The organism is Sinomicrobium weinanense (assembly GCF_018863395.1).
GTDB lineage: Bacteria > Bacteroidota > Bacteroidia > Flavobacteriales > Flavobacteriaceae > Sinomicrobium > Sinomicrobium weinanense.
Genome location: NZ_JAHKRR010000011.1, coordinates 1 through 57671, shown reverse-complemented (window position 1 = coordinate 57671; position 57671 = coordinate 1). Strand labels below are relative to the sequence as shown.

Genomic DNA, 57671 nt, shown 5'->3' with positions numbered 1-57671 from the left:
GGCCACGGAACATTTTCCATTGTTGAAAACGAAGGTGAGGTTTTTTTCTCTCTTACTTATACGGATAAAGACAACCCGATTATTGTAAGCTGTTCGGGCAATAACGAAGAACACCTGTACTTTCGCCCGGACGAGGAAGCCTTGATAAATGGAGCAGTAATCTGTGACTGGGGCAGTTCTTTTTATAAAATAGTGAAATGACCCCGCTATTTTAACCGCACATATTTCTCAATATTCATATGGTCTACACCCGCTTCTTCTATTTTTTCAATGCCTTTGGTACTTAAGGTATCACCTGCTATCTGATATTCCAGTTCAAAACTGTTGTTTTCCCATTCCCGGGAATTGCAGTATTCCAGGTGTTCGGTATAAGTATTTCCGTCCAGGGAATAGGTGCCTCCGCCGGAGACAAAAATGGCAGTGCTGTCCCTGCCGCCGTTCAGGTCGTGCCGTAAAAAGGCAAAATGGGAGTCGTTGATTATTTTTATCATTTCCTGCCCTTTGGTATAGTCGGTAAATACAGTGTCCCGCCCTTCGATGGTCATCCCGGAAACCAGTTTCCAGGTGCCCGTTATGGAGGATTGGCCTCGTTTTATTCCGGTTGTACAGGATTGCAGGGTTATAATTATGATGATCGTTATTAAATATGGTGCTTTCATGTTTTGGTTGTGATTCATGTTTCCGTTTTTATATCGGGAAATCTTTCTATTGATTGATCAAATTCCAGAAACTCATTTTTCGCCGAAATACAAATCCCAGTTTTTCATACAGTTTTATGGCTCCGGTGTTAGTCTCCGCAACATGTAGATAGGGGTGTTTTCCTTTGTCCAATATCTGTTTACAGGTATGGGACACCAATTGTTTGGCATAGCCTTTCCCTGCGTGCTCCGGATGCGTAACTACGGCACTTACCTCGGTATATGCATCCATCTTCATGCGCTCACCGGTAACGGCAATCAATTTATGGTCTGCAAATATACCGTAATAGTTGCCCAGGAGAGTGGTGTTCTTCTTAAAATACCCGGGCATAACCAGATTTACGAGATCGGATAGATCTTGTTGGTGTTCTTTTTTCAATTCAATAATTTCATTCCCGGGCTCTATTTCTACTTCCTGCTCCAGTATCATTTGATCGCACACCAGTTCTTTTTGCAATTTCAGGGAAGGCCCGAGATGCGGTTTTTCTCCTACAACAAAGAAATTATCCTCCAGCTTTGCATATTCTTCTATATCATTGGCACTATGAATGTTTTTAAAACCTCCGAAAGGACAGACTTCCGGTTGGTAGAATTTTACACTTTCATAGGGCATGGAAAATTCACGATGTGTTTCGTTGAGGGAATACCACACCGGATTGTCCAGTTTGGTTATATCTGATTTCACGGGTATATTCATTTTTAATAATTATACATGGGGGATGCAACAGGTTAAAATGCAAGCCGGAATACTCCCCGGCCATATTTTATTTTCTGGTAAAAGCGATCTTCAGTCCCATTAAAATAAAAACGGCTCCCGAGAATTTGTTCATCCAGTAATCCACCTTCGGGTGCTCCGTAAACTTTTTGGAAAATGTCCCGGCAAAAAATGTGAGTATAAGAAACCACACCGTACTCAAAAGCGCAAAAGTGCCGCCCAATAACATAAAAGGCAAGGGGTTCTGAAGCTGGGCCGGATTTATGAACTGCGGAAAAAACGCTATGAAAAAAAGGGCTACCTTTGGATTCAAAATATTGGTCACAAGCCCGGAAAAATAATTTTGCCTGCTTGTTTTTTGGGGTTGCCCCTTTCCGTAAACAGGCACTGTGCCTTTTTTGGTCATAAGTTTTGCAATGCCCAGGTAGATCAGGTAAGCCGCACCTATATACTTGATAGCCATAAATATCACAACCGATTTTGCCACGATCATGGAAAGTCCCAAAGCGGCAAAAACCGTATGTACCAAAATCCCCGAATTGATCCCCAGGGTGGAATAAAGTCCGGCTTTTTTTCCCTGGCTGATAGATTTATTTAGAACAAACACGGTGTCTATACCGGGGGTTATAATAAAAATTACGGCCGTGACCACGAAGGCCAGAAAATTTTCTATTCCCATAACTTCATCAGGTTAAACTGTTGTACTTGAAAAGAAAGAACGAAATTATGAAATTTCGCTTTTCAAATGGATGATAATTTTATAATTGAACTCATTTTAGGCTTTTTTATTTTGAATTTTTTTAGTGTCAGGACCACGAAGCACAGGTAGTTGAAGCCTTTCCAGCTTTCCGTTGTGGTGTCAAACCTGTTGAGGAGTGAACGAAAGCTGTCCATCCATGCATTAGTACGCTCTATGGCATATCGTTAGATTATATAGTTCATGGAAATTCCTGTAACTGGATTTTTCGTGGTCCTAGGTCACAAACCCAATACAGAGATTTTTGAAAATCATCTCCGTTTAAACAAGACAGGGTATAGTTATTAATGTCCCGGGTACGCCACAGACAGCACCCTGTTTTCAATATCTCCAACCATATTTCCGTATTTAATGGTTGTTTGATCTTTTATTTGATTCCATTCCTGGTCCGCCATAAATTTTTTCCATTGTGCAGTCATGGTTTTTTCATCGGGCCATTTTAATAGGTATACGAACTCGATGCGTCCATTGAATTTAGACTTCCAGGTTCCTAAAATATTAAATTCGTATTTTTTCATAATCCGAACAACGTATTCTCGCATTCGTTCATAAAATTCTGTTTCATTTTTCTCAAATAATTCGTAAATCCTTAATTGATATACTTCCTTGGAGTTTTTTGTGTTTAAATGATTTTCCATTGTATTTATTGTTTTATGATCAGATTGTGCTAATCCGGGTATATTATTTGGGTTCCTATATGAATATGATGTTTCATATGTTGATATTATATTTTGATCCAAAAATATAATACCTTTGATGCTCTGCGAACAATCTATTAATACTTATTCGGTATGAAAAAGAATAATCTGTATTATTTCTGTGTATTGGCTGATGAACTGCACTTTGGAAATGCCGCTAAAAAACTCCATATCACCCAGCCACCACTAAGTCGTGCAATTCAACAATTAGAAGAAGAACTAGAGTGTCTTTTGCTTAAGCGGGACCAACGGAATGTCACATTAACCCCGGCGGGAGAATATTTAAAACAACGTGGAGATGTATTATTGGCCAATTTATCCGAAATGAAGTCGGAAGTCAAAAAAATAGTTCATGGACAAAAAGGGGAATTACATATTACTCTGGTAGGCTCAATTATTCAAAGATTAATGCCCTATTTAAAAAGATTTATAAGGAAATATCCCTCTGTTAAAATAAAGATCAGTCAGTATACTACAAGAGAGCAGATTCAATTAATAAAGTCCGGTGATGCCGATATTGGTTTTCTGAGAGGTCCTATTTTTGCGAGGGGTTTAAATCTTTACGATTTTTATAAGGAACCTTTTGTTTTGGTTACTCCTCGTCATTTTAAAGGCACTGTATCGAAGATCGAAGATTTTCAGCAATTGTCGAATATGTCATATATTTCTTTTCCCCGATATTTGGCAAGAGGGTTGCATGATCAAATTACAAGGATATGTAATATGGCAGCATATTATCCTCATGTAATACACGAAGTTCACCAGTTGGATCTGATTGTTAGGATGGTTGAATGTGGTTTGGGAATTTCCATTATTCCCCAATGTGGCCTGGATGGTTTGTTGGCAGATATCCGGACATTTAAATTGGATTTCATATCGCAACAATCAGTGATCTCCTGTTATTTTAATGACCTTAAGGATAATCCTGTTCTAGGGAATTTTCTCAAAGAATTGAATATATCAAAAGAAGTCCACAAGAAATAATAAAGGTGGTGTGCCCGTTTTATCTTTTTAAGATCATTTTTCGTGCCGGTTACCCATATTATGATTGAACTCATTTAGACTTTTTTATCTTGATTTTTTTAGTGTCAGGACCACGAAGCACAGGTAGTTGAAGCCTTTCCAGCTTTCCGTTATGGTGTCGAACCTGTTGAGGAGTGAACGAAAGCCGTCCATCCATGCATTGGTACGCTCTATGGCATATCTTAGATTATATAGTTCTTGGTCAAAATATTCTTCCCTGTCCACATTCCCATTCCTTTTATTGAAGCAGACGTTGGTATTGATATCCTTTAGGCACCATTTCCTGAAATGGTAGTAAACACCTTGCCACGTCAAGGCCCTTTCGGCAAAAAGAGCCGTTACGGGTAAGTATTCCCATTGTACACCGGTCTTCATCTTATAAAGAACTGCATTGACAATCTCGGATGGCTCCACTCTAGGAGGAAATCCGCGGCTGGGCATCGGGATGTTGGGAACTATTTCCATTTCTATTGTATCTTTGTCAAGTACTTTGTACATGGGCTATGGAGTTTGAGTGTCGCAACACAAATATCCGTAGCCCTATATTTCGATCCAAAAAAAAGTCTAAATCACTTCATTAACAATATCTTGAACAAAAAAAGAAGAGCCAGGCAAAATCAAACAGTATATGGAATAGCTATCTGTTAAGATCCACCGACCTGCCCCCCGTTTATCTTGTTGTAAATCCCGACAACCCTTCCATCCGTCAGGCTGGCTACAAAACAGCTTACGCCCAGCAAACAGTGATAGGGCGTGTTGAAATTATGCAAATACTTTTCTGGAATAAGGCTGAGGACAAGGGTGTCGTAATGCGTTTCTTTTCCACGGTATCTTCTCAGGGCGGCCTTGCAGAAGACGGCCAGCAACCTTTCTACAATGGCATAACCGGCAATCTCCTTTTCGGTCACTTCCTTGGAACGGTATATTTTCTCAATGCTGAGTTTTATGATATCGTTTACCTGGGCCGTATACCTGCTCCGGTCTAAGAGGGAAGTGGAAAATTCTCCTTTTAATATGGCTTCTTCATTTTGCGTAAACACCCTTGTAGCTTCGCCGATAAGGGTGTTGATGGCCAGGGCACGAAGGTAGCTGATACGGTCTTCCCGCGTCTTTAACTCCCCGTATTTTTGGGTATTGATACTGTCTTTTACGAGTTTTATCAGGTATTCCAGGGCATATTCCTCTTCGATCAGGCCAAGGTTAATACCGTCTTCAAAATCGATAATGGTATAACATATATCGTCCGCAGCTTCCACGAGAAAGGAAAGTGGATGCCGGGCATAGGAGATGTCCTCACCTGTCCGTGTTTGTATAAGGTTGAGTTCGGATGCCACATCGGTAAAAACATCCTGTTCGGACTGGAAAAAACCGAACTTTTTGTCGGCAATGTGGCTTGTAGGTTTTTTGGGCAGGGACCCTTTGGGGTATTTGGTAAATGCCCCCAGGGTGGCATAGCTGAGCCTCAGGCCGCCCTGCACCCCGTCCCGGCTCTCGGTAAGTATCTTAAAACCGTTGGCGTTGCCTTCAAAATCCGTCAGGTCCTGGTATTCTTTAGGACTTAGCAATTCTTTATATGCCTCTCCTTCGCCCGACTTAAAGAACGCCCCTATGGCTTTTTCCCCGCTGTGCCCGAAAGGAGGGTTGCCTATATCATGGGCCAGGGCCGCAGCGGCTACGATAGCACCAAAATCGTTAAAGCGGTAGCCGTGTACTTCTTTCAGGTAGGGATGTTTTTCCAGTATTTTTTTCCCGACGATCCTCCCGAGGCTCCGCCCTACCACAGACACTTCCATACTGTGTGTAAGCCGAGTATGGACAAAATCGGTCTTGGACAGCGGGATCACCTGCGTTTTGTCCTGCAAACTCCGGAAGGAGGAGGAAAATATGATCCGGTCGTAATCTACCTCAAACCCCAGCCGGGTCTCTTCCTGTTCTTTTCGCAATCGTTTATTGGTATCGCCCTGTCGTTTCAGGGATAAAAGTTCTTCCCACTGCATCATAATGGTTCCGTGTTATTATTAGGGTTCGGAGCTTTTTGTTTTCCCTCCGACACATTCAAAACCCCGGAAAGGTCCTTGACAAAAGTCTTTCCGGGGTTAAAAATACATTTTTATTTTATCTGAAAGCTACGATCCGCACATCAGGCAATCGTCGCCCTCGCTTTCACGCGATTTGGCAAGCATTTCCTTCAACTCTTCGGGTGTCAGCGGCTCTACGGCTTCGGGCTGGTTTTTCCCGGAAGCCTGCACTACGGTTGCTGCTTCTGCGGGTATTTCCGCCTCTTTAGGGACCGGAGCGGCCTTTTTGCCATTGTCCAGTGTAAACTTAATAGCATCTACGGCCGATTTGGTCCTCAGGTAGTACATTCCTGTTTTAAGGCCACTCTTCCAGGCGTAGAAATGCATGGACGTGAGCTTGGCGTAGTTGGCATTTTCCATAAACAGGTTAAGCGACTGGGACTGGTCTATAAAGTAGCCCCGTTGGCGGGACATATCTATGATGTCTTTCATACTCAGCTCCCATACGGTCTTGTAAAGGTCTTTAATATCCTGCGGAATGCCATCTATGTGCTGAACAGACCCATTGGCACGCATCAGTTCCTGTTTCAGCTCTTCTGTCCACAGGCCGAGATTTACCAGGTCTTCCAGCAGATGTTTGTTCACTACTATAAATTCTCCGGACAATACTCTTCTGGTGTAGATATTGGATGTGTAAGGTTCAAAACATTCGTTATTGCCAAGTATCTGTGAGGTTGAAGCTGTTGGCATAGGCGCTACGAGTAGGGAGTTTCGCACGCCGTGTTTCACCACGTCTTTACGCAGCTTGCCCCAGTCCCACCTTCCGCTCAGCTCTTCGTCTTTGATACCCCAGAGGTTAAACTGAAATTCTCCCTGGGAAATGGGCGAACCTTTAAAACTTTCGTAAGCGCCTTCTTCTTTAGCCATTTCCATGGAGGCGGTCACAGCGGCAAAATAAATGGTTTCGAAAATCTCCTGGTTCAACGCCTTGGCCTCATCGGAGGTAAACGGCATCCTCAGCCGGATAAAGGTATCAGCAAGCCCCTGAATACCAAGCCCTATGGGACGGTGGCGGAAGTTGGAGTTCTCCGCTTCTTTTATGGGATAGTAGTTCCTGTCGATCACCCTGTTCAGATTGCGGGTAACGCGTTTGGTGACCCTGAACAGCTCTTTGTGGTCGAACTCATTGCCCTTGATAAACATGGGCAGCGCTATGGATGCCAGGTTACATACGGCCACCTCATCGGGCGAAGTGTATTCCATGATCTCCGTACAGAGGTTGGAAGAACGTATGGTTCCGAGGTTTTTCTGATTGGATTTCCTGTTGGCCGCATCCTTGTACAGCATGTATGGGGTACCGGTCTCTATCTGTGATTCGAGTATTTTTTCCCAGAGATCTCTTGCTTTTATGGTTTTCCTGCCCTTTCCGGCAGCCTCGTATTCTTCGTATTTTTTCTCAAACTCTTCGCCATGGCTGTTGAACAGGCCGGGGCATTCGTTAGGGCACATCAGGGTCCACTCGCCATTCTGCTCCACCCTTTTCATAAACAGGTCGGGGATCCACATGGCATAGAACAGGTCGCGCGCCCGCATTTCTTCTTTTCCGTGGTTTTTCTTCAGGTCGAGGAAATCCATGATATCGGCATGCCACGGCTCTACATAAACGGCAAAACTACCTTTTCGTTTTCCGCCACCCTGGTCTACATAACGGGCAGTATCGTTATATACCCGGAGCATGGGCACTATTCCGTTGGATGTACCATTGGTCCCGGCAATATAACTCCCCGTAGCACGGACATTGTGAATGGAAAGCCCTATTCCCCCGGCTGACTGGGATATTTTTGCGGTTTGTTTCAAAGTATCGTAGATCCCGTCTATACTGTCCTCTTTCATGGCCAGCAAAAAGCAGGAAGACATTTGCGGTTTGGGTGTACCGGAATTAAAAAGTGTAGGTGTAGCGTGTGTAAAGTATTTTTTGGACATGAGCTCATAGGTCTCTATGACGCTTTTCATATCGTCGAGGTGGATCCCTACGGCAACCCGCATCAGCATGTGTTGCGGGCGTTCGGCAATCATGCCGTTGAGTTTCAGGAGGTAGGACCTTTCGAGGGTCTTGAACCCGAAATAGTCATATCCGAAATCGCGGTTGTATATAATGGTAGAGTCCAGCGTATCGGCATTTTCCTGAATGACCTTATGGACTTCATCAGACAATAGCGGTGCTTTTTTCCCGGTTCGCGGGTTGACGTAATTATAGAGGTCTGCCATGGTTTCTGAAAAGGACTTCTTGGTGTTCTTGTGCAGGTTAGACACCGATATCCTCGCCGCCAGTTTGGCATAATCGGGGTGTGTGGTGGTCATGGTAGCTGCGATCTCGGCTGCCAGGTTATCCAGTTCGGAGGTCGTCACTCCGTCATACAATCCTTCTATGACCCGCATGGCTACTTTTACCGGATCCACCAGGGAGTTTAACCCATAACATAATTTTCTGACCCGTGCCGTGATCTTGTCGAACATCACGGGCTCTTTTCTACCGTCTCTTTTTATTACATCCATACCGCTACTGTTTTTTTGATTAAATATTTTTCATAAGGTTTATTATTTGGTTGTTCCGAGACTATTCTACCCCTTAAACCCCGGAACAGGTGTGCTTTGTGTTGTTGTTTTCTATTTCTAGAAGTCGGCGTCGAAACTGATCTTTTGCGACTCGTCGTCCTTATCCTTGTTCATCACCCCGGCTTTCTGGTACTCGGACACCCTCTTTTCAAAGAAATTTGTTTTTCCCTGCAGGGATATCATGTCCATAAAATCGAACGGATTGGTGGAGTTATACACTTTTCCGCATTCGAGTTCCACCAGCAGCCTGTCTGTTACGAATTCGAGGTATTGCGTCATCAGTTTGGCATTCATTCCAATGAGGCTCACGGGGAGGGACTCGGTGATAAACTCCCTTTCTATGTTCAGCGCATCTACAATGATCTCCTTAATGCGTTCTTTAGATACCTTGTTTACCAGGTGATTATTGTGGAGATGGCAGGCAAAATCACAGTGCATTCCTTCGTCCCTGGATATCAGTTCATTCGAAAAGGTAAGCCCGGGCATCAATCCTCTTTTCTTCAGCCAGAAGATGGAACAAAAGGCCCCGGAAAAGAAAATACCTTCCACAGCGGCAAAGGCAATGAGCCTTTCGGCAAACGAGTCGGATTCTATCCACTTCAATGCCCACTCCGCTTTTTTCTTTATGGCCGGAAAAACCTCTATGGCCTTAAAAAGCTGGTCTTTCTCTGCTTCGTCCTTCACATAGGTGTCTATCAATAACGAATAGGTTTCCGAATGGATATTTTCCATCATGATCTGGAACCCGTAGAAGAATTTAGCCTCGGAATACTGCACTTCATTTACAAAATTCTCAGCGAGGTTTTCATTGACAATACCGTCAGAAGCAGCAAAAAATGCCAGAATGTGCTTTATAAAATACCGTTCATCGTCACTCAGTTTGTTGTTCCAGTCATTCAGGTCCTGGTGCAGGTCAATCTCCTCTGCAGTCCAGAAACATGCTTCCTGCTTTTTATACCAATCCCATATATCGTGATGCTGGATGGGAAAAATGACAAACCTGTTTTTATTTTCTTGTAAAATGGGCTCTGTAGTCGCTGACATTTCTTCTCGTTTTTAGGACATTAATACTTTATTGAGTGAGGTAGGTTGGGACTAACAAAGATTGCAAAATGTCGTTAGAAATGAAAGGTAAAACCCCTGCTTTAATTTAAAAGTTTTTAACAGCACCTGTTGAAATGTCTTCCCGGAAAGATTTTCAGTAAATCACATAATACACTGAATAACAGTTATTTAAATTTAAATCGGTTCTTATTGAAAAAAGCGGGATTATTAAAGGCAAGCCCTTGTTTTAAAGGCAAAAGAGAAGATTTGTTTGAAAAAAATAACGCTGGAGGGACTGGCCGGGTAAATGGGTCATATGTAGAAAGTTGGGGATAATTTTTACTTCTTCACATCCCCGGCCACTTCTTCCAGCTCCCTGTACCAGTCTTCTCCGAATTTACGGATCAGGGCTTCTTTTGTGAATTTATATACAGGCACCTGCAGTTCTTTTCCCAGGGCACAGGCATCATCGCAGATATGCCATTTGTGATAATTCACGGCTGCAAACTCCGAATACTGTTTGACCCTCACCGGATAGAGGTGACAGGAAACGGGTTTTTTCCAGGCTATTTCATTCTTGTTATAAGCCTGTTCAATACCGCAAAGCGCTGTTCCCTTATCATCGAAAGTAACATAAGCGCATTCACTCCCATTGACCAGCGGGGTCTCCCATTCGCCATCCTCACCTTTAACAAAGGTCCCCTGTTCTTCAATGGCAGCAACACCTTCTTCTCTCAAAAAAGGCTTCACTTTGGGATATATCTCTTCCAATATCGCTGTTTCCTCATCTTCCAGCGGCGCCCCGGCATCTCCGTCCACACAGCAGGCTCCCTTGCAGGCCGACAGGTTACACACAAAATCTTCTTCGATGATCTCTTCGGATACTATGGTCTTTCCTAATTGAAACATGCCGCAAAGATAGGGACAAAAGTTAGAAATACGAAGTTAGAAGTACGAAGTTGGAAGCTCCGGCTCTTTAATTCCCGTTACTCATCACGTAACGACTTCGTCGGGTTGGCCAGTGCTGCCCTGATAGCCTGTGAGCTCACCGTAAATAGCGCAATAAGAAATGCCCCGAGACCCGCAAAAGCAAATACCTGCCAGTGTATCTCGGTACGGTAATCATAGCTCCCCAGCCAGTTTCCCATCATCCACCAGGTAACGGGGAAAGCTATGGTGCAGGCCACCGACACCAACAGGACAAACTCGCGGTTGAGCAGTTTCATCAGGGACGAAACGGAAGCGCCCAGCACCTTCCGGATGCCCATTTCCTTTGTACGTCTTTCTGCTGTAAAGGCAGCGAGACCGAAGAGGCCGAGACAGGAAATGATAATGGACAGCACGGCAAATACGCCGGCGAGTTTCTGGATGAGCATTTCGGATTTGAATTTACTATTGAAAGTATCATCCAAAAAATGGTATTCAAACGGGTATCCGGGGTTATTTTCCCTGATCACCTGTCCGATACGGGAAACAGCCTCTGAAAGATCAACCCCGGCCCTGGTCTTGATGTTGATAAAGCCCCTATCTGCCTGAAACGGATGAAAAAACAAGGGTTCGGATGGCGCATAAACATTGTTGTACACAAAATCCTTTACCACACCGATCACGGTATACGGAGTATCGCCCCAACGTACAGTTCGTCCTGCTACCTTGCCATCCGGGTCAATAAGCCGTGCAAACGCCTCGTTGATCACAATGCTGCTGCTATCGCCCAGTTGACGTGGACGGAAATCACGGCCTTCTGTCAGTTGCATCCCCATGGTAGAAACAAAATCGGCATCGGTATGAAGGATCCCTATGAGCACCTGTTTGTTCGGGTCTTTACCTTCCCAGCTGATCCCGGTGGTATTGGAGTGGATATTAAGCACTTCCATATTGCTCAGCCCTGCACGCTCCACATCACCGGTTGCGGTGAGCTGATCTTTGATAACATCGATATGTTCCAGCATTGTTCCACGTAGCTGTGTGGTGAGCACCTGGCTACGATCGTACCCCATGTCCCGGCCTTTTGTATGCTCAATTTGCTGAAAGATGATCGTGGTGCAGATAATAAGTGTAATGGAAGCTGCATACTGGAGCACCACAAGTCCGCGGCGAATGAATACCGTGGCCCCGGATTTTTGCTTAACACCTTTAAGTGTGGTCACAGGATTGAACGACGACAGGTAAAAGGCAGGATAACTCCCGGAGATCAATCCGCACACCAGCACGATCCCCGCAAGGAACATCAGGTGAGCAGGCCTGAACAGGTCAATGGTCAGTTCTTTTTCCACGAGATTGTTGAATGCCCCGACAGACAGGTAGATCAGCCCTATGGCGAGCAATGCAGACACCGTGGCCAGGATCACGGACTCCCCGAGAAACTGACTGATAAGCGAACGTTTTGAGGCGCCTACCACCTTACGCATGCCCACTTCCCTGGCACGCTTTTCCGAACGGGCCGTAGCGAGGTTCATAAAGTTGATACAGGCAATGAGAAGCACTACCCAGGCAATGATACTGAAAAGGCGGACATACTTGATACGCCCCTCCTGTTCGTTGCCATCCCTGTCGAAACTGTCGTAGAGCCTCCAGCGCTCCATGGGGTAAAGGAAGTTACGGGAAAATGTGGTTTCGCCATTGGTTTTTCTTATGACAAATTCATCCAGCTGGCCGTTTACATCGGCCAGGTCGGCCTGTGGTTGCAGTTGCACAAGGGTAAGGATACCATTGGTCCCCCAGTTTTTCAGCCACGCTTTTCCGCGTTCGAAATTTTTAAAAGGGATCAGCCAGTCAAAGGTTATGGAAGTATTTCCGGGCATGTCTTTTACTACACCAGATACGGTATAGCTTTCATCGTTGTCAATGCGCACCTGCTTGCCCAATGCGGGTTCGTTACCAAACATCCGTTTTGCGGCAGATGCCGTGATAACAAGGTTATTGATATCACTTAATGCGGACTGACGGTCGCCCTCGAGAAACTCCAATGCAAAAACAGAGATAAAGTCGGGGTCTACATACCGCCCGGTCTGGTAGATGTTATTGTCCCCGAGGTTAAACAGGAGTGACGTGTCCCAGGAAGAACGCACAGCGTGCCGGATACCGGGAATCTCGGCCTCGATAGCACCTGCCAGCAGTCCCTGGCTGGCTCCGAATACATGGGTGGTTCCATCATAGACCTGCCTGGATTTAACGGTGTAGATGTTTTCCTTGTCCGGGATATGTTTGTTATAGCTCAACTCATCTTCCACCCACAGGAAAATAAGCGATGCCGCAGCAATACCCACCGCCAGGCCGAAAATATTCAGAAAACTATATCCTTTGGTCTTCCACAGGTTGCGGAGCGTGATTTTGAAATAATTCTTAATCATACCTTTTTATTTCAGGAGAATTGTTAAAAGCTGGTCTTAGTCACAGAAATCGGTTCACAATATCATCCTTTCCGTGCTATTTTGCCACTGACAGCAGAGGACATCGATATAAAACACAATTTATAGTATTAATTCTCAAAAGTCATAATCATGCCAAAAATACAATCACTTATATTTCAAAACATTGTGGTTTTAAAAAGCCATATGAACTGTATCGTTTTGATACACTTTGTGTTCGATAGCGATACACTTTAAAAAATTTAAAGACCATTAATTCTGCATTTTCACAAAAAAGTATGAAACCACAGGTTTGAAATTATTTTATTTTTTGCCCCTTTACGTTTAGCTAACATTAAGTTAGCAATCACATAGAGCGGCGTCACAAAATATTTTTCCTATTTTAGCATCGCCTTTTTTAACAAAAGACCCAAGCCATGAAAAAAATACTTTTCTTTTTTATTACGTGCATGATAGTAACCGGCGCTTCAGAGGAAGCTCTTGCCCAGGACGGGAAGGGCTTTATTAAAAACAAGGTCATTGCCCATCGCGGTGCATTTAAAAACACCGGTTCCCCGGAAAATTCGCTGGCTTCCCTGAACCACGCCATAGAAATGGGATGCGAAGGTTCTGAATTTGATGTCTGGATGACAGCAGACAGTGTACTCGTGGTAAATCACGATGCCGATTTTATGGGCATGTTCATCGAAGACACCACTTACAAAGAACTCCTTCAAAAAAAGTACCCGAACGGGGAAAATATCCCTACCGCAGAGGCCTATATAAAGGAAGGGATTAAACAAAACCACACCAAACTTATCTTTGAGATAAAGCCTTCCAAAAAAAGTAAAGAACACGGCCTTAAACTCGCGGAAAAATCAGTAGCCCTGGTACATCAGCTCAACGCTCAAAACTGGGTAGATTATATCAGCTTCGACTACGATATCTGCAAAAAGGTGATGGAACTCGACCCCAAAGCTAACGTCGCTTACCTCAACGGAGATCTTTCTCCCGCCGAACTGAAAAAGGACGGTTTCTTCGGACTGGACTACTCGCTCAAAGTGATAAAAAAACACCCGGAATGGATAAAGCAGGCCAGGGAAAACGGACTTACCGTTAATGTATGGACCGTGAATAAAAAAGAAGACATGGAATGGCTTCTCGACGAAGGAGCAGACTTTATCACTACCAACGAACCGGAACAACTGCTGAAGATCATAAGCAACAAATAACACCACTCCTGCCCGGCTTCATTTACTGCCCTTTTACAGTCAAGGCAGAGGGAGTGTTTTGCCTGAATTTAAAATTTTATGACCGAATTCCGGTTTATCCGACAGATATCCTTACTTTTGCCATCATTTTTTTTAACTCGCTGCTACTATGAACTTTAGCTTAAAGGAAATCGCGACCGCCACCATGGTATTGTTTGCCGTGATCGATATTATAGGAAGCATCCCTATCATTATCGGCCTCCGGGAAAAAGTAGGCCATATTCAGTCGGAAAAAGCATCGGTCGTTGCAGGGATCATTATGATCGCTTTTCTCTTTGTTGGCGAAACGATATTGAGCCTTATCGGTATTGATGTGTATTCTTTTGCCGTGGCAGGGGCTTTTGTCCTCTTTTTTCTCGCTATTGAAATGGTTCTCGGCATCACCCTTTACAAAGATGATGCTCCGGAAACAGCATCTGTCGTCCCCCTTGCTTTTCCCCTGGTCGCCGGAGCAGGGACCATGACCTCCATTCTGTCCCTGAGGGCCGAGTATTACGTGGAGAACATTATCGTAGCCATCATGGTCAATATCCTCTTTGTATATATTGTCCTTAAATCTTCTAAAAAGATAGAACGGAAGCTGGGCAAATCAGGACTTGGGGTCATTCGAAAGATATTCGGTGTGATCCTGCTGGCCATTGCGGTAAAACTGTTTGCCAGTAATGCCAGGAATCTGTTCTAGCTTCGACTTCACTCAGCTACCGTAATTCGACTTTACTCAGCTAACACCCGATTTCCCGGTCCCTGAGCAAAGCTGAAAGGCAGGTATGAGATTCCCAGGCTTTTTTAACCTTCCTCTAACACCTTCCCCGGAACCGGGTTCTTTAAATCTTTGTACCTTTGTGCAGGAAATAAAAAAAGATACATGAAATATTTCATCCTGATATTGATCCTCCTGGCCCTTGGCCTTATAGGTTACAACATTACACTGATAGATTTCAGTACTCCCTTTGACGGTGACAGCATCGTGGCACTTATCGGTGTTTTTTCTGCTCTTTGCGCCATACTGCTTCTGGTTATCTTTATGCTCTCTAAAAAAATACAGGACAGGATCAAAAACAGCAAGTAATGTTTGATGCTCTCGTTATTGGCGGAGGTGCTGCGGGAATGCAGTGTGCCCTGGTACTGGGGTCTGCAAAGAACACTGTTTACGGCAGCGGCAAAAAGACAGGGATCATTATGCATCAGAAAGCCTCTCACCTGCAGAGCGCCCTGCTCAACAACGTTCTGGGAATTGCCCCCGGCACCACAGGCATGGACATCCTGGAACAGGGAAAACAGCACCTTGCTGCGAAATACCCCCACGTTGTACAAATAGAAAAAGAAAAAGTAATTGCCGTAAGCGGGGAAGCGGGAAATTTTATTGTAAAAACAAACAAGGCAGAATACGTGGCCAAAATCGTTGTCGTTGCCCTGGGGTATACCGATCTTTTTAATATCGAAGGCCTCAATGAATACCTCATCCCACACCGGCTCTCTCCCCCTTCAAAGAACAGGAAACAACTGCAAAACACCGATCACCTGGTCAAAGAAGGGCTATACGTTGCCGGTACCCTTGCCGGATGGCGCAGCCAGTTTGCCATTGCCGCAGGAAGTGGCGCCCAGGTAGCTACGGACATTCTTACCTTCTGGAACGGGGGTAAACACACCAAAGTTCACGACAAAATATAAAGGGCGGTATCTGAACTGACAGGGCGGCACTGGAAAAGATTGAAGGAGATTGAGCAAGCTCTTCAAATTAATCTCCCAGTACTGTGGGATTCAATCTTTTTTAATCTCCAACTTTTCAGCATTCGAGTTATCAACCTCAGCCCCATCATTATCGTTACGGCTGAGTTCTATTACTTTGGAAATCGCATGGTCTCCCGTATTGACGATCCGGGTATAGGCATCAGGACCGTAAAGCTGCTCTGCTATGGTAGCTTTGATATATTTTTTCAGGCTATCCTCATAGGGAGAAAAATCTATCCTGGAAAAGTCCACACCTACAATAGCCCTGTTTCGTTTTCCATACTTTATAAATTCTTCGATGAGATCGTCGCCAATATCCACTGTTTCCACAAATTCATCCTCGTTATACCCGCTGTATAAACTCCTGTTCTTGTCCAGGTATTCAAATGCAAAATATGAGAGGAAACCATTCTCCAGCACATAGTTGAGGGCTTCTTCTTCCAGGCTGGTATTGAGCGGGATAAAAACGTCCGGCACTATCCCTCCGCCTCCGTAAACCACCCTGCCTTTGGGGGTGGTGAATTTCAGGGAATCATTGACGTGTATACTGTCGGCCGTAACCAGTTCCCCGTTGTGATACCTTTCGTAGAACTGATGATAATAGTCATCTATACCTTTGTCATAAGACCGTTGTATGGACCGCCCGGTCGGCGTATAGTACCTGGATACGGTAAGCCTTACTGACGAACCGTCGCCAAGTGCCATTTCGCGCTGTACCAGCCCTTTTCCGAAAGATCGCCTGCCTACAATGACCCCCTTGTCATTGTCCTGTAAGGCCCCTGCAACGATCTCGCTGGCCGAAGCAGATTTTTCATCGATAAGCACAAAGACCTTTCCGTCCTCGAAATCCCCGCGGGCTGTGGCAAAGGCTTTCCGCACTTCTCCCCTTTTGTTCTTGGTAAACAGTATCAGTTTATCTCTTTCCAGGAATTCATCCGCAATCTCTTCGGCTACGCCCATATATCCTCCGGGATTATCCCTTAGGTCCAGGACCAGCTGGGTTGCCCCGCGACGCATCAGGGTATCCAGCGCCTTCTTGAATTCGGTATAGGTGGTCTCGGCAAAGCGGTTTATTTTTACGTACCCCAGCCTGTCGGTAAGCATATAAAAGGCATCTACACTTTGTATTGGCACTTTCGCCCTTTTTACGGTCAATGTAAGAAGGGTGTCTTCTTCTTTCCTGTATACTTTCAATGCCACGGGAGTTCCTGCAGTTCCCTTGAGCTTATCGACCAGGTCCCTGCTGCGGAGATGCTTTCCGAACAATGTATCGTTATCGGCAAAGAGGATCCGGTCTCCGGATCTTATTCCCGCTTTGATACCGGGGCCGCCTTGTATGGGCCGTATCACGGAAAGCGTATCGTTATACATGCGAAAACTCACTCCTATCCCCACAAAATCCCCCTGCATATTCTCTGATACCTGCTGTCTGTCTTCCCGGGAAATATACACCGAGTGTGGGTCTAGTTTTTCCAGTATCTTATTTACTGTGATGTCTACGATACTGTCTGTATTGACCTCGTCGACGTAATCGTGTTCGATATAATCGACAAGCCGGTTTAGCTTTTCTTTTTTGGAATTGGAGGAAAAGAACTTCCGCGGGGTATCGTCGAAATTGAGACTTCCCCCAATAAGAACGCCGGCCGCCAAAGCAGTAGCAAGAAGGATGGGCAGCCATATGTTCTTTTCGTTCTTCATTTATTCCTCCAGGTTAGAGATCTGTTTTAATTCAACGCCTGCCTTAGCAAGAAATTGTAATCCGGAGTCGTCTTTATACGCCTGGTAATACACCACTCTCTTAATTCCTGCCTGATGCACTAATTTACTACATTCTTTGCAAGGAGACAAGGTAATGTATAAAGTTGCCCCGTTACACGACTGTGTGGAAGAAGCTACTTTAAGAATGGCGTTAGCTTCGGCATGGAGCACATACCACTTGGTGTAGCCTTCATCGTCCTCGCATATATTCTCAAAACCTGTGGGAGTACCGTTATAGCCGTCAGATATAATCATCCGGTCTTTTACAATAATGGCACCAACCTGCCTGCGTTTGCAATAAGATAACTTGCTCCATTCCATGGCCATACGCAGGTAAGCCCGGTCGTATTTTTCCTGTTTTTTTTCTGACATATCAATACGGATAGTTTTCTATCAGCATAGGCAACACCACACCGATCACAATGGCTGATATAACCATGATCCAGTCTCTCCGGTTAAACCGGAAAATAGTGGACAAAATAAACCCTAAGATCAGGACCACAAGCACTACGATGACCTGTGCGGTTTCAATGCCCAGGGCAAATTCCAGCAGAGGCAGAAATTTGTTTTCCTCTCCGGCTATGATCCCTTTGAAATATGTGGAGAAACCAAGCCCGTGAATAAGCCCGAAAAAGAGGGTCACAAAAAATGCCGGTCCGAACTTTTCCACACCCGAACGCCGTGTTGCAGTAAATATATTAAACAATGCCGTAACCATAATGGTCACGGGAATAAGAAATTCCACCAGTGCAGAGCTCACCTTTACCAGCCCGTAAGCAGACATCACCAGGGAGAATGAATGCCCCAGGGTAAAGATGGTAACCAACCACAACACTTTCTTCCAGTGACCGAAGGAATAAGGAACCGTCAGAGCTATGAGAAAGAGAATATGGTCGTACGCATGGATGTCCAGGACATGTGTAAGTCCCAATTTAAAATACAGCCAGAACTGTGACATAAACATACTATTTTGAGGTTGCCCAAACTTACGATTTATTTAGAAAAATCGTATATTTATATGATAAATAAACCATAACGTTAACTTATAAACCCGAAAAACAATGAGTTTCGGAGCCGGGCACATATTGGACATGATCAACCGGATGAAGCAGAATGCTGCTTTAAAACCATCACGCAGGCCAAAATTCAGGGATTACCGGGAGCAAATGCATTCTTCGGATTTCAAACGGACAACTTACGATTTCCCCCGGGTTTCCGCAAAAAAGCTCGAAGAACTCAAAAGAGATATCCGGAGAGTGGCAGGCCGGGAACGCCGGAGGCAATTTGCAGCGTTGCTGCTTATATCTGTCGTGGTTTCCGTTGCTGCCGTATTGTTCTTATCAAAACCCGGCTAAGCAAAAGCTAAACAAACTGTTAAAGCATCGTTTCTCCGCAAAATTATTCTTAATTTTGTACACAAGTTAAAAAAGTAGAAATATGTATCCGGAAGAACTCGTAAAACCAATGAAAGAAGACCTGACCAGCGTCGGGTTTGTCGAATTACATACCCCTGAAGAAGTTGATGCCGCCCTGGCCAAACCCGGAACCACGCTTGTAGTGGTTAATTCGGTATGTGGCTGTGCCGCGGCAAATGCAAGGCCGGGAGCCAAGATCTCTCTCGAAAATGCCAAGAAACCAGATCATATAGTCACCGTTTTTGCTGGTGTAGACCGGGAAGCGACAGACAGGGCCAGAGGCCATATGGTCCCTTTTCCTCCGTCATCCCCGAGCATGGCACTTTTTAAGGACGGAGAGCTAGTGCATATGCTGGAACGCCATCATATCGAAGGCCGCCCTGCAGAAATGATCGCCGATAACCTGGTAGAAGCATACAACGAGCATTGCTGATATCCATTCGGCATAAAATAGATTTTAAGAGATTGTCTCAAAAGTAACATTTACGTCAACCTGAACTTGCCTGCACTGAGCATGGCCGAAGTGTCGAAGGGTGACAGTTCAGCATGACGGTTTTCACAACTTTTGAGACAATCTCTTGTTTTAATAGCTTACAGCCAGCCCCTCAAAAGTCAAAATTCACCATTTTGCATCTTCACAACTCCACCGGACATTGCGTATCGTAAAAGTTTTCCTTTTTTGGTTCTGTAAAAAGCGAATTTTGGTAATGTAAACCAAATCCTGTTAATTATTTTATCGGGGTTAATTTCACCTGGAATTTCCCGGATTTCGGCATACGCAGGTCGCAAAGTTCAAACTGTTACAGGCCGAACTTTTCGCAGAAAATACCAGGAATAAGATCGGAAAAACGCATCGCAATGCCTGTGGCACTTTATTTCCGGAATTTCCGGTAAACAAAAAAGCCCAGTATCCCCATCAGAATATAAGGGATAGCCATAAGGTATACGATCCCGTTGTTAATGCCACGGGCGGCTTCCTGCCCCTCACCGCTTTCCAGCACAGCCCGGCACATGGCACACTGCGCTTCGGCCGGCAGCACGGCCAGCAGGAAAATAAAGATGAATATGTAATGTTTCAGGTTCAAGGTTTAAAAATTCAAAGTTTCAATTTTGATGGCTGACCGGGGTTGAAACTTAATGGTTTTTGCTTTCCGGTTGCCGCTTATTTTTAATCTCCGCCGCCTTTACTTTAATCAATCTTTTTTCAATCTCTACTCAATCTTCTTTCAATCTCCTCCTGTATCCCTAAATTTTTCCGCGCTCTACGTACCGATTCTGCACCAGACAGCTCATAAGGAGTAATACTACCCGTAATACGGGGAGATCATCAGGTAAACGACCACTCCTGTAACTGCTACATACAACCAGATAGGGAAGGTAACTTTCGCTATCTTTTTGTGTTTATCGAACCGCCTGGAGAGCGCTCTCACGAATGAAATAAGCACCAGCGGTATGATGGCTATGGAGAGCAGTATATGTGTAATAAGAATAAAATAGTACACATATTTTACAGCTCCCACGCCTCCGTAAGGCGTAGAATCTGATGTCATATGATAGGCTACATACATCACCAGGAACGCGGCAGACAATCCTATACAGGTCTTCATAAGGCGTTCGTGCAGGGCTGTTTTACCGTTTTTAACAGCCCATACCGCTACTACCAGTAAAACCGCTGTCAACCCGTTGATCGTAGCGTATATCGGCGGTAAAAATGACAAGGGTTCTACATTGGGGATCTTTACTCCGAACAGTATGGCCACCACTACCGGAATAGCAATGGACAGAATAAGGATAAGCCTGTTGTATTTCTTCTCTTCTACAGCTGTGGTCATACTTTTAATTTTAATTGCCCAGCAGGGCGGCAATATCTTCTTTCAGCATTGCAATCCCTTCTTCTTCCAGGCCGTCATAATAAACCATAGGATTGCCAAACTTATCGGTCCGGGATCGTATATTCCCTTCGCCATCGATCAGGGCGAACATCCCGGAATGCTCAAAACCTCCTTCGACCTCGGGGTTTACTCCGGCATACAGATTAAAGCCGTTATTGGCCAGGTTGTATATCGCATCCTGGTCGCCGGTAAGGAAATGCCAGTTCGGATGTTTAACTCCGTATTTCTCGGCATAGGCTTTCAACACTTCGGGGGTATCGTTTTCTGGATTGATGGTAAACGAAGCTATTCCGAAACCGGAGTTGTCCTGAAATGCGTTTTGTATCTTTATCATGTTCTCATTCATCACCGGGCAAATGGTAGGACAGGTGGTAAAAAAGAATTCCACCACATAGACTTTTCCCTTATAATCTTCATTGGTGATGGTATTGTTGTACTGATCGGTAAATTTAAAGGGAGGGACCTCACCTACCGTTACCAGGTCTTCTGCTTTGCTTTTTTTGCTTTCCTGACCGATCTTATGCCTGTCGCTGTCCACAATATTCCCTTCCTTTACCCGATCAATAATTTTGGGAATGAATATAATACCAAACACCAGGATCACCAAAGAAACCCAGATATATGTATAATTGCCTTTTTTCATGGAATTTGTGATTTTAGATTTATGGTTTTATCGACGTACGACAATAAGATGTACGACTTATGACGCACCCCGTATATTCTAAATCTTATGTCTTATTATCGTCTAGCCCCGGCTTTTCATCCTCTTCTATCTTATTTCAATTTCTTGAGATAGGAATCCCGCTTGCTGATGGTGTTATTCTTTTTCAGTGCCAGCCGGTATTCGGCCAGCAGCACTTTCACATCGTCTACCATCTTGTCATTGAGTTCGGCCACCGAACCGGCATCAAAACCGTATAACCTGTCTCCTGCGTCCTCGTCTTTTTTCCTTCCTCTCAAATTCCGGTCTTTGTCAATTATAAAAACATAGGGAGTACTCATATCTCCGTCCAGGGTAAGATTAGTTTTCAGGCTGTCAAAAAGGTCCCGGATGTCTTTGTCCGTTCCGAAGAGGAATTTCCATTTTACCATGTCCGTAAGCGGGGACAATTCCGATCTCAGGGCCTGTACTTCTCCTTCCGATCCTTCGGGCAGGACCATTACAAACTGAAAGTCGGCAAACTGATAAAATCTCTTGTATATCTTCTGGTTAATATTGAAAGCGTTCCCCTTTTTGCTTTCGGGGCCCCTTCCCAGAAAACCGAGAACAGTGATCTTGTCCTGTAACCTTACCTCATCTCCCTCTAACGAACTGAAAGCCGTTACTTCCTTCACACCTTCGGTGAGCACGGGCAATTTTACAAAATTGTTCACCCCTGAAGCAAAAAAAAGATAAGCCACTATGGGAAGGATAAACAAAGCTCCGAGAACAACATATTTCTTCATCTTCAACACAAATTAAAGGCCCGGGGAACGAATATCCCAAAACCACTACAAAAATAAAAAAGACGGTTCAAAACCGCCTTTCTTATACTGTTAAATATCCTTTAGAAATCCCAGCTTATAAAACCGTTTCTCATCACATCATGCACATAATTCCCTTCGGTAAGCAATATAAATATCAAATACGGTATGAGAATAAGCAACGGCAGCACTATACTCCATCTGAAACTGCCCTTTTCTCCTTCCAGGTGCATAAAAGCCCAGGCAATATAATATGCCTTGACTATCGTGAGGATAATAAATATCCAGTTCAGTATCTTCATACCAATGATATGCGTCATAGACCATCCCGGTTTTACGATACCGAGGGCGACTTCCACAATGGTTATGAGGGACAATATAACGAATACCGTCCAGATCCTCTTTACGTTTGATGCGTGTGCGTGTGCCATTTTCCCAATTATATTATCTCAACTCCCTTCCGGGAATATTCAATGTTTTGTCTGTTCCTAAAATTATACGAGGTAGAAAAAAGTAAATACGAATACCCATACCAGGTCTACAAAGTGCCAGTACAGCCCTACTTTTTCCACCATTTCATAGCTCTTTCTCTTCTCGTAGGTTCCGAGGATGACATTAAAGAATATGATCAGGTTGATCACCACTCCGGAAAACACGTGAAAACCGTGAAAACCTGTGATAAAGAAGAAAAAGTCGGCAAACAGCCTGTTCCCGTACTCATTTCTTTCCAGGTTGGCCCCTTCGACCACCAGAACGGCACTTTTTAACTTCTCTGCAGATTCTTCCCTGCTGAGTATTGTTTTATGCCCTTCCTCGTTAAGTGTTTCTGTTCTTATTACAATATTGGAGTTTGCCGTAAAACCATCCACAATATCTTTTACCGTATATACGGCCTCGCCTTCCTTTTCGGCAGCATATCCGTTGGCATTTATATGTTGCTTTCCTTCACCTGTGGGTGCGGCAAAATCGTGCAGGGCGATCTGCTTACCGGTCTCGGAGTTTACAAATTGAAGGATCCTTCCTCCCCGGGTTTCCACGGCGCCGTATTCGCCAGCGATAAAGTTTTTCCACTCCCAGGCCTGTGAACCGAGAAATATGGCCCCTCCGATAATGGTGAGCAGCATATACCACGCCACTTTTGTCCTCTTGAGCTGATGCCCGGCATCTACGGCCAGCACCATGGTCACGGAAGAAAAAATAAGAATAAAGGTCATCAACGCTACATAGTACATCGGGGCATCTACTCCGTGCAGGAACGGGAAGTGCGTAAACACTTCGTCTGCAATAGGCCAGGATTCGATAAACTTAAATCTCGAAAAACCGTAAGCGGCCAAAAATCCGGAAAATGTCAAGGCATCGGAAACGATGAAGAACCACATCATCATTTTGCCGTAGCTGGCCTTGAGCGGCTCATTGCCTCCTCCCCAAACTTTGCCTTCTGTAGCTGTTGTAACAGTAGCTTCCATACACTAATACATATATCTGTTTAAAAAACTGCCCAAATTTACGTTTTTTTCTTATCTAAAGAAAAAGAAAAATAAAATGAGATATAACCATAAAAAGTCCAGGAAATGCCAAAAGGTCACACCCAATTCTAAACCAAGGGTTTGTCCCGGTACGTATTTTTCTTTAAAATGATTATAAATTACGGTTAAAAGGACGATCACACCCGCAAAAACGTGTACTATGTGTGCCACTGTAATGGCATACAGGAACGAAGTGGTGATGGTACTCTGACTACCGGTGAAATAATATCCGTCTTCAACGATCTGGGCAAAGCCTGCAAACTGGGATACGATAAATGCTATTCCCAGCACCAGGGTTACGAGCAATAATACAGTTCCCCTGTTCCGGTTACCCTGCATGATGGCCCTTTTGGCCCAATGAAAGGTGACACTGCTCACCAGGATAAATGCAGTACTCGTAAAAAAGGCGGACGGCAACTGAAAGTCATCCAGCCAGTCGGGCCTGGTCTTACTCACTACATAGGCACTGGTAAGCCCGCCAAAGGTCATTAGTATGCTGATCATACCGAACCAGAGCATCATTTTTCTGGCCCTGATATTCTTTTCTTCAAAAGTTCCCTGTGTTAAATCCATATTTCGACTTCGCTCAATAACCGTGCTTCGGCTTCAGTTTATCCTGAGTTTAACCGAAGGACTCAGCAACCGTGTCTCAACTTCGCTCGACAACCGGTTACACTTATTATACAATCGTTTTCGGGATATTTAACTACCAAACAATCTATCCCCTCCGATAATTCAGTAACTACTTCAACTTATAAACTTATCTGCCACGTAAACTATCTGTACAAAAGTGATATAAGCCACACTGGCCAGCATCAGCTTGCGGGCGGCTACATTGTCTTTTTGCTGATAGAGGCGGATGGCAAAATACAGCATTCCCACCCCCAGCAGTGCTACGATCACTGCTCCGGCTAAAGAAAGGTGCAATTGACCGGTAAGGCCGGTTGCCGGGAATACGGAAACTACAATCATCCATATGGTATACATGATCACCTGCAATGCGGTGGCCCTGTCTTTCTTCCCGGTGGGCAGCATATAGTATCCTGCTTTTTTATAATCGTCATACAGCAACCAGCCAATGGCCCAGAAATGGGGAAATTGCCAGAAGAACTGTATCATAAACAAGGTTCCGGGCTCTATTCCAAAATTATTGGTTGCCGCCACCCAGCCCAACATAAAGGGTATGGCCCCGGGAAATGCCCCTACGAACACGGACAACGGGGTTTTTGTCTTTAACGGGGTATATACACTGGTATACAAAAAGATGGATATGGCTCCGAACATGGCGGTTTTCGGGTTTACCATATACAGGATCACCACTCCGAGTATAGCACATACCGTAGCGATGATAAATGCGGTATTCACAGACATCCTTCCCGCAGGGATGGGCCTGTTCCTGGTGCGCTGCATCAGGGCGTCGAGATCGCGCTCGATGATCTGGTTATAAGCATTGGATGCTCCCACCATAAAATACCCGCCTATCATCAACAACAGCAATACTTTATAATCGATAGTTTCAGCGCCGAGAAAGTAGCCGGCAACAGAAGAAAACACCACACTTACGGCCAGGCCTACCTTGGTAAGCTGTTTAAAATCGTCCAAAGCCTGGGTAAACGCTCCTGTTCTTGTAGTTGTTCGCAATACCGTTTTCATCGGTTTCAGATGTGAGAATGTGAGAGGGTGAGAAAGTGAGATGTTTTTAGATAAAAAATCACTCTGACACCTATGACCTTTTCATTCCTCGTTTAAATAATCGGGTGCAAAGATACCGTTTAAATTATAAATTCGGAATTTTGAGGCTTGCTATTTTTTTAAGGAGGTTTTGGGCTTTCGGGGTGAGTCCCCCTCCCCCTTCGGGACCTCCCCCTAGGGGGGAGGGATTCTTCTTTTTTATATCGTTTGTTGATCCGATGATTCTCCCCCCTTCGGGGGGATTCAAGGGGGGGGGACGTTTTACCCGAATAGAATTTCTCCGGTCATTCCTCCAGGCTCATCATCAGCTCTTCCCATTCGGCAGTAAGGTTGGCGAGCTCGCTTTTTTTGCTTTCATAGGTTTTAAAAAAAGAGGTATCCCCGGACAAGGTATCGTAATCTGCTACCAGCCTGGCATCTGTTTCCTTTATTTCTTTTTCCAGTTGAGTGATCCGGGATTCTACCTTGCTCAATCTGTTTTTCAGGGATTTCTGCTTTTTTTGCTCTTCGTAGGAGAGTTTTGCTTCCTTTGGTTTTTCCTCCTCTTTCTCTTTCTTTTCCACGGTAGCTTTCTCTACGGCGCGAAAATCGGTTACGTCCCGCTGTTCGAGGAAGAAGTTGATATCTCCCAGATATTCTTTGATCTTCCTGTCCTTGAATTCATAAACTTTATCGGTGAGCCCCTGCAGAAAATCCCGGTCGTGCGATACAAGCAGTAAGGTCCCTTCAAAATTCTGCAAGGCCTGTTTCAGCACGTTCTTCGACCTGATGTCAAGGTGATTGGTAGGTTCGTCCATGACCAGCACATTAAACGGGTCTAACAGCATTTTACAAAGGGCCAGGCGGTTGCGCTCTCCTCCGGACAGCACCTTTATCTTCTTATCAGCATCGTCACCGCGGAACAGGAAGGCGCCGAGCATATCCCGTACCTTACTGCGGTTGGAATCGTTGGCGGCATCTTCCATAAGCTGAAGTACGGTCTTTTCACCGTCCAGGTATTCGGCCTGGTTCTGTGCAAAGTAACCCAGCTGTACGTTGTGCCCCAGCTTTACATGGCCTTTGTGGGCTATTTCACCTATGATGATCTTGGCCAGGGTGGTCTTTCCCTGCCCGTTCTGGCCCACAAAAGCTATTTTGCTTCCGCGCTCTACCATAAGGCCCACATTCTTCAACACTTCCTTCGCGCCATAGTTCTTGCTCACCTCTTCCGCTTCTATCACCACCTTACCGGGCTGTACAGATACCGGGAACCTTACGTTCATGACACTGTTGTCTTCTTCATCCACTTCCACCCTTTCTATCTTATCGAGTTTTTTGATAAGGGATTGTGCCATCGATGCTTTTGAGGCTTTGGCCCGGAATTTTTCGATCAGCTTTTCGGTTTGCTGTATCTGTTTTTCCTGGTTCTTTTTGGTATTGAGCTGCTGCTCCCTGATCTCTGCCCGCAGGATGAGATATTCGGAATAAGGCTTGTTGTAGTCGTATATCTTGCCAAAGGATATTTCTATGGTCCTGTTGGTTACATTGTCCAGGAACATCTTATCGTGAGATACGATGACCACCGCCCCTGTATAGCGCTGTAAAAACTGTTCGAGCCATATAATGGACTCGATGTCCAGGTGGTTGGTAGGCTCATCGAGGAGGAGCACATCATTGCTTTGCAACAACAGCTTGGCCAGCTCGATACGCATTCGCCATCCGCCGGAAAAGGTATCGGTGAGCTTGTCGAAATCCTCTCTTTTAAAGCCCAGGCCCTGAAGCACTTTTTCAGTCTCTCCCTGGTAATTGTAGCCTCCGAGTATTTCATACCGGTGGGTAATATCGCTCAGATCTACCATAAGCTGATGATAGGCTTCGCTTTCGTAGTCTGTCCTTTCGGCGAGTTCACGGTTTATTTCATCCAGCCGTATTTCCAGTGTTTTTATTTCTTCAAAAGCCTGGTAGGCCTCTTCGAGGACCGTCCTGCCCTGTATAAAATCGATGTCCTGTTTCAGGAAACCGATGCGCACGTCCTTGTCAGAAGCAATAACCCCGGTATCGGGGCTCATTTCTCCGGACAACAGCTTTAACATCGTGGATTTTCCCGCACCGTTCTTCCCGATAAGCCCCACCCTGTCACCAGGGCTCAGACGAAAAGATACTTCTTCAAACAGAAATTCTCCTCCGAAGGAAACAGATAAATTGTGAATGTTAAGCATTGTTTCTGGTTTCTGGTTTTAGCCCCTGAGCAGAGTCGAAGGGCAGGTTTCAAGTTTCAGGTTCAAGGACGACCTAATCGAAGGGAATCAGCTATCTCATTATCGAATTAGCACATTTCATCATCACCCCATCACCTTGCCCCCCATCTCCTTGTCGCCTCTAATCCGGTGCAAATAAACGTATTTTTTTCGGGCTGGGGAAGTTTAGTGTGCTCACAACGTTACATTGCCCTATATTTAGTAATTTTGCGGACAAATCGGAATTTCAATTTTCATCGTATGTTAAAAAAAGGAAACCGGCTATACAGTATTTTAACAGGAAGCTGCCCCAGGTGTCATGAGGAGAGTATGTATACTTCTAAAAATCTTTACGATCCGCGCAAGACACTGAAAATGAACGAGACCTGTTCTCATTGCGGCACGAGATACAAGATAGAGCCTTCTTTCTTTTACGGAGCCATGTATGTAAGCTATGGGGTGGGGACGGCTTTTGCGGTAGCGGCATTTGTTATTTCCTTTCTCTTTATCGGCACGGGCCTGAAAACGGCTTTCTTTGCCATTATGGGCACACTCATTGTATTTATGCCCGTTATTATGCGGGTTTCCCGGAATATCTGGATCAATTTCTTTATCAAATACCAACCGGATGCGGAAAAACGCGGAAAAAAGGCCAGCATCTCCTGAGAGACCATCTGCCGTTTCCTTCATAATATTACACATACTCATTTCCCGGACCATACTGTAAAACCGGAAAAAACCACAGTTTCCACAGGTTATTATGCTGTGAATATCTCGTTTTTTTGATATCTTGCCTTAAATTCAACCTGTTATGAAAACTTTACTCCCCCTCTTTATCTTTTTTTGCATTACCACTGCAGCACAGCAATCCACCTCCATCCCCTCGTATTACAAAACGGACAATGCACTTTCGGAAAAGCTGAATACCATAGCCGGGGAACTGGAGCTCGACAGAAATTTTTCCGTAGGTGAGGACGGCACGGAACAGATATCGCTGGCAGTCATACAATTAAAGGAAAGTGAACAACCCCGGATAGGTGGTGTTCATATGGAAAATTTCATATATCCGGCTTCGGTATATAAAATGTATGTCGCTGCTGAAGTGCTCCGGCAGGTTTCCGAGGGGAAATACGCCCTGGATTCCCTCTATGTCGTCCGCTCGCCCAATGACGTGGATACGGCCAGGGAAGTACTTTCCGATCCGAGGCCATTGCTGCATGACGGGGATACGGTAACCGTAAATTACCTGCTGGACCTGATGATCTCCCGCAGCGATAATTCAGCGGCCAATTGCCTTATAGACCTGGCGCGGCGAAAAAATATCAATGCCCTGATGCACCAGTATCACTGGCAGGGAAGCGAAGTGACCCGGAAATTTCTGAAACGGGAGTTTGAAGATCCGGGCTACAAAGACATCCGGGGCACGGAAACCAGCGCCCTGCACGCTGCGGACTTCTTCTACCGAATAGCCACAGACCGCCTGGTCAATCCGTGGGTGAGCATGCAGCTAAAAACACTCCTGGGAAGACAACTGGACAACACCAAATTATCGCAGGGCCTACCCCATAATACCATGTTCTATCACAAAACGGGATGGTGGTCTTACTGGACCCATGATGCAGGTATTGTAAAAGACGGAAAAGTACATTACATCCTCGCCTGCTTTTTACCGTTAAAGGAAGAACAGGCCCTCCCCAAATTCCGCCTGCTTGCGGAAAAGGTCGATGCATTGATGCGAAAAGATTGAAGGAGACTGATTCCACATACGGATGTGATCGTGTTCCTGTCAATTAATTTTCTTTAAACCGCGACCGGAACCTGTAAATATCGATCTCTTTGGCCAACGGGACCCCTTCTTCTATAAAGCCGTATAGCTGCCCGGCCACATAAGGGCCTGTAAGGGTTCCTCTCGTCCCCAACCCATTGAGGATATACATATGATCATACAAGGGATGCTTTCCTACCAGGGGCCTGCGGTCGGCTACCGTGGGACGGATGCCGGCTTCCTGGTCTGTCACCTCATAATCACAACGGATAAGCGGTCTTAATTTTGCCAGCAGCTCTTCCCTGCCGTGAGAAGTCGTTTCATTGGTCTTGTCCTTCCAGTTATAAGTGGCACCCACTTTGTAATGGTCTCCTCCCAATGGGATAAGGAATACAGACGATTTTATTATGGCCTGCAGTTTTAGTTCCGGGGCTTTAATGGTAAGCAGTTCTCCCTTTGCCCCACGGAGTGGCAGGGTATTGAAAAAGGGGTTGGACATCATGCCAAATCCTTCGGCAAAAACAATATGCCGGGCCTTTATATCCTGATACTGCACTCCGTCTTCCGTAAAAGTCAGGGCTTCATAATAGAGGTGTTCCTTTCGCAGCCGGTGCTGTGCCAGGAGGGTACCGGTATATTTTTCCCGGAGTTCCCTCACTGCGATCCTTCCGGTGTGCCACACTTCCCCGAAACCATGGGGAGCATCGACAGCAGGGTTGGTATTCTGGATGATACGGGGGGAAAGAAAGGAGGACAGCGCAGGTTTGTCGGCTGCTTCAAACCAAAGGTTCTGTTCTTCGATGGAAGCGAATTTCCGGTACACTGGCATAGTGTGCACCAGGTCACAGGACAGTGCGGTTTCCAGTTTTCTATAAAAGGGAACGGCGATCTTCAATTGTTCTTCCGATCTCCAGGCTGCGGTAAACCGCTTCAGCACCACGGGATTGTACACCCCTCCCGCCACGGACGAAGACTGCTGGGAATCCCCGTCAAAAACCACAAAATCCTTTTGATTTTCCCTGAGCTGCTCGCAGAAAGCTATACCGGCCAGGCCGAGCCCTACGACTATATAATCTGTTACCATAACACAAAAATATAAAACGCCCGAACAGTACGGGCGTTTTAGAGGGAATTTCGGATATTGATATCCGGGTATTATGAATGAGGGTAAGGTTTATTCGTTTTTCCAGACATCCTGTTCGAAATTACGTATTTCTTCCCGGATGCGTTTGGCTTCCATAAGCTGCATCATGGCATTGTCGGGGATATAATCGCGAACCTCCCGGTCTCCATACACATTGTCTTCTTTATATATAGTGGCATTGAACCTCCTGGCATTCAACAGGTGATCGAAGGAAATAGGCATCCCGGAATTGCCCACATTAAACGCCTTGGCATCGTGCAAAACCTGACGGGCACTCGGATACCAGACCCAAAAAAGCTCCACCAGGTTAGAACCGTCGTCTATCCCTTCATCCATAAAATTGACATCCGGAGCTACGGGAGCAATACCGAGAATACGATATTTCAATTCTCCCTGACGCTTGTCAAAATACCACATCCCCTTGATACGGTATTCTACAATGTCTGCTGCCGAAAGGTCTCTTCGGTCGATATACATTTCAGACACCTGCTCTCCCGCATTCAATTGTTCAAGCCCGAGATCGGTTGTATCCACCAGAGACAATGTGCTCTCCAGCTCATTAAATTGTCTTTTTTCGGTAAAGTAAGAATCTGCATATATATCTTTTATTTTCCCGTTTTTGATATTGCTTACCAGAATTTCGTATAGGGATTGTCTTCCATAATGTGATCCCTGTCCGTCTATGGGATAATACAGGGGAAAGTTTACCCTTTCGTTCAGGTCGATAACTTCCCAGGTCATTTTAGACCAAAGGATATCCCTGTCTTCCACATAGCCGTACTCCAAAGGCACATCGGGGTCGGCCTTGGCCTGGGCTTCGGTCAGTTTCCCTATATCTTCGGGTTTTTTAGCATTGAGTATATTAGACTGTCCACTGACATTTGCCCAGGAAAACATCACCGCGACAGTTAACAAAACACCCTTCCAAAACATAATTTTAAGTTTTTTTAGTTTAGTACGGAAAAAAGCCCACTCCGTTAAATCTTTAACAATTCAAAATACAATGTATTGAAAATCAAAAGAATAAAAACAAAATAATTTCAATATTCCCTCTCAGACCTATCAAAAAAGCGATACGCCATTTACGAACATTAACTCTTTAAAAGAAATATTATTGTGTATAATATCCTTTTCTTTCAAAAAAATTTTCAGTTCGAAATATACGCTTTACAAAAATAATCTCAAAAAGAGATTTCAGGTTAATGCCCGGTGAATTCCGCTAATTCTTTACGGCCCAGCATCCTGTAATTAAAATTTTATTATATTGGCATTTCGAAATAGTGGATCACCTTTCGTAAAGTACAAACAGATAACCCCATAATGTTAAACCAAAACGATGTATCCATGAGTAAAAATTACCCCATTTTACTGGTTGACGACCATATTGTTATCCAATTTGCAATTGCCCGAATTATCGAGGACTTCCTACCTCATGCCAAGATCACTTCCATTGAGGATTTTTCACAGACGATAGACCTGCTCGAAAAGGAATATTTTGAGTTGATCATCCTGGACATTGATATCCCCAATGGCATAGGCACGGAGATGATCAGTGTTATACGTTCGGTATGTCCGGACGTAAAAATACTGATGTTCTCTGCCCTGAGTGAAAAAAGGTATGCTATGCGTTTTATCCAGGCAGGGGCCAACGGCTACCTGCACAAACACAGTTCTAAAGAAGAAATAGAGGAAGCTATCACTGAGGTCATCAATGGCGATACGTATATCAGCAGGACGGTGACCAAGCATTTTCTGCACGAGTCCTCATTACAGCACGGAATGCCTTTGAAAAATCCACTGAACAGCCTTTCCAACCGGGAACTGGAAATTGCCAGGCTTATGGCCAAAGGCAACGGCAACCTGGAGATCGTAAACATCCTGGACCTCAAGAAATCTACGGTGAGTACGCATAAAATGCGGATATTCAAAAAACTGGATATCAGTAATGTCACCGAGCTTATTGAAATCTTTAACCATTACGACACTCCGGTTTTTGCCTTTTGAGCCGGTATTCGGCGGTCGGTAATCGGTATTCGGTAATCGGTAATCGGTGATCTGTTATTCCGCTTACTGTTTACCGATCACCGAATACCGATTACCTCCCTACCCGTGGCGCATTTTGCAGCGATTAACGCTCTTAATGCGCCACGTTTATATTGAAGGGGACAGTTTGCCCCACAATCCCCTCATTTCGTCTGCAATAATTTCCTATACAGCATTAGAATTAGTTCTACAACAAGGCCGAACAAATACTATATGCCTCGAGCACAAAAATATACCGCTACTACATATTTTTGGAGGTATAAGGATCCATGCCTTGTTTTATAGCACGGAAAAAAGGTTCTCATTACATAAAACCGCTCTACCTGGTTCGTTTACTGCCGGTTTTCCGATTGCCGGAATGGCACCGGCATTGCGGATACGGCCAGGCAGACAACCCTGTTTTTGGTCAACAAAGTGGTTTGAGACCTTTTTACGGAGCCATGGACAATTTGTGAGTATCTAAAAATTCTCTTAATCATGAAATATAATACAATCGAAACAACTAAAGAAAGCAGTCCCGCCATCACCCTGAAAAGGGATTGCGCCGTAGACGTAACACTTCTGTTAAAGAAGTTAAAGAACCACCTGGGCATACAGACCAACATCGAGTTGTCCAGGGTACTGGATGTTAAGCCCAATACCATTTCTACATGGAAGAGGAGGAACAGCCTGGATTACGAACTCATCATTTCCATATGCAACATGCTGGATATTGACCTGAATGCACTGTTTTCCACAGCATATACCCGGAACAGATCGGTTCAAAGCATCCTGGCTGTACCGATAGAGGCACAATATCAGTATGTCTCCAATTATCACAAGGAAGAATTCCTGGATAAAATGCCCAAATGTTCGCTTCCTTTTTCTTTTTCCTCCCCCGATACGAGAGCTTTTCAGATGGCGGGCATATCCATGTCGCCCACGCTTAAGGAAGGGGCTTATGTCATCGGCGAAAAGATCAGTGACCGTGAAAAGATCGAAGACAACACCATATGTGTCCTTATCAGCAAGCTCCGGGGAATCCATATCAACAGGGTAACGAAAGACCCGAACAACCCTTATATACTCAATCTGTTAAACGACAATGAAAATTTTTCCAACAATATTGTTATGCCCATCGAAGAGGTTGCGGAGGCATGGGGCGTAACCAGCACCCTGGCCCTGGACAACATAAAGCGAGACCATTAATATATTGTGACCCCAAAGACCGAAAATTTGCCCCAGAATGGAAGTAAAAAGTTTAGTATCTGAACACGATAAGATCATAGAAGTATTCATAACCCGGCACTCTCAAAAAATCTACAATTTCATTTTTTCCAAGGTACTCGATAAGGACATCACGGAAGACATCTTCCAGGACACCTTTATCAAGGTAGTAAAGACACTGAAAAAAGGGCATTACAGCGAGGAAGGCAAGTTCCTGTCGTGGGTGATGCGTATTGCGCACAACCTGGTCATAGACCATTTCAGGCAGAATCAGAAAAAGCGTATTTTCCGATATTTCGAAGACTTCAACCTTATATCCGGGATAGAGGATGCTTCGCTCGATGCGGAAAAATACCTCATCAAGCAGCAGACGGAAACCCGTGTAAAAAAACTGATCAAAGAACTTCCGCCGGACCAGCAGGATGTGATCATCATGCGGATATACAGGGATATGACCTTTAAGGAAATATCGGAAGAGATGGGGGTGAACATCAACACTTCGCTCGGACGCATGCGATATGCCCTGACCAATCTCCGCAAGATCGCCAAACGAAACAATATTTCCATATAACCAAACCACATCGAATATGCCTTATATCGAAGAAGAAGACCTGGTAGCCCTGCACAAGAAGATAGAACGGGAGCAGGAGAGCAACAAGAAGTTGCTGGACCAGATAAGCAGCAAGAACAACAGTTATGACAAAAGTGTAAAGATGAAGAATACGGCCTGGGGGATCACTTCGGCCCTCTGCCTGGCCATCATCGGGTTTGCTTTCTACTTTAATTCCGAGCTTACGGCCATGGAAGCGTCTTACGCCTCCTGCTATGAAAAAAACTCGCTTTTGCTCAAGAGTGTCGACAGCACTTCCATATTAAAGGAGCGGGTCGCCAGCCTGGAAAGCGAGAACAAAGGCCTCCGCAAGGACCTGGATGAAGCCAGCACACTTCCGGTCCCGGACACCGTGTCCAGGGATTCTGTTTATACCGTGCAGATAAGGGCTTTTGAAACGGATCAGATCCCACTCCAGTCCAACACCAATTTTATTTATGCCCAGAACAACAATTTGTTCTATGCCTTCTGTATAGGCATATTCGACAATCCTGACGATGCCCGCACCCTGAAAAGGGAACTGACAGGCATGGGCTTTGACGATGCTTTTGTGGCCCTGTACAAGGATGGCAAGCGGAAAAAGATCATAGAAGACTAATCCTAGGCGAAGCCTGTACTAAGCCCTTCGGTAAATTCAGGATAAATTAAAGCCGAAGAGCTCGGGAACCTGTTATCGACATACAACAATTCGATCTTTAATATTTATCGTACAAAACAAGCATTTACAATTCGTATAGTGCTTGTTTTTTATGTATTAAGGCTCGGTGCAATCTTTGAACAGCTTATCACTGACAGCGTTTGAGGGGTACCGACATATTACCGGTCCCTTCATAAAAGGAAAACAACATGAAATACAAATCAATTTTAAATCTCACTGGAATGAAATGCATCTTTTTCGCCTGCATGGGTTTTCTATTCACCTTGCACTTATCTGCCCAGGTCAAAGAAACGACCTTTAGCTCGAAAAAGCTCGGGGAAGACCGGGAGATCGTGTACTATATTCCCGACGATTACGACGCGAAGAAAAAATATCCACTTATTGTGGTCCTGGATGCCGACTATCTCTTTGATGTGGTAACAGCGGCTTCCAGGTTTTTTAATTACAACGACGAAATGCCCGAAAGTATCGTCCTGGGGATCCGGCAGGAAGACAGCCGGCTCAGTGATTGCAATTATAACGATGATACGGGGTTTCCGAAAGGCAAAGGGAACAATTTTTTTGAGTTCATCGGAATGGAATTGCTTCCTTCCCTGGCAGAACAATACAACCTTGCTGACTTTAACATCATTGTCGGGCACGGGCTTACGGCCAATTTCATCAATTATTACCTGTTCAAGGACAAGCCCATATTTGATGCATACATCAATATAGAACCCGACTTTGCCCCTAATGTGGACGATTACCTTACCAGCAGGTTATCCACGCTTACAGCACCGAAATTCTATTGTCTCATCGCTGCAGATACCAACCGCGACCCGGACGATGCGGCGCGTATCGAAACGCTTCACCACGCCCTGGAAGCCATAGACAATGATTGGTTTCATTACCATTTCCGGGCTGTTAAGGATTCGGATACTTATACGGTGGCCACATATGCCATACCACGGTCGTTATATCATATTTTCAACCTTTATCAGCCCATTACTCCGCAGGAATATGCAAAAGATATACTGTCTTACGGGGACGGCCCGGTATACAATTACCTGGAAAACAAATACCGTTCGATCCGGGACACCTATCATGTAGACAAAAAAATACGGCTCAACGATATTATGGCCGTTTATTCGGCCTGCCTGGAAAAGGAGGACCTTACTTCCCTGGAAAGCCTGGCCGGGCTGGGAAAAAAGGAATTTCCCGACTCTATGCTGGGTTATTTCTTCGAAGCGGAATTTCACGAGAAGAGCGGCAATACCAAAAAGGCCATGCGGGTCTACGAAAAGGCCTTCCTGATGGGAGAGATCGATTTCCTGACCAAAGACATGATCCAGGAAAGGATCTTTAACATTAAGCAGGATATGGGTTGGTAATGCCCTTAAAAGTATTCCTTTTGCTGTATTGTAGAAGCCACAACATATTTGTTGCAGCTAAGGGATACCGAAAAAGTAAGTTTTACATCAATCTGCACCCTGTACTGAAATAGATCCGGTACAGGGTGCAGAGTTTGTAATGATAGTCTGATCGGGGGGATGGGATGCTGAAATCAGCATGACGAGGGATTGGACTTTTCAGGCCTGCTTCCTGGAATAGATCACAAGATCAGTCAATGTTACATTCTTCGAGTTTCTTCTCCATTCTTTCCATCACTTCCCGGAATTTGTGTTTATAAAATTCCCGGGTTTCTTCGAGGCTTTCTTCTTCGAGCACTTCATCGCCTCTTTTGTATGCTTCTGTTATGGCAAATTCTTTCTCACAGTTAAAGGCACTGATCAGCTCCATCGCAGCGCTTTCCATCTTGTAGAGCCCTATTTCGGCCTTTACCTTCAGCGCTTTCTGAGCTTCCAGCTCCTGTTGCCGGGCTGCTGCCAGTTGCTGTTCTATACGGCGCTGTTCTTCGAGCTGTCTTTCCAGTTTCTTCTGTTTGGCTATCAGGGCTTCCTGTTCTTTTTTCAGCGCCTGCTGTTTTTCGGCAAGGGTTACCGGATTTTCTCCTGTCATTTTCTTATCGTTATAGTCGCTTTCCTTTTCCTCCTCCGGTACGGATGCGGGAACAGGGTCGGTATCTGCAGCACATACGTCCAGGGCTGTCATGGTTTCACTGAGATATTCCCGGGCCTTTTTGACGTAAAAACGGCCCGTATCCCAGTCATCTGGATCAATGGCCCTTTCCAGGTTTTCCCGGACATCGTACATAATGTCATTGATCTTTGCGCAATCACAGCTCCCCATCTGCTCTTCTGCCTTTTCCAGAGACCTCAGGGCCCGTTTGGCATAATAGCGCTGGTGATCGAAATTATCGGCCTTGAGAGATCTTCCGCTATGGGAAAAAGCATAGGTCACCGATGAATAGAGGGTTATACAATCGGCAAAAGCAAAAACAGATGACATTAAGAAAAATATGCAGAAAATTTGTTTCATTTGGTTTTTTGGGTTTTTGGGTTTTTGTTTTTTTGGATGTTTGGTTACGCGGGTTACACCCCCCTGTGTCCCCCCTCAAGGGGGGAGCTTTATATCTTTTTGAAGAGAAATTCATCCCCCCTTGAGGGGGGACACAGGGGGGTTTCTCCCTTCAAGCCAAATCTATCCACTGATCTACCACCCCCCTGTTTTCAGCGTACATTTACACTCCCCTATCCCCTGAAAAATATCTAACCCCAGGGTAACCATATGAGTCCCACTGTTGTAGACCGAAATGGAATTGAGGGATACCTGGTAGGAATAAGCGGCATAAAAGTTACTTATCTTTATTCCGGCCATAGGCCCGATATTGAGAGGGTCCAGTATCTGGTCGTTGAGAAAGCGATAGGAGATACCGGCCCAGTAATAATCTTCAAAATCGTATTTCCTGAACTTGATGTTGAAATCTGTACTGGAACGTCCGTCATTTTCGAAGATCTGGAAGTAAACAGAGGGCTCTATTTCAAAATCACTCCGTTTGTTTTTGCGGAACCGATAGCCTGCATACACGAAATAGTTTCGCAGTATATTGGGCTCGGTCACGGCAAAATTGTCGATACGTTTGTTCAGGATATTGGCGGCATTGAGGCTGATATAGAACCTCCTGTACCGATAGAGCACTCCCACATCGAAATTGTGGTTGTTTACCAGCCTGTTGTCGGTTATTCCCGGATCGCCGGGATCTAACTCGGAAACATCTATCCTAAACTGGTTAAAATTGTATGAAAGCCCGAAAGAGAGAAAATTATTTTCATAGGGATCGATGGTAAGGTGGTGGGCATAGGACAACCTGCCCCCGTATTGCCCGGTATAGCCGTTTTTGTCGTTAAATGCCACGATCCCTACTCCGGAGCGCAGCCCCAGGCGCACATCCCCGGCAAGGGACTGTGTGTTGGGTGAGTCTTTTATACCTACCCACTGGGTTACGCCGTTGGCCCGTATGCGGATATACTCGCCAATACCTGCATAAGTGGGGGATATTACAAATTCGCTATCCGCCAGGTATTGGGTATATACCGGCAGGGCCAGTTCCTGGGCATCGATTTTTACCATAAAAAGAATAGCCAGTATGCATAGATTTTTTTTCATCAGACCTGTTTGTTTGAATCCGAGTTTTTACATTTTTTTAAGCCGGCCCGCCTCCTGGTCCTGACCGGCCCTAAACTGCGTAAAAGGGCGGATCGGCGTTTCGGAGGCAGGCAGCTTTTCCTTGTTTTCCGGTTTACCTGTATAGCGTAAAGTGGCCTACAAACTCCCTGTCGTCATTCTCTCCGTTCAGCTTCAGGGTATACCAGTAATCTCCCGTTGGCAACAGGGTTCCATTGTAGATCCCGTCCCAGCCAATTCCCTGGGGCAATCTGGCCAGTTCCCTTCCGTAGCGATCGTATATAATGACCTTCATATCAGGATAACCTTCAGAATTGCGTATCCTCCAGGTATCGTCGTAGCCATCACCATTGGGAGTAAACACATTCGGGATCTCTATGTCTATGAATTCCATACTTATGGAGGCGGTGGCCTTACAACCGTTGGCATCCACCACCGTTGCGGTATAAACAGCGGTGTGATTGATGTAATAGGTATTCTTTTCACCCAGGTTCACCCCGGCGATATAATATCTGTACCCTCCTGCTCCACCGGAAGCTATGGCCCTGATCTGGTTGAGATTGCTTACCTCTAACCTCAGTCGTAACGGTCGTATATCTTCTATGATAAAGGATACCGGCCTGGTACAGCCATTGGCATGAATGACCTCTATGGTATGGTGGCCGGGAGCAAGGTCGGTAAAGGTATTGTCCAGCTGACCGGGAGCACCGTCCAGTTTATAGAGTACGTCGTTCACAACGTCTTTATCCACACTTACGGTTACGCTATTCGTGGAATATGAACCTTCACATCCGTAATTTATATCCACTTTTGGCTGAATGATCACCGGAACGCTGAATTTCACAGATGTGACATACTCACATCCTTTGGCATCCCTTACATAGACAATATGGGTTCTGCCTCCGGACAAGCCGGTATACAGGAAACGGTCGTTCACAAAATTGTTTCTGTTATTCAGGCTGGTGGCATACGGAGGGGTACCTCCGGAAACGCTGATCTCTACGGAAGCATCGGCATCTCCTTCGCATATCTCTTCGTTCCTGCTCACCACCTGCACCCTGATGGGTTGTGCGGGTTCTCCGATCTCCACTTCTGTGGTTACCGTACAGCGGGCTTCATCGCGAGCCACGATCGTATAGGTGCCTGCGGGCAGCTCACGGAATACATTGGACGATTGATATTTGTCAATACCGAGAATAGCATATTCTATGGTCCCTACGCCCCCGGTGGCCCGGAGGGTAATGCTACCCGTTTCTTCTCCATGGCAATCCACATGGGTAACGCTTGTAACCTCTACGCTTTCCAGCGGCTCCCTTTCTTCGATCTCAAAATCCACATGCCTGGTGCATCCGTTAGTATGAACAACTTCTACGGTATGCGGGCCGGGAGTCAGGTTTGTAAAGGTATTCCCGGTACGGGGTATACCACCGTCCAGGGCATAGGTTACCCTGGTCACTTCTCCCGGATCGGCAATTTTGATGGTGGCCTCGTTATCGAAAGAACTATCTATACAATTGCCATAGATAATCTCTGCTGTCGGCGTTATGTCCACTCCTTCCGGTATGGATACGGAAGCATAAGTTTCGCAACCGTTGGCATCTTTTACGAAGACCACATAAGTTTCACCGCCGGCAAGGCCGTTGTATTCGAGCTTGCCTTCTTCATAGTTGTTCCTGTTGTTCAGGCTGGTAAAGTAAGGAGCTGTACCCCCGGAAATAACAGCTGTGACAGATGCATTTTCGTCTCCTTTACACGTTTCTTCGGTAAAGCTCAATATTACGTTAAGAGCATCGGGCTCCGTAATGGTCACGTTGATCTCTTCATAGCAACCTGCGGCATCCTGGGCAATTATAGTGTAATCTCCTGCGGAAAGTCCGTCGAACTCAGCTTTTTCATCGAACTGATCCAGATTGGGAGAAATGGCGTATTTGTAGGTTCCCGTTCCCCCGGAAGTAGTAAGGACTATTCTTCCATCATTACCGCCGTGGCAAAGCACATCGAATTTAGCGACCTCGATCTTCAGCGGTTCCGGCTGTGTTACGGATACCTGAACGGATGTTTGCCCGCAATCGCCACTGTCTACCTGAACATAATACAGTCCGGCAGCAAGTCCGCCGAATATCCCGGAAGTATTCTGACGTCCGGGAACGGGGTCCTGGTTTTCGTCGAGCAGGGTATAGACATAATCGCCCAGTCCCCCGGTAGCTGAAGCGCGTATAGTACCCGTGGCATCTCCGTTACAGTTTACGCTGGCTGCGGAAAGGTCGAGTTCTATTTCGATGTCCTCAACTTCGTTTATGGTAACCTCATTACTTTTTACGGGATCGCAATCACTGCCGTCCTTTACATAGAAAGCATAGGTTCCCGGGCCTACGGTAAAGGTGTTTTCGCTTTCATACGGTCCTGCGATATCCGCACTGTATGTATACGGGCCGCCTGTCCCCCCGGTGGCAGAGATCCGGATCACAGCATCCTTTTCACAGCTGATATTTTCCTGTATTTCCAGCGTGGCCACTATGGGGTCGGGGGCGGTTATGCTTATGGTTTCCGTAGTGAACGTACAGCCCCAGTTGTCCTCCACGGTTATGGAATAAGTACCGGCCCCGAGGCCGTCAAAGCCGGGCGTACTGTAAGTATCCGTAGTACTTTCCAGAGAACCGTCTGCCGCATAGCGGTTTAGCCTGTAAAGATAGTTCCCCGATCCGCCGGTGACATTTATCGCAGTTAAGGTGATATTGGTATCGCCTATACATTGCAGTTCCGTACCCGGATCGGCTACAATACCGGCATTGATATCTTCCGGTGGGTTGAGGGCTACCTCATCGAGTTCTACCATACATCCCCCGGCATCTTTTACCCATACCTGGTATACATTGGCCGTTAATCCCTTAAATTCCCGCTTATCTACAAAATCGTTCTCACCCGGTGCAGGAGCTGTTACGGGGGCTACATAACAGGTATGACCACCCCAGCCTCCGGAAGCCCGTATGTATATGGTACCGGTATCTCTTACACAGGTAATGGGCGTTACGATCACTTCGGTTTCATCCCTGATGTCGCCGCCTATGGGCTCTGCTATCTCAAAGGCCCTGGTTTGTGTACAGTTGGGAACATCTGCCTGTCTTATTTCTACATAGTATTTGCCTCCTCCCAGGTTGACCGGCGGAGTTGCCCCGTTTACCGTATTATGCGTTCCTGTACGTACGGAAGACCCGTCGGCCGCGCGGAACACTTCCCATTCGAATATTCCAGAATAGGAGCTGTCTGTCATCCCGAAAGTGACGCTGCCGCTTTCGGTGCCCGGACAAACTACATCGCTTAAAACTTCGACATGTATCTCAAACCCTTCCGGTTCGGGTACGGTATAGGTTACAGGAAGTATACATCCGGTATCTGTATGCCTTACCAGGAAAACATAAGAACCGGGGGCCAGATCATCTATTGTGGTACCGTAGGGCTGCCAGTCGTTGGTTCCGGGGTCACCGTCGCCATTGTCGAGGCTCCACCGTATTTTATTGGTATTCCCGGTGGTGGTATTGACCCTTACGGAGGCTGTGGCCCCGGTTTCGCAGGTGGCATCGGTAGCTGTTACCGTGGCATCTATCAGGGTATCGAAAGGTTGAATGATGGCTGTGGCCGTTCCTACACATCCTTCATCGTCGTATACATTAATGGTGAAACTGCCCCCGCTGTGACCGGTCCAGATCAATTGAGATGAGGATCCGGACTGTACGATGTCTCCCGAAGCGTCTTCTATAAATTCATAGGTCACATAGGTGCCCGTACCTCCGGTGATCTGTGTTACATCTATGATCACGGAGGCTTCGTCCGGACTGTTCCCGGACGTACAGCCAAATTCGGTGACGCTTACGGCCGCAGGCGGGATAATGATGGCATCCGGTTGTTCAATGATCACATTGGTAATGGCGGTGGTACATTCATTGGTCCCGGTAGCGGTAACGGTATAGCTTCCCGGCGGAAGGTTTTCAAACCCGTTACCGTCGTCCATAAGCACTGCTCCGGCAGGCATGGGGTTGAGGGTGTAAGTAAGCGGATTGATTCCGTTGTCCACGGCCACTATCCGTATCATTCCATCTTCGGCCTGGTTACAGCTAACATCTGTGGGACTTACCGTAAAGTCGGGTTTTACAGGCTCGGTTACGGTGATCGTGCTTTTCACTTCACATTCGCCCGAAGTCCATACAGGGTCTCCGTTCTTCACATCATAGACCGTGACTTCATAGTCCCCGGTCCCGGCTACGGTAAATGTAAAGGGGTTACTGGTGAGCGGTGCCCTCGGGATGGTAGCATTGCCGGTCACTTCATATTCGTAGCTACCGGAACCTCCGGAAGCAGTGATCGTAATTTCGGCATCCGGTGCGGCAGAACAATCCAGGTGATCGGTGAGCTTAACGACCGCTTCGAACAACGGGTATATTTCCACCGTGACGGGTCCGGCCGTACAGCCGTTGTCGTCAATAATCATGACTTCATACGTCCCCGGGGCCACATTGCCGAACATACCTCCGTTCTCTTCATAGCTGTTTCCTCCGTCCAGGGAGTATTTATAGTCTCCAGAACCACCGGAAGCGATGACTTCCAGGGAGAAAGGGGCTTTACAGTTATTCGTTACAATCGTTGTTATCTCAGGGGCCGGTGAAATACCCACCACCTCGGTTCCGAGTTCAGCGGAACAGCCATACTGATCCTCTACGGCTATGGTGACTTCTACGGGCAGAGAAGGGTCAACGACCTTATCGTAAGGTATTTTTACCGGGTTTTCCGTGCTTACGATGTCTTCGGTAAGGTTGGTTCCTGAAATGGTATAGGTATAGCCTCCCCATCCGCCGGTAGTCCCGATTATCCGTACAAAGCCGGGGGCATTACAGGCAATGGGCTCGCTCTCCGTACCCGAGATGGTGATGGGGCGGGCTTCCTGGATGAGCACATTCTCACTCGCTCCGTAACAGGCGTCACTTCCGCCCGCATCTACTTCGGTCACTACCAGGTAGTACTCTCCGGGGGCCAGGCCTGCCACATTTACTTCCATGGGAGGATTATATGTTATGGCCCCACCACTGTTCTGTACCGGATTGTCATTGATATCGAACAATTCCCAGCGTAACCGATCTTCATGTACACCGTCTTCGTCTTCTATGGTAAATGTAATTTCTCCGTTTTCCTCCCCGTAACATGCCGGGATCCGCTCAAAGGTCACTTTGGTATCTATAATATCGAATTCGTCGTAGATATCCACATCATTCATTCTGACACAGCCAGTGTCGTCCCTTACATAAAAAGAGTAGGTCCTTCCGGGCATAAGCTGGGTAAACACGTGAGTATCGGGTGGGGTATTGGGTGTAACCCAGTCTCCCGGGGCCGGTGAACCCGTACCTTCTACCACAGCAAAGGTATACGGGGGTATTCCTTCAGAGCCTTTTACGGTAACCTGGAAATCACAGTCCACGGCCTCGGCTTTAGCATCTATGACCAGGCTTACCGGTGGGTACGGTACTTCAAAAGGCTCCTCAAAATCGATACGGCATACCTCATCGCCATTAGCATCTATGGTATGCATGGAGGGATAAAGCCTTGTTCCGGAAGGATAGCCTGTAAATTCGGGGTTTTGACTCCAGGTGGCTCCGTTATCCACGCTAAACTCCACAGTAAGGTCGGGGTAGGCCGGGTATGCGGTGAAGCGCACTCCGTATTCATCCGGATCGACCACATCACAATCTTCCGGCAAAATGGCTTCCAGATCGGCTGTAAGTTCGTCCGGTTCCGTAATTTTGACGGTATCTCCGTCCTTACATCCATACCTGTCTGTAACGGTAACCGTATATGTTCCTCCTTCAATATTGGTGAATCGTTTTGTGGTATTGGCAAAATTGGGAAGGGATGCTATGACATCACCGTTTTCATCCGTGATCTCTATGGTATACAGACCTTCTCCGGAATTTATGTTGACCGTGATGATCCCGGTTTCTCCAAAACACTGCGGGTCTTCGGGGATGATCTCTGTATCCAGGGACGGGGCCTGGTTTATGGTTACCGTTTCCAGGTATTCGCAATATCCATCGTCCCCGTTGTTGTCCCTGATATACACGTCGTAATCTCCTTCATTTCCGGGGGTGACCTGAAATGTACTGGCTGCCGAAAAGTCTCCGGGAGTCACCGGGCCTCCTGCGGGAATAAATGCATAGACATAATTCCCGTCGCCACCCGAAGGCTCGACGACTATGGTACCGGCAGCGCAATTGATATCGGTAGGGGTCACTGTTGCGGTCAGTTCTTCGTGTATCACCACTGTTTGCGGCTCTCCCTTACATCCGGCAGCATCTTTTACATCGATAATATAAGTGCCGGACGACAATTCTGTAAAATAATAGGAGTCGGCAGTAGGCGGATTCGGGGTTTCCCACGCGCCTCCGTTAATCCGGAACTGGTATTCTCCATTACCGGTGCCGACCTCCACTATGATCTGCCCCTGGTTGTCCCCTTCGTAGCAATTGCCAGGGGTAGCTGTGAATTCCAGTGCCACGGGAGCATCTATCTTTATCTCTGTATCTGCTTCGCAGGAATTGCTGTCTTTTACCCGGACCGTATAGGTGCCCGTAGTAAGGTCGTGAAATTCTGCGGAGGTTCCTTCTTCACTCCAGGTGGCCCCTCCGTCAATACTGAACCGGTAGGGAGGCACGCCTCCTTCGCCCTGTACCGTGATCCCCGCTCCTGCATTACAGGTGGCCTCTTCAGTGACTTTGGCGGTGACCGTCACGGCTTCCGGAACGGCTACACTTTTTGTAAAATCCAGTTCACATTCTCCCTCGGCATAACGTACCCACAAGGTCACTTCATTGGTGGCCGTGTCTACGGGGGCGGTAACAGACATCGGGGATGTAGTGCTGGTCTCCCAGGTGGCTCCGTTATCTACACTATATTGATAGCCTGTATCTGTATTGTAATTCTCTACTGAAAAGGTGATGGTCGTCTCGGCATCGTCATAGCAAAAGGCATCGGCCACACCGGTTACCCTGGCCCGGAAAGCCTTCCCGTCTTCTATGTTTATGGGAATGTCTACCGTACCGGGGCATTGTTTGGGCACCTGATAAACTACAATATCGTCCAGTGCCATGTCATTACCACTGATCACCGCTGAATTGGTTCGTATAACGATATCCAGTTCCGTATTATTCCCGGGGTTTAACGGAATTTCAAAATTATGCCAGCCATTATCCCGGGGAATATCGGTAGTGGCATGCTCGGCTACGACATTGTCACCAGCATCCACAAGCTGTATAACCAGGTTGGGATCGCCAAGTGTTGAACCTGTGCCCGCTCTCAGCAGGTTAAGGCCCCAAAGGGAAACTACCACATCTCTCCCGGGAATAATATCCCGGGCTTTCCTCCTGTAGACCACTCCGCCTACGCCTACGGCATCTCCCACATTGACCACCAGCATACGGCCATCGGCATCGCCTGTGTGATCGGAGGGTGTAAGCCAGGTGCTGAACGGGTTTTCTATCTGGCCGGTCACGGCATATTCTCCGTCATTGATAGCAGGATCTGAATTGGTAGGGCAGTTATTTGCCAAACCTGTCTGCGGTTCAAAACAATAGGCGTCGCTCATATACGGTGTGGTCACCGTTGCTCCCGCGCCAAAAGTCTCTACCATGAGCGTGCTGGGCGGGGGTGGGATCTGAGAAACATAATTTACGGTAATAATGTGGTCGCCCGGAGCAATTCCGGTAAATATATTGGAAGTACTATCAGGGACATTGACCACTCCGTCGATGGCATACCAATACTGATAGTCCGGATTCTGGTTTTCCAGGTTTACGGTAGCTTCGGCAAGGCCTTCACAATTATAATCTCCAATATCCACAGTTGCCGTGGGTGGCGTAAGTGGCCCGGGTACGGTCACTTTCATAGTATAAACACATCCGTTGGCATCCCGGATATAGATATTGTGGTCTCCGGGTGGCAGATGACCGGTATTGTCACCGTTATAATCAGTTCCCCCGTCAAAACTGTATTCGTAGGGCGGTGTTCCGCCTTCGGCATTCACTACCCTGATCTGCCCGCCTTCCTCGGCATCGCATTCTACGGTTTCGCTTACTCCGGAAGTGGCTGTGAGCGCACTGTCGGGCTGGGTAATGGTTATATTGTGAACCTCTCCTTCGCAGGTGTTGTTCCCTCTGGATTGTGTAATGGTAAGGGTATAGCTTCCGGGGGGCAGGTTTTCGAAATTATCGCCCACCCGGTAGGTTTCGGTAATGTCATTTCCGTTCCCGTCTTCCAGAAGGTAAGAAAAAGTGAAGCCGTTGGCCGGTGTATAATTTACGATGATCCTGCCGCTATTTTCGCCGAAACAGGAAATGTCTTCTTTTTTAACTTCATATTCCAGGGGCGGGTAGTTTTCCATGAGCACCGCATCCGAATAGCTTGGGCATTCATTGCCGTCCATCATAACAAACGTATACGATCCGCCTGCATCCACATCAAAGACCTGTGCCTTTTGATAGTCGTCCGGATATACGGGATTCTGAAGCGCCCCGTCTATGCTGTAAATGGCATACCAGTGTGGCGTACTTCCTCCGGAGGAATGTACCTGTATTTTTCCTGTGCTGTTACAGGCAATGTGTTGTTGCACTTCTGCCGTGAGTTCCAGCTTATCCAATCCGCCTACTTCTACTGTTTCTTCGTAAAAGCACCCGGCATCGTTCCGCACTTCGACCTTGTAGGTTCTCGGATCATTGACTTCCCCGTATACATAGCGGTTCTCATCGATAGCACCGGTGTTTACAAACTCGATATCCCCGTTTTGATTTGTGATCCGGTAATAATATTGCGGGCCGGCTTCTTCTACTTTTATATCGATGGTTCCCGGGCCGCAGGAACTAACGGGGTCGACCTCTATTTTGACCTTCATATCCCGCTGTTGTATGACCAGCTTATCCAGGCGGAACACACAGCCGTCTTCCACCCCTGTTTGCCTGATCTCAACTTCGTATATTCCGGGCTCTTCCACGTCCAGGCTGTTATTGCCATCCGTCCAGGGTTCTACTTCGGCCCCGTCTTTCAGCCAGCGGTATTCATAGCCGGCAGGAACGTTATCTATGGTAATATTTCCCGGGTTTCCACAGATTATATCTTTCAGAACAGCCTGTGGGTCCAGGTCGTTCGTATACACATTGAAATAGAAGCGGGAAAAACAGCCTCCCTGGTAAAAGACTACCATCCGGTATTGTCCGCTCCCATGTGACCCTATTTCATACTGCGGTCCCGTGGCTACGGTATCCCATTTACAAGCCGAGTTTTTATTGGCACATACGGCATCCCGGTCTGCCGGGCCGCAAGTGGCGTTTTCATCGAGTTTTTCCCAAAGGATCTTTTCTACGTCCACTATTCCCGTATTGATCAACCTCCTGTCGCCGGCGCCGCAGAGGAAAAACTTGGGCAGGTCGCTACCGTCGTTGGTACAGGTTTCCACCACATCCGCTTCGGGGAGCAGGGGGTTGTCCTGTATGCCACCGTGCAGCACTACGTTTATTATTTCTTCCTGGTCCGGGCAGGTAGAGCCATCGGGCACTTCCTTGAAAACCTTGTAGGTACCGGGAGTATTCACTACAATACTTTGGGTACTTCCTACCTCGACCCCTTCACTGTTGGTCCAGGTATAGGTTTCAAAACCTGCTCCTGCGGTAAGGGTCAGTTCCCCTGCACAGAGCGTTTCTTCCCTTTCGAAAGTACAGGTGGCTGTATTGGCCAGGATATTGACAGGGACCTGCTCACCCATATAACAATCGTCCACTCCGCCAAGGCTGGGATCATCGGTAATGACCTCGCCACTGTCTTCCCCCGTATAGGTTGCAAAAGCCTGGTTTTTTATGATATGGGAGCAGGCGGCGTTAAAGTCGGAACAGTCTGTGGAAACACTCACCTGAATATCTATCCAGCCCTTCGGGTTTCCGGCTTTTACTTTCTCGTCTTCAACATTGAAAACCACCTCTCCTTTTTCCTCGTCATAAGTCCAGTTTACCCCGTCACTGGCATCAATGACTACATCGGCTCGTGCATTTACGGGCAGCAGGTCGCGGATTGTAAGATCCCGGGCGTTGTCGTTTCCTATGTTCTCAAATTCTATATGGTATATTATGGTACCGCCGAGCTCGACCTCCTGGTCGGAAATGTCATTCCCCATTTCGTCCCGGATATATTTTACCAGCCGGATATTGGGCATCACCACCTCGGCGCTGAAAGCACTGAAAAACGGATAATAGGCATCCTGCGAGGTATTGAAACGCATGGTGGCCTGCGTTTCATTATTGTCCATCATATCGGTGATATCAACAATGGTCGCATCATATCCCAGGGTGTTGCTACTGTTGGGCACTCTGTCCCGGAACTCCGCATCGTTTACCGATATTCTGCCATTAAAAAAATTGTTGGCCGGATTGAGATTGTCATCTATATATTGAAAATTACCATTGCTCCCGGCATCTAACTGAAAATTGTCGTTGAGTAATCCTCGGTCCCCTTCCAGAGCGAGGGTCATCAGGTTGGCGCGTACCGGCCCTACGGGATTTGTCCGGAACCCGGAAACAGGAATATCCACCCTGGATTCCCCGTCCCTGGTAATCGCGGCAAACCCGTCGAACGAGGTAATGAACCTTGCCTGAAGGGCCAGGTCTTCATAGACAAAAAAGATGGTCCAGCCTGCCGAACCTCCGCCGAAATAATACTTGCTGCCCTGCCCTGCCCTGATATTGGCCAGTGTATATTCTCCCTCGGGATTGTCCAGGGCGGCAATATATTCGGTAATATCTGCATAACAGGCATAGGGGCTGTTGTCTTCGTCAAAGTCCGGGGAATTATAGCCGTCGTATATCACTTCTCCCGTGATGTCCATGTACCCTCCCGATCCCGGAAGGCGTAATTTAACCTGGTCTATGGCCTCCCTCGTATCGTCATGACGGGAATCGGACGGGTAAGTCCCTGCCCAATACAAGCCTGCATATACTATTTTATAACACCCTTCGCTGTCCGGTATGGTCAGCGAGGCGCGACTGGAACTAAAAGTATTATCGTCATTATCCACATCGATATACTGCATGTTCATGTCATCGTTGTTACCGGCCCTATTGTATGGATCATTCGGACCATTCCACCCTTCGCTCCTGTTGAGGATACTATTGGAGATCATGGTCATATTTCCCCTTACCCTGTTTTCGTACCGGACCTCAAAGGGTTTTAAGAATTGCCCGTAGGTTAAGGACATTCCGGCAAACAGCACATACACTACAAGGACAAGCGACCTGAAAGCTGTACTATTTTTCATCATATAACTATTATTATATTATTTGAGTTTTTATCTGTTACTTTTTCCCGGCAGAAAGCCCGGAAACGGGGTTTCAAACGGTTTGTTCTCATCTCGGTAAAGCATAGCGGACCTTTGTATCCTTATCCGTACAAAACACTTTAAGGCAAATACTTAAAACATGTACTACGGTTCTTTTCACTGATAATGGGGGCTTCATTTATTATTCTATTTTTATGATTATTGCTTTGGAATACATGACGTCTACCGGGGTATTCCCCTGCCGTCCGGGCCTCATTTTCGGGATATGCCCTATGACCCTTTTCGCTTCTTCTTCGAGTTTTTTATGCGGTGCTTTGATACGGATCACCGAGACCTCGCCGTCAGCCCCTACCTTGAACGCTACATAAATACCCTGAACCCCGGACAATCCGAGACCTGTGGCCACCGACGCCCTGAATCTACGCTGTATCACCCTGTCGATCCCGTTGGCCAGGCATGCTTTTCGTTCTTCATTGTTCCTGAGGTTTTCACAGCCGGGGAAAACAGGGACAGATTCTATAATGTCTACGGGGATATATGCGTTCTTTACGGACGATCTTATTTTTCCTCCGGGAAGCGAAAGGTTCAGTGCTGCCTTTTGCTCCGGAGCCACACCATCCGCTTCCGGGTTTTTCCCAACCACGGCAATACTGTCGGTCAAGAGTCCGGCAAACGGTTTCCGGGTTTCGGTAAGTACGGTCCTGGCATTTTTTACACGAAACACCCATACGCCCTTGTTATTCAATTCCCTGGCATGTTTTCTACGCTGGTTTATCGCCTCTTCCCAGGTATCGTATTTTTTTACGTATACATAGTTGAGCTCGTTGGCGGGATTCTTAAAATACCCGACCCGGTGTTTCCTGCGCCTCAGGCTGGTCATATAGTTTGTAAGGTTGGATTCGCTCCGGAATACATTGGCAATGATATAGTAACCGTCTGCCACATTCACCAGGGTTGCGGTTTTTGTACGGATATTCTCCTGTTTTGCAGCGGCTTCGAAAAGCAGGTCTTCAATATCCGGTTCGCTATCCTGAATTACGGGTACTTCTTCGGCAACCTTCTGCGCAACGGAGGCCGTATCTTTGGCCGTTTCCTTTTCTTCAGAAAGAGCTATTTGCATATCTTTCACCTTTCCGGCCTGCTCAATAGAATCCTGTATCTGTTTTCTACGGGCTGCTGTAAGGCGGGTTTCGTCCAGTTGTTCGTGCTGCAATACACTTTTTTTCTGTTCAGTGTCCAGGCTGTCATTATCTTTCTGTACCTCATTGCGCAACGCCGACGGTATAGCAGGGATGGCTGCCGCAATTTTTACCGGGTTCTTTTCCGGTCCTGTTGCAGGTATGCTAACCGGTGTTTCTTTCTTCTCTTCTTTCTTCACCACCGGTTTGACTTCCGGCCTTGGGGGCCTGGCGGCCGGGCGTCTTTTCTTTCCGGGCGCAGTGTAGTATCGCGGCGTATCGGTAGCCTTGAATGCATAAGAAAGCTCGAACTCGTGTGTAGTTCCGAAATTGGCAATGTTATCGTTCAGCCCTTTTTCTACCGTATAGCCGAGAGACAGGTGACGGGTAAGATTGAACCCGATACCTGCGGCCGCCCCGTAGAGGTCGTCATAACCGACCTGCAACCAGCCGAGCCTGGGAAAATTGACGATAAGGCTGGCGGAGGGAAAGAACTCTTCTTCCGTTTTTCTTCCCCGTATCATGGTAGTCATTTCACCATCTTCGAAAACACCGGTCAGCATTTCCATTTTCAGGGTGTGCATGATATGGGCTGAAAACCGTTTTTCAGATGCTCCTTCTATATAGGATTGGTAATTTTTGAGATTAAAGTTTACGATATTCTCGGCGAACACTCCGATATTAAAACTGCGGAAACTGAGGTTTATCCCGGGATGAAATGCTATGAGCGAACTGTTCTCCATGTTTTGTAAGGCCGGGTCCCCGGCATCCGGGATAAAGACATTGCCCCAGTTAATACCGCTGCGGTAATAGGAAATATTAACGCCCAGGGTCAACCTGCTGTATTCGGCCAGTTGCACGCTATACGCATAATTGGCCAGGAGCCCGAAATTATCGATCACTCCGAGGCTTTGTTGAAACAAACCAATACCAAAACCCGTTCTCTCATTTATTTTCCCGGAATAATTGGCCAGGTATACTTCGGGGGAATTGTCGTAATCGGCCCACTGGTTACGGTGGTGAAAACTGATGTAGGTGTTTACAGTACCAAGAGCGGAGAAGGCCGGGTGTACCAGGTAGCGGTTGTATCTCAAAAGATTTTGAGACGGTATTTCAAACGATAGTACGGGACCGGCCTGCTCGCTCTCCTGGCCGGAACAACAGAGAGAAAACAATAGCGCTAAAAATATGTGGGGTAGTTTTTTAAACATATTTTCAGCGAATTAAGGTTATGGTTCCCTGGCGGACCACTTCCTTCCCTTCTTTCAATATCCTGTAATAAAACACAGGCTTGTTCCGGGCGTAGGTCATGGTAGATTCCGGCCAGTTATTCTGATATTCGGTGGTTTGAAGTACTATTTGCCCCGTGGAGCTGTATATGGTGACTTCTATATCTGGATTAAAGGCATAAACGTTGGGCAGTACCCAGTGATCGTTTATACCGTCGTTATTGGGGCTTACCACATTGGGTATGATGTAACCATCCTGGTATTCGACCGTAAATTCACGGACTACCTCACAATCTCCCACATAAGCCCTGAGCGTTAAAAGGCCTTCTTCGCTTATTGCTACGGATGCGGTATCGGAGATCAACTCGTTTTCTGCGTTATACCAGAAATAAGTATCTCCTCCCGTAGCTGTTACGGTTTTTGATGTGCCTTCGGGTATAATGATCCTTTCGGAGGCGTCCACTTCTATGACCGATTCATCAAAGGGATGGATCACAAGTTCGTTGGAAAACACGGTACAACCGTAGGCAGATACCCCCAGCCTGTATGCACCTTCTTCTTCTATATCGAGGGTAGTGGTATTTTCGGATATTTTTTCCCCGTCCCTGTACCAGGCATAGGTGTAATCGGTGTTACCGGTATTCGTGGTGATATTAATAGTGATCGACCCTCCACAAAGGATATCGTCTGAGGCTTCTATGGTAACGGTTTCTTCCAGTCTCAATCTCAGGTCTATATCGTCAGACCAGATATCGCTGTCCTCATAAGTGGCTTTCAGGGCATAGGTGCCGTTCTCTGTGGTCTGATCTATGGTCAGGGATGTCCCGGTCCTGCCATCCAGATAATTGTTATTCCTGTACCATTGGTAATTGAACTTATTTTTATATTCGTCATAGACATCCATGGAGGTACCATCTTCGGTCTCGGCGTATATTCCGCTCAACCGAAGGGTTGCCGAAGCATTCTGGCAGGGGGTGTAACCGCCATCCGGATCGATCGTAATTACAAACCTTTCCGGACGGGCCACCCGGGTCCCGGGTGAAAAGACCTCGACCATACACCCGGAAGATTGTTTTACTTTTACTTTGTATGTTCCGGGTTCATTAATGGTGATCGCGCGGTTATTGTTGCCCGGTAAAGGAACATTGTCCTTATACCAGGTATATTCGGGGGCGCTGGCCGTTGTGGAGGCGGTAATGGTCACCGTTTCACCCGGTAGCAATAAAACATTGCTGCCTTTATCGGTAGTCACGGAGATATCCGGGGTGGTCACCTGTACGCTATTGGACTCGGCCATACATCCGCCCGGGGTCTCTACACGCACCCGGTATTCTCCCTGCGGGGCGGACGCATCCAGGGATAGCCGAGGGCGATATCCCGGATTGCCTACCTGTTCACCGTTCTTATACCATATATATGTATAGTTTGCACGATCTATATCTGCCGTCAGCGTGGCATTATCACCTGGACAGACCTCTTTGGCGGGGAGGCCGTCGTTGATGGAAACCTCGAGGGCCTCCCCCACGGTTACCGTCACTATATTGGATGCTGTATCTGAAGAACAGTATTGGCCATAATCGACTTCGGCATAGTACTGCCCTGCTTCGGATACCATAAATGAGGCTCCGTTTTCTCCGGGGACCGCCACTCCGTTCTTATACCATATGTAAGCACTTTCATCCGGATAGTTGTGTACGGAAAGCTCGTAATTCCCTCCCCCGCAAAGCTCTACGTCCCCTACTACATTCCCGTCAATGACATTAATGGTGAGCGATTGGTTCACTTTCCGGTAATAAGCAGGGAATTCATCACTCGGAGGGCTGAATTTTTCCGGTTTTGTACTACGTACCCTGACCCGGTATTTTTCACCTGCCGTGGTATCCGGGAAACCAAATTCAAATTCGAAAGTATCAGTATTGTTCATGTCCCCCACTCTTGCCAGTTCTGTGCTATTGGCAAAATCCCCGTTGGCATCCGACAGTTCCAGTATAAATTCATTGTCTTCCATCACACTACCGACAGGAGCCCAGGAAAAGAACACTTTAAAAGTATTATATCCGGATGACGCACAGGGCGTGTCGAAATCCAGCCTGGGTCTATCCAGGGTCTGTGCAGATAAAAAACACCACCCCCCTGCCGCGTAAAGCAGCAAAAACAAAGCGTATTTATGCATGAGGTGTGGTAATTTTTTATTCATAGGCGTCATTTGGGCATTGGGGGCCGGAAAACGGAAGGCTTCCTAAAAGCAGTATTTCCGTCCCGGGGGGTCGGGAAGTGTGGTAAAGCCCGGCGGGTCTAATTATGTCTGGAAAAATTCATACCTGTAAACCAAAGCAACACAAGAATCCGCCGGGCAAGCTACCAACAACTTGATTAACCCTTATTACTACAAAATACAACTAATGAAACATGTTGTTTATTTGCTGGTGTAAATGTATTGGTAGCCCGGGAAGTTTTGCCCTGAACCTGTATAGAACTATTTCTAATTTGTAGTAGAACTTATTCTACGGAGGTGTAGAACTCTTCCTAAAAACACATTAAAACTCTAAAAACAAGACAATTACAACACAACCAAGTTTAGTGACCCTAAAAGCAGATATTGAAACAGGTTGACTTGTATTTCCCTCAATACCCGTGATTATTGTACCGTTGGATATCTGGAAAATAAAAATTGAAGAGGTGGTGCGTGAAGAAAAAGAAAACAAATTGTTTAAAGTCGAAAAGTGTAATATTTCCCGGGGAAGATAAAACACAACACCACAAATACCTATCCCCGGGAAAACAATCAATACTTAAAAAAATGTGCACAGCACACCAAGAAGGTAACGGGTAAAGTATGCGGATCCGGGTTACGGGACCAGGTACCTGTTAAGGAAACCCTGTCCCCCCACATCCTGCCTTGCCTTTACCCTTTCCTTCTTTCTGACAGGAAGAACAGAAACCCCTTCGCCTTTAGTTTATCCCGAGTTTATCGAGAGAGGCTCAGGGTGGCAGATTTAATGTTCAAAGTTTAAGGTTATTTTGTTGCAGGTTTGGTTTTCAGTATTCGGTTCAGCAACCCGAACATATCCTTATCAGCCACCCCAAAGGCCCGGAACGAGGAAAAATACCGCTGCAACCTCATCCCGAAAGCCATCCGGGGGCAACTGAAAGGCTAAAGGACCATAAAACTTTTACGGCAGCCCGTCCTCCTCCGCACTTAACACATGAGGAGGAGCCCATGAATTTTTTTAAGGCTTTAAACCTCTTTAAAACCAACTCCTCTTACCTATCTGGTAAGTCCGGTAAAAATCTTCATCAGATCTGGCCAGGTAAAGTATGCCTTCTATGAGGCTTATCAATCCTCCTGCGCCAAAAGTAACTACTGTAAAGACGATTTGAACGATCCCTTCTTTTATATAACCTAAAACAAACTTATGTATTCCCAAAAATCCTATGAGAATGGCCAGAACCCCTGCCAACAGCCTCTTGCTCCTGTTTTCCGGAGCCCATTCTTCTGTGAATTCCGTACTATTCTTCGTTATTTCGGGGAAACCTTCTGTTTCTTTATTTTCCGGATGCATGCTTTTTGGCGGTTTTGGGGGTTGTTAGTTTTGGTACCGGTTGCCAGTTGCGGGTTCCCGGAAAAAGGTCTGCCATCATCACAATTTCATCATTTAAGACGGTGCGAAGGTATGTCATAACAACACTTTCAGCATAAAAAACGGGGTAGAACAAGTTCTAAAGTTGCCTAGAACTTATTCGATCCGCACCGCAGACGGCGTTGCTTTCCCGGGAGGAAACACCTGGCAACCTCCATTTTAAACCTTCTTCAAACGGTGTAAATATGTGTTCTGACTCTGTTTTTTCGCAAAAAATGATTAAATTTGAATGGTATTTTCACAGCTAATACCTGAAACTATGGAGTTGTTATCCTACAAGGGTACAGCAAAATACAACTCCACTCCCCTTTACCTGCTGAGCTGTTTAAATAAAAAAACTACCCCATGAAAAGAACACCACGGATCGCCACCCCGGAAGGAGGAGGCCTCTCTTTTGAGGTACCTGCCATACTGGAACGGCTCAAGGAACATCTGCATGTCAGGACCAATGCAGAACTGTCGAGTATCCTGGAGGTAAAACCCAATACTATCTCTACCTGGAAGAAAAGGAATACACTCGACTACCCCCGTATATTGGCCTTATGCAAGACTTATAGTATCGACATCCACAAGCTCTTTTTCAACAGGTCGGGAACGAACACCCCTTTCGATGTAAAGGATAAAAAGGGATTTAACGTAGTTACAAGGGATTCTTATTTCCAGTATGTCTCCCAGCTAAACCAGGAAAGTTTTATTCAAAGTTTACCTAAATTTTATTTTCCCTTTATCTCCGGTAAGAACATCAGGGCCTTCCAGGTCATGGGGGCTTCCATGTTTCCCATATTGAGAGACGGTGATTTTGTGGTGGGAGAATATATAGATGCAGATACAGAGACCCTGGTAAACGGAAAGATCTATGTCCTGGTAAGTAATATTAAAGGTATTTATATTTGCAGGATCCGAAAAGACCCGGTAAAACCGGAAGTTATACATCTCGTAAGGGACAATGAAACGGAAAATACCTTGTCTGAAGTGAAAATGACAGTAAATGAGATCATAGAACTCTGGGAGGTAAATTCTGTATTTTCATTAGACCTGATAGGAAATGCTAAAAGAGAAAATCGCCCCCGGTAAACAGCAAGGGGTATTTTTGCTTTTCCCTGTATACTGTCTTTATAATTATTTCTATGCTTTTTTATTCTTTTCCCTTATCTTTTTCCGCAATTCCTCGAAATGTTCATCGGCTTCCTTTTCTTTTTCCGATGGGTAACGACCACACAAAGGCTCCAAATCTTCCCAATGCTCCTGCATCCAGTATTTGATGGATCATTCCTAAAAGTTGGGGACTACGCAAAAATTCTGGATAGTCTAAATAGGAAAAATTCAGTATTCTTCACACCTCTAAATTGTGCTCTAAAGGCTTTTATTTTGGCATTGAAGGACTCTGCTG

General features: G+C 46.2%; 46 protein-coding genes and 1 pseudogene (1 of these 47 running past the window's edge). 16 read left to right on the top strand and 31 right to left on the bottom strand.

Going from position 1 to position 57671, the window contains the following annotated elements; genetic code table 11:
- A protein-coding gene (locus KN811_RS19665; protein ID WP_187964022.1) for a hypothetical protein crosses the window boundary here: on the top strand, positions 1 to 201 show its 3' portion. The gene continues 267 nt to the left of window position 1, outside the view; only the last 201 of its 468 coding nucleotides appear in the window; its start codon lies beyond the left edge, outside the window; it ends in the stop codon at positions 199 to 201.
- 5 nt (positions 202 to 206) lie between these two features.
- On the opposite strand, the gene KN811_RS19660 is transcribed toward KN811_RS19665, so the two are convergent.
- The 5 genes and pseudogenes from KN811_RS19660 to KN811_RS19640 all read right to left on the bottom strand — a co-directional run bounded on the left by KN811_RS19660 (position 207) and on the right by KN811_RS19640 (position 2808).
- On the bottom strand, positions 207 to 677 hold the full coding sequence (locus KN811_RS19660) for a hypothetical protein (RefSeq protein ID WP_247716570.1): 471 nt from the start codon (positions 675 to 677) through the stop codon (positions 207 to 209).
- A 28-nt stretch (positions 678 to 705) separates the two neighbouring features.
- Entirely contained in the window at positions 706 to 1383 is a 678-nt protein-coding gene (locus KN811_RS19655; RefSeq protein ID WP_345725263.1) for a GNAT family N-acetyltransferase, read from the bottom strand.
- A gap of 79 nt (positions 1384 to 1462) precedes the next feature.
- Positions 1463 to 2092 (bottom strand): LysE family translocator, encoded by a 630-nt coding sequence (locus KN811_RS19650; RefSeq protein WP_187964020.1) that lies wholly within the window; start codon positions 2090 to 2092, stop codon positions 1463 to 1465.
- Between the two features lie 62 nt (positions 2093 to 2154).
- Positions 2155 to 2337 (bottom strand): annotated as a pseudogene (locus KN811_RS19645) (IS5 family transposase); the annotation flags it as partial.
- A 117-nt stretch (positions 2338 to 2454) separates the two neighbouring features.
- Positions 2455 to 2808 carry an NIPSNAP family protein gene (locus KN811_RS19640; protein ID WP_187964019.1) on the bottom strand — a complete coding sequence of 118 codons (354 nt, stop codon included), beginning with the start codon at positions 2806 to 2808 and terminating at the stop codon, positions 2455 to 2457.
- Positions 2809 to 2961: 153 nt separating this feature from the next.
- Here KN811_RS19640 and KN811_RS19635 point away from each other — a divergent pair, with 153 nt between their 5' ends.
- Positions 2962 to 3852 carry a LysR substrate-binding domain-containing protein gene (locus KN811_RS19635; protein ID WP_187964018.1) on the top strand — a complete coding sequence of 297 codons (891 nt, stop codon included), beginning with the start codon at positions 2962 to 2964 and terminating at the stop codon, positions 3850 to 3852.
- Positions 3853 to 3936: 84 nt separating this feature from the next.
- Here the strand turns inward: KN811_RS19635 and KN811_RS19630 are convergent, their stop codons facing one another.
- The 6 genes from KN811_RS19630 to KN811_RS19605 all read right to left on the bottom strand — a co-directional run bounded on the left by KN811_RS19630 (position 3937) and on the right by KN811_RS19605 (position 12922).
- A complete protein-coding gene (locus KN811_RS19630; protein WP_187964017.1) occupies positions 3937 to 4389 on the bottom strand; it encodes a transposase in 453 nt (150 codons plus the stop codon).
- Positions 4390 to 4535: 146 nt separating this feature from the next.
- Positions 4536 to 5888, bottom strand: a complete 1353-nt coding sequence (locus KN811_RS19625) for a deoxyguanosinetriphosphate triphosphohydrolase (RefSeq protein ID WP_187964100.1) — start codon at positions 5886 to 5888, stop codon at positions 4536 to 4538.
- 129 nt (positions 5889 to 6017) lie between these two features.
- Positions 6018 to 8465 (bottom strand): ribonucleoside-diphosphate reductase subunit alpha, encoded by a 2448-nt coding sequence (locus KN811_RS19620; protein ID WP_187964016.1) that lies wholly within the window; start codon positions 8463 to 8465, stop codon positions 6018 to 6020.
- Positions 8466 to 8582: 117 nt separating this feature from the next.
- Positions 8583 to 9569 (bottom strand): ribonucleotide-diphosphate reductase subunit beta, encoded by a 987-nt coding sequence (locus tag KN811_RS19615; protein ID WP_187964015.1) that lies wholly within the window; start codon positions 9567 to 9569, stop codon positions 8583 to 8585.
- Positions 9570 to 9908: 339 nt separating this feature from the next.
- On the bottom strand, positions 9909 to 10478 hold the full coding sequence (locus KN811_RS19610; RefSeq protein WP_187964014.1) for a DUF3109 family protein: 570 nt from the start codon (positions 10476 to 10478) through the stop codon (positions 9909 to 9911).
- Positions 10479 to 10555: 77 nt separating this feature from the next.
- Positions 10556 to 12922: an ABC transporter permease gene (locus KN811_RS19605; RefSeq protein ID WP_187964013.1), complete on the bottom strand. Its 2367-nt coding sequence runs from the start codon at positions 12920 to 12922 to the stop codon at positions 10556 to 10558.
- Between the two features lie 434 nt (positions 12923 to 13356).
- Between KN811_RS19605 and KN811_RS19600 the strand changes: the two genes are divergently transcribed.
- The 4 genes from KN811_RS19600 to KN811_RS19585 all read left to right on the top strand — a co-directional run bounded on the left by KN811_RS19600 (position 13357) and on the right by KN811_RS19585 (position 15861).
- Positions 13357 to 14151, top strand: a complete 795-nt coding sequence (locus KN811_RS19600; RefSeq protein ID WP_247716569.1) for a glycerophosphodiester phosphodiesterase — start codon at positions 13357 to 13359, stop codon at positions 14149 to 14151.
- A 148-nt stretch (positions 14152 to 14299) separates the two neighbouring features.
- Complete coding sequence (locus tag KN811_RS19595) at positions 14300 to 14872, top strand: MarC family protein (protein WP_187964012.1); 573 nt, start codon at positions 14300 to 14302, stop codon at positions 14870 to 14872.
- Positions 14873 to 15055: 183 nt separating this feature from the next.
- Positions 15056 to 15259 (top strand): hypothetical protein, encoded by a 204-nt coding sequence (locus KN811_RS19590; RefSeq protein WP_187964011.1) that lies wholly within the window; start codon positions 15056 to 15058, stop codon positions 15257 to 15259.
- A complete protein-coding gene (locus tag KN811_RS19585; protein ID WP_187964010.1) occupies positions 15259 to 15861 on the top strand; it encodes an FAD-dependent oxidoreductase in 603 nt (200 codons plus the stop codon). Before KN811_RS19590 ends, KN811_RS19585 begins: the two co-directional genes overlap by 1 nt.
- Positions 15862 to 15951: 90 nt before the next feature.
- Here the strand turns inward: KN811_RS19585 and KN811_RS19580 are convergent, their stop codons facing one another.
- From KN811_RS19580 to KN811_RS19570, 3 genes are read right to left on the bottom strand one after another with little or no spacing between them, the layout of a single operon-like run.
- A complete protein-coding gene (locus tag KN811_RS19580) occupies positions 15952 to 17619 on the bottom strand; it encodes a S41 family peptidase (RefSeq protein WP_187964009.1) in 1668 nt (555 codons plus the stop codon).
- Positions 17620 to 18051, bottom strand: a complete 432-nt coding sequence (locus KN811_RS19575) for a deoxycytidylate deaminase (RefSeq protein WP_187964008.1) — start codon at positions 18049 to 18051, stop codon at positions 17620 to 17622. It lies immediately after the preceding gene.
- A gap of 1 nt (position 18052) precedes the next feature.
- A complete protein-coding gene (locus KN811_RS19570) occupies positions 18053 to 18637 on the bottom strand; it encodes a HupE/UreJ family protein (protein WP_187964007.1) in 585 nt (194 codons plus the stop codon).
- Between the two features lie 103 nt (positions 18638 to 18740).
- On the opposite strand from KN811_RS19570, the gene KN811_RS19565 reads away from it, so the two are divergent.
- Together KN811_RS19565 and KN811_RS19560 are read left to right on the top strand one after the other, a co-directional pair.
- Entirely contained in the window at positions 18741 to 19034 is a 294-nt protein-coding gene (locus tag KN811_RS19565) for a hypothetical protein (protein WP_187964006.1), read from the top strand.
- An 82-nt stretch (positions 19035 to 19116) separates the two neighbouring features.
- On the top strand, positions 19117 to 19527 hold the full coding sequence (locus KN811_RS19560) for a BrxA/BrxB family bacilliredoxin (RefSeq protein WP_187964005.1): 411 nt from the start codon (positions 19117 to 19119) through the stop codon (positions 19525 to 19527).
- Between the two features lie 439 nt (positions 19528 to 19966).
- On the opposite strand, the gene KN811_RS19555 is transcribed toward KN811_RS19560, so the two are convergent.
- The 9 genes from KN811_RS19555 to abc-f all read right to left on the bottom strand — a co-directional run bounded on the left by KN811_RS19555 (position 19967) and on the right by abc-f (position 27866).
- Positions 19967 to 20179, bottom strand: coding sequence for a hypothetical protein (locus KN811_RS19555; RefSeq protein WP_187964004.1), 213 nt, complete (start codon positions 20177 to 20179; stop codon positions 19967 to 19969).
- Positions 20180 to 20398: 219 nt separating this feature from the next.
- Complete coding sequence (locus tag KN811_RS19550; RefSeq protein WP_187964003.1) at positions 20399 to 20926, bottom strand: DUF420 domain-containing protein; 528 nt, start codon at positions 20924 to 20926, stop codon at positions 20399 to 20401.
- Positions 20927 to 20936: 10 nt separating this feature from the next.
- Positions 20937 to 21629: an SCO family protein gene (locus KN811_RS19545; protein ID WP_187964002.1), complete on the bottom strand. Its 693-nt coding sequence runs from the start codon at positions 21627 to 21629 to the stop codon at positions 20937 to 20939.
- 131 nt (positions 21630 to 21760) lie between these two features.
- A complete protein-coding gene (locus KN811_RS19540) occupies positions 21761 to 22432 on the bottom strand; it encodes a hypothetical protein (protein ID WP_187964001.1) in 672 nt (223 codons plus the stop codon).
- A gap of 101 nt (positions 22433 to 22533) precedes the next feature.
- Positions 22534 to 22881, bottom strand: a complete 348-nt coding sequence (locus tag KN811_RS19535) for a cytochrome C oxidase subunit IV family protein (RefSeq protein WP_187964000.1) — start codon at positions 22879 to 22881, stop codon at positions 22534 to 22536.
- Positions 22882 to 22944: 63 nt separating this feature from the next.
- Positions 22945 to 23916 (bottom strand): cytochrome c oxidase subunit 3, encoded by a 972-nt coding sequence (locus KN811_RS19530; protein ID WP_187963999.1) that lies wholly within the window; start codon positions 23914 to 23916, stop codon positions 22945 to 22947.
- A 51-nt stretch (positions 23917 to 23967) separates the two neighbouring features.
- A complete protein-coding gene (locus tag KN811_RS19525; RefSeq protein ID WP_187963998.1) occupies positions 23968 to 24549 on the bottom strand; it encodes a cytochrome c oxidase subunit 3 in 582 nt (193 codons plus the stop codon).
- A gap of 174 nt (positions 24550 to 24723) precedes the next feature.
- Positions 24724 to 25629 carry a heme o synthase gene (gene cyoE / locus KN811_RS19520; protein ID WP_187963997.1) on the bottom strand — a complete coding sequence of 302 codons (906 nt, stop codon included), beginning with the start codon at positions 25627 to 25629 and terminating at the stop codon, positions 24724 to 24726.
- Between the two features lie 323 nt (positions 25630 to 25952).
- Entirely contained in the window at positions 25953 to 27866 is a 1914-nt protein-coding gene (gene abc-f / locus KN811_RS19515) for a ribosomal protection-like ABC-F family protein (RefSeq protein ID WP_187963996.1), read from the bottom strand.
- Between the two features lie 279 nt (positions 27867 to 28145).
- Between abc-f and KN811_RS19510 the strand changes: the two genes are divergently transcribed.
- Positions 28146 to 28550, top strand: a complete 405-nt coding sequence (locus KN811_RS19510; protein WP_187963995.1) for a DUF983 domain-containing protein — start codon at positions 28146 to 28148, stop codon at positions 28548 to 28550.
- Between the two features lie 145 nt (positions 28551 to 28695).
- Entirely contained in the window at positions 28696 to 29631 is a 936-nt protein-coding gene (locus KN811_RS19505; RefSeq protein ID WP_187963994.1) for a serine hydrolase, read from the top strand.
- A gap of 43 nt (positions 29632 to 29674) precedes the next feature.
- On the opposite strand, the gene KN811_RS19500 is transcribed toward KN811_RS19505, so the two are convergent.
- Positions 29675 to 30733 (bottom strand): NAD(P)/FAD-dependent oxidoreductase, encoded by a 1059-nt coding sequence (locus KN811_RS19500; RefSeq protein WP_187963993.1) that lies wholly within the window; start codon positions 30731 to 30733, stop codon positions 29675 to 29677.
- Between the two features lie 90 nt (positions 30734 to 30823).
- On the bottom strand, positions 30824 to 31726 hold the full coding sequence (gene porN, locus KN811_RS19495) for a type IX secretion system ring subunit PorN/GldN (protein WP_187963992.1): 903 nt from the start codon (positions 31724 to 31726) through the stop codon (positions 30824 to 30826).
- Between the two features lie 411 nt (positions 31727 to 32137).
- Between porN and KN811_RS19490 the strand changes: the two genes are divergently transcribed.
- The 5 genes from KN811_RS19490 to KN811_RS19470 all read left to right on the top strand — a co-directional run bounded on the left by KN811_RS19490 (position 32138) and on the right by KN811_RS19470 (position 36680).
- On the top strand, positions 32138 to 32797 hold the full coding sequence (locus KN811_RS19490) for a response regulator (RefSeq protein WP_187963991.1): 660 nt from the start codon (positions 32138 to 32140) through the stop codon (positions 32795 to 32797).
- A gap of 516 nt (positions 32798 to 33313) precedes the next feature.
- Positions 33314 to 34024 carry a helix-turn-helix domain-containing protein gene (locus tag KN811_RS19485; protein ID WP_187963990.1) on the top strand — a complete coding sequence of 237 codons (711 nt, stop codon included), beginning with the start codon at positions 33314 to 33316 and terminating at the stop codon, positions 34022 to 34024.
- 37 nt (positions 34025 to 34061) lie between these two features.
- Positions 34062 to 34613 (top strand): RNA polymerase sigma factor, encoded by a 552-nt coding sequence (locus KN811_RS19480; protein ID WP_187963989.1) that lies wholly within the window; start codon positions 34062 to 34064, stop codon positions 34611 to 34613.
- 16 nt (positions 34614 to 34629) lie between these two features.
- Positions 34630 to 35250: a hypothetical protein gene (locus tag KN811_RS19475; protein WP_187963988.1), complete on the top strand. Its 621-nt coding sequence runs from the start codon at positions 34630 to 34632 to the stop codon at positions 35248 to 35250.
- A 281-nt stretch (positions 35251 to 35531) separates the two neighbouring features.
- The gene (locus tag KN811_RS19470; protein WP_216334968.1) at positions 35532 to 36680 is read left to right on the top strand and encodes an alpha/beta hydrolase; all 1149 of its coding nucleotides are present in this window, start codon (positions 35532 to 35534) and stop codon (positions 36678 to 36680) included.
- Between the two features lie 229 nt (positions 36681 to 36909).
- On the opposite strand, the gene KN811_RS19465 is transcribed toward KN811_RS19470, so the two are convergent.
- The 6 genes from KN811_RS19465 to KN811_RS19440 all read right to left on the bottom strand — a co-directional run bounded on the left by KN811_RS19465 (position 36910) and on the right by KN811_RS19440 (position 56203).
- Entirely contained in the window at positions 36910 to 37728 is an 819-nt protein-coding gene (locus KN811_RS19465; protein ID WP_187967444.1) for a hypothetical protein, read from the bottom strand.
- Between the two features lie 174 nt (positions 37729 to 37902).
- The gene (locus KN811_RS19460; RefSeq protein WP_187967443.1) at positions 37903 to 38856 is read right to left on the bottom strand and encodes a PorP/SprF family type IX secretion system membrane protein; all 954 of its coding nucleotides are present in this window, start codon (positions 38854 to 38856) and stop codon (positions 37903 to 37905) included.
- Positions 38857 to 38989: 133 nt separating this feature from the next.
- Positions 38990 to 50215 carry a T9SS type B sorting domain-containing protein gene (locus tag KN811_RS19455; protein WP_187967442.1) on the bottom strand — a complete coding sequence of 3742 codons (11226 nt, stop codon included), beginning with the start codon at positions 50213 to 50215 and terminating at the stop codon, positions 38990 to 38992.
- Between the two features lie 199 nt (positions 50216 to 50414).
- Positions 50415 to 52622 carry a PorP/SprF family type IX secretion system membrane protein gene (locus tag KN811_RS19450; RefSeq protein WP_216334966.1) on the bottom strand — a complete coding sequence of 736 codons (2208 nt, stop codon included), beginning with the start codon at positions 52620 to 52622 and terminating at the stop codon, positions 50415 to 50417.
- 4 nt (positions 52623 to 52626) lie between these two features.
- Complete coding sequence (locus tag KN811_RS19445) at positions 52627 to 54837, bottom strand: T9SS type B sorting domain-containing protein (protein WP_187967696.1); 2211 nt, start codon at positions 54835 to 54837, stop codon at positions 52627 to 52629.
- 1051 nt (positions 54838 to 55888) lie between these two features.
- Positions 55889 to 56203, bottom strand: coding sequence for a TM2 domain-containing protein (locus tag KN811_RS19440; RefSeq protein WP_187967695.1), 315 nt, complete (start codon positions 56201 to 56203; stop codon positions 55889 to 55891).
- A 423-nt stretch (positions 56204 to 56626) separates the two neighbouring features.
- On the opposite strand from KN811_RS19440, the gene KN811_RS19435 reads away from it, so the two are divergent.
- On the top strand, positions 56627 to 57355 hold the full coding sequence (locus tag KN811_RS19435) for a LexA family transcriptional regulator (RefSeq protein ID WP_187967694.1): 729 nt from the start codon (positions 56627 to 56629) through the stop codon (positions 57353 to 57355).
- The last annotated feature ends 316 nt before the right edge of the window (positions 57356 to 57671 follow it).

Bases quoted from the DNA above. Each gene is read 5' to 3' on its own strand.
- KN811_RS19660 (WP_247716570.1), bottom strand. From the start codon at position 677: ATGAATCACAACCAAAACATGAAAGCACCATATTTAATAACGATCATC.
- KN811_RS19650 (WP_187964020.1), bottom strand. From the start codon at position 2,092: ATGGGAATAGAAAATTTTCTGGCCTTCGTGGTCACGGCCGTAATTTTT.
- KN811_RS19640 (WP_187964019.1), bottom strand. From the start codon at position 2,808: ATGGAAAATCATTTAAACACAAAAAACTCCAAGGAAGTATATCAATTA.
- KN811_RS19635 (WP_187964018.1), top strand. From the start codon at position 2,962: ATGAAAAAGAATAATCTGTATTATTTCTGTGTATTGGCTGATGAACTG.
- KN811_RS19630 (WP_187964017.1), bottom strand. From the start codon at position 4,389: ATGTACAAAGTACTTGACAAAGATACAATAGAAATGGAAATAGTTCCC.
- KN811_RS19625 (WP_187964100.1), bottom strand. From the start codon at position 5,888: ATGCAGTGGGAAGAACTTTTATCCCTGAAACGACAGGGCGATACCAAT.
- KN811_RS19620 (WP_187964016.1), bottom strand. From the start codon at position 8,465: ATGGATGTAATAAAAAGAGACGGTAGAAAAGAGCCCGTGATGTTCGAC.
- KN811_RS19615 (WP_187964015.1), bottom strand. From the start codon at position 9,569: ATGTCAGCGACTACAGAGCCCATTTTACAAGAAAATAAAAACAGGTTT.
- KN811_RS19610 (WP_187964014.1), bottom strand. From the start codon at position 10,478: ATGTTTCAATTAGGAAAGACCATAGTATCCGAAGAGATCATCGAAGAA.
- KN811_RS19605 (WP_187964013.1), bottom strand. From the start codon at position 12,922: ATGATTAAGAATTATTTCAAAATCACGCTCCGCAACCTGTGGAAGACC.
- KN811_RS19600 (WP_247716569.1), top strand. From the start codon at position 13,357: ATGAAAAAAATACTTTTCTTTTTTATTACGTGCATGATAGTAACCGGC.
- KN811_RS19595 (WP_187964012.1), top strand. From the start codon at position 14,300: ATGAACTTTAGCTTAAAGGAAATCGCGACCGCCACCATGGTATTGTTT.
- KN811_RS19590 (WP_187964011.1), top strand. From the start codon at position 15,056: ATGAAATATTTCATCCTGATATTGATCCTCCTGGCCCTTGGCCTTATA.
- KN811_RS19585 (WP_187964010.1), top strand. From the start codon at position 15,259: ATGTTTGATGCTCTCGTTATTGGCGGAGGTGCTGCGGGAATGCAGTGT.
- KN811_RS19580 (WP_187964009.1), bottom strand. From the start codon at position 17,619: ATGAAGAACGAAAAGAACATATGGCTGCCCATCCTTCTTGCTACTGCT.
- KN811_RS19575 (WP_187964008.1), bottom strand. From the start codon at position 18,051: ATGTCAGAAAAAAAACAGGAAAAATACGACCGGGCTTACCTGCGTATG.
- KN811_RS19570 (WP_187964007.1), bottom strand. From the start codon at position 18,637: ATGTCACAGTTCTGGCTGTATTTTAAATTGGGACTTACACATGTCCTG.
- KN811_RS19565 (WP_187964006.1), top strand. From the start codon at position 18,741: ATGAGTTTCGGAGCCGGGCACATATTGGACATGATCAACCGGATGAAG.
- KN811_RS19560 (WP_187964005.1), top strand. From the start codon at position 19,117: ATGTATCCGGAAGAACTCGTAAAACCAATGAAAGAAGACCTGACCAGC.
- KN811_RS19550 (WP_187964003.1), bottom strand. From the start codon at position 20,926: ATGACCACAGCTGTAGAAGAGAAGAAATACAACAGGCTTATCCTTATT.
- KN811_RS19545 (WP_187964002.1), bottom strand. From the start codon at position 21,629: ATGAAAAAAGGCAATTATACATATATCTGGGTTTCTTTGGTGATCCTG.
- KN811_RS19540 (WP_187964001.1), bottom strand. From the start codon at position 22,432: ATGAAGAAATATGTTGTTCTCGGAGCTTTGTTTATCCTTCCCATAGTG.
- KN811_RS19535 (WP_187964000.1), bottom strand. From the start codon at position 22,881: ATGGCACACGCACACGCATCAAACGTAAAGAGGATCTGGACGGTATTC.
- KN811_RS19530 (WP_187963999.1), bottom strand. From the start codon at position 23,916: ATGGAAGCTACTGTTACAACAGCTACAGAAGGCAAAGTTTGGGGAGGA.
- KN811_RS19525 (WP_187963998.1), bottom strand. From the start codon at position 24,549: ATGGATTTAACACAGGGAACTTTTGAAGAAAAGAATATCAGGGCCAGA.
- cyoE (WP_187963997.1), bottom strand. From the start codon at position 25,629: ATGAAAACGGTATTGCGAACAACTACAAGAACAGGAGCGTTTACCCAG.
- abc-f (WP_187963996.1), bottom strand. From the start codon at position 27,866: ATGCTTAACATTCACAATTTATCTGTTTCCTTCGGAGGAGAATTTCTG.
- KN811_RS19510 (WP_187963995.1), top strand. From the start codon at position 28,146: ATGTTAAAAAAAGGAAACCGGCTATACAGTATTTTAACAGGAAGCTGC.
- KN811_RS19505 (WP_187963994.1), top strand. From the start codon at position 28,696: ATGAAAACTTTACTCCCCCTCTTTATCTTTTTTTGCATTACCACTGCA.
- KN811_RS19500 (WP_187963993.1), bottom strand. From the start codon at position 30,733: ATGGTAACAGATTATATAGTCGTAGGGCTCGGCCTGGCCGGTATAGCT.
- porN (WP_187963992.1), bottom strand. From the start codon at position 31,726: ATGTTTTGGAAGGGTGTTTTGTTAACTGTCGCGGTGATGTTTTCCTGG.
- KN811_RS19490 (WP_187963991.1), top strand. From the start codon at position 32,138: ATGAGTAAAAATTACCCCATTTTACTGGTTGACGACCATATTGTTATC.
- KN811_RS19485 (WP_187963990.1), top strand. From the start codon at position 33,314: ATGAAATATAATACAATCGAAACAACTAAAGAAAGCAGTCCCGCCATC.
- KN811_RS19480 (WP_187963989.1), top strand. From the start codon at position 34,062: ATGGAAGTAAAAAGTTTAGTATCTGAACACGATAAGATCATAGAAGTA.
- KN811_RS19475 (WP_187963988.1), top strand. From the start codon at position 34,630: ATGCCTTATATCGAAGAAGAAGACCTGGTAGCCCTGCACAAGAAGATA.
- KN811_RS19470 (WP_216334968.1), top strand. From the start codon at position 35,532: ATGAAATGCATCTTTTTCGCCTGCATGGGTTTTCTATTCACCTTGCAC.
- KN811_RS19465 (WP_187967444.1), bottom strand. From the start codon at position 37,728: ATGAAACAAATTTTCTGCATATTTTTCTTAATGTCATCTGTTTTTGCT.
- KN811_RS19460 (WP_187967443.1), bottom strand. From the start codon at position 38,856: ATGAAAAAAAATCTATGCATACTGGCTATTCTTTTTATGGTAAAAATC.
- KN811_RS19455 (WP_187967442.1), bottom strand. From the start codon at position 50,215: ATGATGAAAAATAGTACAGCTTTCAGGTCGCTTGTCCTTGTAGTGTAT.
- KN811_RS19450 (WP_216334966.1), bottom strand. From the start codon at position 52,622: ATGTTTAAAAAACTACCCCACATATTTTTAGCGCTATTGTTTTCTCTC.
- KN811_RS19445 (WP_187967696.1), bottom strand. From the start codon at position 54,837: ATGAATAAAAAATTACCACACCTCATGCATAAATACGCTTTGTTTTTG.
- KN811_RS19440 (WP_187967695.1), bottom strand. From the start codon at position 56,203: ATGCATCCGGAAAATAAAGAAACAGAAGGTTTCCCCGAAATAACGAAG.
- KN811_RS19435 (WP_187967694.1), top strand. From the start codon at position 56,627: ATGAAAAGAACACCACGGATCGCCACCCCGGAAGGAGGAGGCCTCTCT.